Source organism: Massilia arenae (assembly GCF_008014745.1).
Lineage (GTDB): Bacteria > Pseudomonadota > Gammaproteobacteria > Burkholderiales > Burkholderiaceae_D > Telluria > Telluria arenae.
The window spans coordinates 230,010-285,876 of record NZ_VPFD01000004.1; the positions used below are offsets into that span (position 1 = coordinate 230,010).

General features: G+C 63.8%; 56 protein-coding genes, 1 tRNA gene and 1 pseudogene (2 of these 58 only partly in view). 25 read left to right on the forward strand and 33 right to left on the reverse strand.

Annotated elements, in window-relative coordinates; translation table 11 throughout:
* The 5 genes from FVD38_RS05145 to FVD38_RS05165 form a co-directional block, all read right to left on the reverse strand.
* Positions 1–742: the 5' portion of a hypothetical protein gene (locus tag FVD38_RS05145; protein WP_147933833.1), read on the reverse strand. Its footprint begins 203 nt before the window's first position; the window shows 742 of its 945 coding nt (coding positions 1–742); its start codon is at positions 740–742; its stop codon lies beyond the left edge, outside the window.
* Between the two features lie 3 nt (positions 743–745).
* Complete coding sequence (locus FVD38_RS05150) at positions 746–1,495, reverse strand: DUF6345 domain-containing protein (RefSeq protein ID WP_147933834.1); 750 nt, start codon at positions 1,493–1,495, stop codon at positions 746–748.
* Between the two features lie 235 nt (positions 1,496–1,730).
* Positions 1,731–2,429 carry a dienelactone hydrolase family protein gene (locus tag FVD38_RS05155; protein WP_147933835.1) on the reverse strand — a complete coding sequence of 233 codons (699 nt, stop codon included), beginning with the start codon at positions 2,427–2,429 and terminating at the stop codon, positions 1,731–1,733.
* A gap of 247 nt (positions 2,430–2,676) precedes the next feature.
* The gene (locus tag FVD38_RS05160) at positions 2,677–3,510 is read right to left on the reverse strand and encodes an OmpA family protein (protein ID WP_147933836.1); all 834 of its coding nucleotides are present in this window, start codon (positions 3,508–3,510) and stop codon (positions 2,677–2,679) included.
* 12 nt (positions 3,511–3,522) lie between these two features.
* Positions 3,523–3,903, reverse strand: coding sequence for a DUF4398 domain-containing protein (locus FVD38_RS05165; protein WP_147933837.1), 381 nt, complete (start codon positions 3,901–3,903; stop codon positions 3,523–3,525).
* Between the two features lie 285 nt (positions 3,904–4,188).
* On the opposite strand from FVD38_RS05165, the gene FVD38_RS05170 reads away from it, so the two are divergent.
* Together FVD38_RS05170 and FVD38_RS05175 are read left to right on the forward strand one after the other, a co-directional pair.
* Positions 4,189–6,219, forward strand: coding sequence for a TonB-dependent siderophore receptor (locus tag FVD38_RS05170; protein WP_187271478.1), 2,031 nt, complete (start codon positions 4,189–4,191; stop codon positions 6,217–6,219).
* Between the two features lie 115 nt (positions 6,220–6,334).
* Positions 6,335–6,973, forward strand: a complete 639-nt coding sequence (locus tag FVD38_RS05175) for an NAD(P)H-dependent oxidoreductase (RefSeq protein ID WP_147933839.1) — start codon at positions 6,335–6,337, stop codon at positions 6,971–6,973.
* A gap of 10 nt (positions 6,974–6,983) precedes the next feature.
* On the opposite strand, the gene FVD38_RS05180 is transcribed toward FVD38_RS05175, so the two are convergent.
* From FVD38_RS05180 to ispB, 3 genes are all read right to left on the reverse strand, one after another.
* The gene (locus tag FVD38_RS05180; protein ID WP_187271488.1) at positions 6,984–8,120 is read right to left on the reverse strand and encodes a GGDEF domain-containing protein; all 1,137 of its coding nucleotides are present in this window, start codon (positions 8,118–8,120) and stop codon (positions 6,984–6,986) included.
* Positions 8,121–8,361: 241 nt separating this feature from the next.
* Positions 8,362–8,438: transfer RNA gene (locus FVD38_RS05185), tRNA-Pro, on the reverse strand.
* A 52-nt stretch (positions 8,439–8,490) separates the two neighbouring features.
* The gene (ispB, locus tag FVD38_RS05190) at positions 8,491–9,480 is read right to left on the reverse strand and encodes an octaprenyl diphosphate synthase (RefSeq protein ID WP_147933841.1); all 990 of its coding nucleotides are present in this window, start codon (positions 9,478–9,480) and stop codon (positions 8,491–8,493) included.
* A gap of 284 nt (positions 9,481–9,764) precedes the next feature.
* Between ispB and rplU the strand changes: the two genes are divergently transcribed.
* The 6 genes from rplU (at position 9,765) to FVD38_RS05220 (ending at position 13,778) form a co-directional block, all read left to right on the forward strand.
* Positions 9,765–10,076, forward strand: coding sequence for a 50S ribosomal protein L21 (rplU, locus tag FVD38_RS05195; RefSeq protein WP_123069546.1), 312 nt, complete (start codon positions 9,765–9,767; stop codon positions 10,074–10,076).
* Between the two features lie 42 nt (positions 10,077–10,118).
* Positions 10,119–10,391 (forward strand): 50S ribosomal protein L27, encoded by a 273-nt coding sequence (gene rpmA / locus FVD38_RS05200; RefSeq protein ID WP_027865916.1) that lies wholly within the window; start codon positions 10,119–10,121, stop codon positions 10,389–10,391.
* Positions 10,392–10,501: 110 nt separating this feature from the next.
* Positions 10,502–11,614, forward strand: a complete 1,113-nt coding sequence (gene cgtA / locus FVD38_RS05205; RefSeq protein WP_123069528.1) for an Obg family GTPase CgtA — start codon at positions 10,502–10,504, stop codon at positions 11,612–11,614.
* Positions 11,615–11,616: 2 nt separating this feature from the next.
* Entirely contained in the window at positions 11,617–12,036 is a 420-nt protein-coding gene (locus tag FVD38_RS05210; protein ID WP_147933842.1) for a hypothetical protein, read from the forward strand.
* Between the two features lie 186 nt (positions 12,037–12,222).
* A complete protein-coding gene (gene proB, locus FVD38_RS05215) occupies positions 12,223–13,341 on the forward strand; it encodes a glutamate 5-kinase (protein ID WP_147933843.1) in 1,119 nt (372 codons plus the stop codon).
* An 80-nt stretch (positions 13,342–13,421) separates the two neighbouring features.
* Complete coding sequence (locus FVD38_RS05220; RefSeq protein ID WP_147933844.1) at positions 13,422–13,778, forward strand: nuclear transport factor 2 family protein; 357 nt, start codon at positions 13,422–13,424, stop codon at positions 13,776–13,778.
* 9 nt (positions 13,779–13,787) lie between these two features.
* Here FVD38_RS05220 and nth read toward each other — a convergent pair whose 3' ends face one another.
* Positions 13,788–14,471 carry an endonuclease III gene (gene nth, locus FVD38_RS05225; protein WP_123068494.1) on the reverse strand — a complete coding sequence of 228 codons (684 nt, stop codon included), beginning with the start codon at positions 14,469–14,471 and terminating at the stop codon, positions 13,788–13,790.
* Between the two features lie 5 nt (positions 14,472–14,476).
* The gene (gene rsxB / locus FVD38_RS05230) at positions 14,477–15,154 is read right to left on the reverse strand and encodes an electron transport complex subunit RsxB (protein WP_147933845.1); all 678 of its coding nucleotides are present in this window, start codon (positions 15,152–15,154) and stop codon (positions 14,477–14,479) included.
* Positions 15,155–15,340: 186 nt separating this feature from the next.
* Between rsxB and FVD38_RS05235 the strand changes: the two genes are divergently transcribed.
* The 3 genes and pseudogenes from FVD38_RS05235 to FVD38_RS27165 all read left to right on the forward strand — a co-directional run.
* Positions 15,341–15,670 (forward strand): RcnB family protein, encoded by a 330-nt coding sequence (locus tag FVD38_RS05235; protein ID WP_147933846.1) that lies wholly within the window; start codon positions 15,341–15,343, stop codon positions 15,668–15,670.
* An 81-nt stretch (positions 15,671–15,751) separates the two neighbouring features.
* A protein-coding gene (locus FVD38_RS05240) for an IS3 family transposase (RefSeq protein WP_370660628.1) occupies positions 15,752–17,103 on the forward strand; the annotation gives its coding sequence in 2 pieces (ribosomal slippage) (positions 15,752–16,240 and positions 16,243–17,103; 1,350 coding nt in all).
* 53 nt (positions 17,104–17,156) lie between these two features.
* A pseudogene (locus tag FVD38_RS27165) lies at positions 17,157–17,264 on the forward strand (IS3 family transposase); the annotation flags it as partial.
* A gap of 145 nt (positions 17,265–17,409) precedes the next feature.
* Here the strand turns inward: FVD38_RS27165 and adk are convergent.
* From adk to FVD38_RS05275, 6 genes are all read right to left on the reverse strand, one after another.
* A complete protein-coding gene (gene adk / locus FVD38_RS05250) occupies positions 17,410–18,066 on the reverse strand; it encodes an adenylate kinase (protein ID WP_147933848.1) in 657 nt (218 codons plus the stop codon).
* A 183-nt stretch (positions 18,067–18,249) separates the two neighbouring features.
* Positions 18,250–19,002, reverse strand: coding sequence for a 3-deoxy-manno-octulosonate cytidylyltransferase (gene kdsB / locus FVD38_RS05255; protein WP_147933849.1), 753 nt, complete (start codon positions 19,000–19,002; stop codon positions 18,250–18,252).
* A 15-nt stretch (positions 19,003–19,017) separates the two neighbouring features.
* Positions 19,018–19,188, reverse strand: a complete 171-nt coding sequence (locus FVD38_RS05260; RefSeq protein ID WP_005669111.1) for a Trm112 family protein — start codon at positions 19,186–19,188, stop codon at positions 19,018–19,020.
* The gene (gene lpxK / locus FVD38_RS05265) at positions 19,169–20,194 is read right to left on the reverse strand and encodes a tetraacyldisaccharide 4'-kinase (RefSeq protein WP_147933850.1); all 1,026 of its coding nucleotides are present in this window, start codon (positions 20,192–20,194) and stop codon (positions 19,169–19,171) included. The genes FVD38_RS05260 and lpxK overlap by 20 nt, the downstream gene beginning before the upstream one ends.
* Positions 20,195–20,234: 40 nt before the next feature.
* Complete coding sequence (locus tag FVD38_RS05270) at positions 20,235–20,672, reverse strand: ExbD/TolR family protein (protein ID WP_183407500.1); 438 nt, start codon at positions 20,670–20,672, stop codon at positions 20,235–20,237.
* Entirely contained in the window at positions 20,672–21,280 is a 609-nt protein-coding gene (locus FVD38_RS05275; RefSeq protein WP_147933851.1) for a MotA/TolQ/ExbB proton channel family protein, read from the reverse strand. Before FVD38_RS05275 ends, FVD38_RS05270 begins: the two co-directional genes overlap by 1 nt.
* A 1,053-nt stretch (positions 21,281–22,333) precedes the next feature.
* Here FVD38_RS05275 and xseA point away from each other — a divergent pair.
* Both xseA and FVD38_RS05285 read left to right on the forward strand, forming a co-directional pair.
* Positions 22,334–23,695, forward strand: a complete 1,362-nt coding sequence (xseA, locus tag FVD38_RS05280) for an exodeoxyribonuclease VII large subunit (RefSeq protein ID WP_147933852.1) — start codon at positions 22,334–22,336, stop codon at positions 23,693–23,695.
* Between the two features lie 116 nt (positions 23,696–23,811).
* Entirely contained in the window at positions 23,812–24,390 is a 579-nt protein-coding gene (locus FVD38_RS05285; RefSeq protein WP_123070843.1) for a superoxide dismutase, read from the forward strand.
* Between the two features lie 87 nt (positions 24,391–24,477).
* Here FVD38_RS05285 and FVD38_RS05290 read toward each other — a convergent pair whose 3' ends face one another.
* Both FVD38_RS05290 and FVD38_RS05295 read right to left on the reverse strand, forming a co-directional pair.
* On the reverse strand, positions 24,478–25,218 hold the full coding sequence (locus FVD38_RS05290; protein ID WP_147933853.1) for a UCP032817 domain-containing protein: 741 nt from the start codon (positions 25,216–25,218) through the stop codon (positions 24,478–24,480).
* 56 nt (positions 25,219–25,274) lie between these two features.
* Positions 25,275–26,339, reverse strand: coding sequence for a substrate-binding domain-containing protein (locus tag FVD38_RS05295; RefSeq protein ID WP_147933854.1), 1,065 nt, complete (start codon positions 26,337–26,339; stop codon positions 25,275–25,277).
* A 116-nt stretch (positions 26,340–26,455) separates the two neighbouring features.
* Here FVD38_RS05295 and FVD38_RS05300 point away from each other — a divergent pair, with 116 nt between their 5' ends.
* The 5 genes from FVD38_RS05300 to FVD38_RS05320 are packed head-to-tail and all read left to right on the forward strand — an operon-like array spanning position 26,456 to position 32,491.
* On the forward strand, positions 26,456–26,959 hold the full coding sequence (locus FVD38_RS05300; protein WP_147933855.1) for a formate dehydrogenase subunit gamma: 504 nt from the start codon (positions 26,456–26,458) through the stop codon (positions 26,957–26,959).
* The gene (locus FVD38_RS05305) at positions 26,956–28,515 is read left to right on the forward strand and encodes a formate dehydrogenase beta subunit (RefSeq protein WP_147933856.1); all 1,560 of its coding nucleotides are present in this window, start codon (positions 26,956–26,958) and stop codon (positions 28,513–28,515) included. Before FVD38_RS05300 ends, FVD38_RS05305 begins: the two co-directional genes overlap by 4 nt.
* Positions 28,516–28,536: 21 nt before the next feature.
* Positions 28,537–31,386 carry a formate dehydrogenase subunit alpha gene (gene fdhF, locus FVD38_RS05310; RefSeq protein ID WP_147933857.1) on the forward strand — a complete coding sequence of 950 codons (2,850 nt, stop codon included), beginning with the start codon at positions 28,537–28,539 and terminating at the stop codon, positions 31,384–31,386.
* Entirely contained in the window at positions 31,383–32,240 is an 858-nt protein-coding gene (fdhD, locus tag FVD38_RS05315) for a formate dehydrogenase accessory sulfurtransferase FdhD (RefSeq protein ID WP_147933858.1), read from the forward strand. The genes fdhF and fdhD overlap by 4 nt, the downstream gene beginning before the upstream one ends.
* Positions 32,237–32,491: a formate dehydrogenase subunit delta gene (locus FVD38_RS05320; protein WP_147933859.1), complete on the forward strand. Its 255-nt coding sequence runs from the start codon at positions 32,237–32,239 to the stop codon at positions 32,489–32,491. The genes fdhD and FVD38_RS05320 overlap by 4 nt, the downstream gene beginning before the upstream one ends.
* Before the next feature lie 177 nt (positions 32,492–32,668).
* Here the strand turns inward: FVD38_RS05320 and FVD38_RS05325 are convergent, their stop codons facing one another.
* The 3 genes from FVD38_RS05325 to oxc form a co-directional block, all read right to left on the reverse strand.
* Positions 32,669–33,097, reverse strand: coding sequence for a PAS domain-containing protein (locus tag FVD38_RS05325; protein ID WP_147933860.1), 429 nt, complete (start codon positions 33,095–33,097; stop codon positions 32,669–32,671).
* Between the two features lie 86 nt (positions 33,098–33,183).
* Positions 33,184–34,434, reverse strand: a complete 1,251-nt coding sequence (gene frc / locus FVD38_RS05330; protein WP_147933861.1) for a formyl-CoA transferase — start codon at positions 34,432–34,434, stop codon at positions 33,184–33,186.
* A gap of 94 nt (positions 34,435–34,528) precedes the next feature.
* The gene (oxc, locus tag FVD38_RS05335) at positions 34,529–36,235 is read right to left on the reverse strand and encodes an oxalyl-CoA decarboxylase (RefSeq protein ID WP_123071883.1); all 1,707 of its coding nucleotides are present in this window, start codon (positions 36,233–36,235) and stop codon (positions 34,529–34,531) included.
* A 143-nt stretch (positions 36,236–36,378) separates the two neighbouring features.
* Here oxc and FVD38_RS05340 point away from each other — a divergent pair, with 143 nt between their 5' ends.
* Positions 36,379–36,987, forward strand: a complete 609-nt coding sequence (locus FVD38_RS05340; protein WP_123071882.1) for a Crp/Fnr family transcriptional regulator — start codon at positions 36,379–36,381, stop codon at positions 36,985–36,987.
* A 113-nt stretch (positions 36,988–37,100) separates the two neighbouring features.
* Here FVD38_RS05340 and FVD38_RS05345 read toward each other — a convergent pair whose 3' ends face one another.
* The 3 genes from FVD38_RS05345 to FVD38_RS05355 all read right to left on the reverse strand — a co-directional run bounded on the left by FVD38_RS05345 (position 37,101) and on the right by FVD38_RS05355 (position 39,345).
* Complete coding sequence (locus FVD38_RS05345) at positions 37,101–38,129, reverse strand: 2-dehydropantoate 2-reductase (protein WP_147933862.1); 1,029 nt, start codon at positions 38,127–38,129, stop codon at positions 37,101–37,103.
* Positions 38,130–38,149: 20 nt separating this feature from the next.
* Positions 38,150–38,917, reverse strand: coding sequence for a fumarylacetoacetate hydrolase family protein (locus FVD38_RS05350; RefSeq protein ID WP_147933863.1), 768 nt, complete (start codon positions 38,915–38,917; stop codon positions 38,150–38,152).
* A gap of 110 nt (positions 38,918–39,027) precedes the next feature.
* Entirely contained in the window at positions 39,028–39,345 is a 318-nt protein-coding gene (locus FVD38_RS05355) for an HAD family hydrolase (protein WP_229493425.1), read from the reverse strand.
* A 128-nt stretch (positions 39,346–39,473) separates the two neighbouring features.
* Here FVD38_RS05355 and FVD38_RS05360 point away from each other — a divergent pair, with 128 nt between their 5' ends.
* A complete protein-coding gene (locus tag FVD38_RS05360) occupies positions 39,474–40,406 on the forward strand; it encodes a LysR family transcriptional regulator (RefSeq protein ID WP_147933865.1) in 933 nt (310 codons plus the stop codon).
* Positions 40,407–40,590: 184 nt separating this feature from the next.
* The gene (locus tag FVD38_RS26405) at positions 40,591–40,746 is read left to right on the forward strand and encodes a hypothetical protein (RefSeq protein WP_187271479.1); all 156 of its coding nucleotides are present in this window, start codon (positions 40,591–40,593) and stop codon (positions 40,744–40,746) included.
* A 98-nt stretch (positions 40,747–40,844) separates the two neighbouring features.
* On the opposite strand, the gene FVD38_RS05365 is transcribed toward FVD38_RS26405, so the two are convergent.
* The 4 genes from FVD38_RS05365 to gcl are packed head-to-tail and all read right to left on the reverse strand — an operon-like array spanning position 40,845 to position 45,247.
* Positions 40,845–41,777 carry a histone deacetylase family protein gene (locus tag FVD38_RS05365; RefSeq protein WP_123071412.1) on the reverse strand — a complete coding sequence of 311 codons (933 nt, stop codon included), beginning with the start codon at positions 41,775–41,777 and terminating at the stop codon, positions 40,845–40,847.
* A 1-nt stretch (position 41,778) separates the two neighbouring features.
* Entirely contained in the window at positions 41,779–42,666 is an 888-nt protein-coding gene (locus FVD38_RS05370) for a 2-hydroxy-3-oxopropionate reductase (RefSeq protein WP_123071413.1), read from the reverse strand.
* 32 nt (positions 42,667–42,698) lie between these two features.
* Positions 42,699–43,484 carry a hydroxypyruvate isomerase gene (gene hyi / locus FVD38_RS05375; RefSeq protein ID WP_147933866.1) on the reverse strand — a complete coding sequence of 262 codons (786 nt, stop codon included), beginning with the start codon at positions 43,482–43,484 and terminating at the stop codon, positions 42,699–42,701.
* A 20-nt stretch (positions 43,485–43,504) separates the two neighbouring features.
* Entirely contained in the window at positions 43,505–45,247 is a 1,743-nt protein-coding gene (gene gcl / locus FVD38_RS05380; protein WP_147933867.1) for a glyoxylate carboligase, read from the reverse strand.
* A 121-nt stretch (positions 45,248–45,368) separates the two neighbouring features.
* Between gcl and FVD38_RS05385 the strand changes: the two genes are divergently transcribed.
* Positions 45,369–46,307, forward strand: coding sequence for a LysR family transcriptional regulator (locus tag FVD38_RS05385; RefSeq protein ID WP_147933868.1), 939 nt, complete (start codon positions 45,369–45,371; stop codon positions 46,305–46,307).
* Between the two features lie 161 nt (positions 46,308–46,468).
* Here the strand turns inward: FVD38_RS05385 and frc (FVD38_RS05390) are convergent, their stop codons facing one another.
* The 3 genes from frc (FVD38_RS05390) to FVD38_RS05400 all read right to left on the reverse strand — a co-directional run bounded on the left by frc (FVD38_RS05390) (position 46,469) and on the right by FVD38_RS05400 (position 51,417).
* Complete coding sequence (gene frc, locus FVD38_RS05390) at positions 46,469–47,716, reverse strand: formyl-CoA transferase (protein WP_123071417.1); 1,248 nt, start codon at positions 47,714–47,716, stop codon at positions 46,469–46,471.
* A gap of 252 nt (positions 47,717–47,968) precedes the next feature.
* Positions 47,969–49,291: an oxalate/formate MFS antiporter gene (oxlT, locus tag FVD38_RS05395; RefSeq protein WP_147933869.1), complete on the reverse strand. Its 1,323-nt coding sequence runs from the start codon at positions 49,289–49,291 to the stop codon at positions 47,969–47,971.
* Between the two features lie 917 nt (positions 49,292–50,208).
* The gene (locus FVD38_RS05400) at positions 50,209–51,417 is read right to left on the reverse strand and encodes a phosphatidylserine decarboxylase family protein (RefSeq protein WP_147933870.1); all 1,209 of its coding nucleotides are present in this window, start codon (positions 51,415–51,417) and stop codon (positions 50,209–50,211) included.
* Positions 51,418–51,707: 290 nt separating this feature from the next.
* Here FVD38_RS05400 and FVD38_RS05405 point away from each other — a divergent pair, with 290 nt between their 5' ends.
* Positions 51,708–52,394, forward strand: a complete 687-nt coding sequence (locus FVD38_RS05405; RefSeq protein WP_147933871.1) for a response regulator — start codon at positions 51,708–51,710, stop codon at positions 52,392–52,394.
* 61 nt (positions 52,395–52,455) lie between these two features.
* Here FVD38_RS05405 and FVD38_RS05410 read toward each other — a convergent pair whose 3' ends face one another.
* Both FVD38_RS05410 and FVD38_RS05415 read right to left on the reverse strand, forming a co-directional pair.
* Entirely contained in the window at positions 52,456–53,151 is a 696-nt protein-coding gene (locus FVD38_RS05410) for a hypothetical protein (protein WP_147933872.1), read from the reverse strand.
* On the reverse strand, positions 53,151–53,984 hold the full coding sequence (locus tag FVD38_RS05415) for a MipA/OmpV family protein (protein WP_147933873.1): 834 nt from the start codon (positions 53,982–53,984) through the stop codon (positions 53,151–53,153). The genes FVD38_RS05410 and FVD38_RS05415 overlap by 1 nt, the downstream gene beginning before the upstream one ends.
* Before the next feature lie 517 nt (positions 53,985–54,501).
* Between FVD38_RS05415 and FVD38_RS05420 the strand changes: the two genes are divergently transcribed.
* Together FVD38_RS05420 and FVD38_RS05425 are read left to right on the forward strand one after the other, a co-directional pair.
* Complete coding sequence (locus FVD38_RS05420; protein WP_147933874.1) at positions 54,502–55,803, forward strand: ATP-binding protein; 1,302 nt, start codon at positions 54,502–54,504, stop codon at positions 55,801–55,803.
* Positions 55,800–55,867, forward strand: the 5' portion of a protein-coding gene (locus tag FVD38_RS05425; protein WP_147933875.1) for an MFS transporter. 1,144 nt of this gene lie beyond the right edge of the window; 68 of the gene's 1,212 nt are visible here — the first part of the coding sequence; the start codon lies at positions 55,800–55,802; its stop codon lies beyond the right edge, outside the window. The genes FVD38_RS05420 and FVD38_RS05425 overlap by 4 nt, the downstream gene beginning before the upstream one ends.

Here is a 55,867-nt window from a genome sequence, read left to right on the forward strand (position 1 = left end):
GGTCGATATAGCCGAAGCGCATCGTGGCCGACTGCACGGCGTCGCCCGGCAGCCGATCCTTGGACTTGCCCAGCACGCTGGCCAGGCGCTCGGCCAACTGGCGCGCCGCCAGTTCGGCCTCGATGACGGGCGCGGTGTCGAGCACCTCGGCATCGGTGTGGCGGATGTTCAGCGCGAGCGCGTCGACCGTGCCGTCGCCGGCCAGGCGCAGCGCCACCGAGGCGGCGCCCAGCACCGGAATCTCGCCCACCGCATGGCGCCAGGCGCCGGTGGCGCGCACCAGCAGCGTGTCCGACAGCTTCTGGTCGCGGTCGCTGCCGCGGGCCTTGGTCTGCCACAGGCGCTCGAAGGCGAGGCTGCCGCGTTCACCGACCCAGGCGGCGATGTCGATGCGCTGCGCGGCTTGCTCCAGCTGGCGCACCAGCACCGGCGTTTCTTCCAGCCGCGGCCAGGGCGCCTGGAACGGCGCCAGGCCGGACACGTACCGCAGCGCACCCGAGGCGTGGTAGACCACGGCGCGCGCGCCATCGGGCAGGTGCACCACGCTGCGTTCGCCGCGGTCGGCCAGATTGGCGCGGTCGTGGCGACAGATGTCGGCTTCGTGCAGCGCGGTCAGGAAACGGTTCATATTGGCGCGCGCATCGTCGCGGGTGAGCGGGGTGAGCGCGATCACATCGGCGCGGCCCGGCACCGCATGCGCGCCGGTCTTCATCAGGGTATCGATCAGGGTTTGCTGGTTCATGGTTCAGCCCTCCGTCCACTTCCACAAGAGACATGCCTGCTGTGCCGGCGCCAGGTCGGGACTCACGCTGCCGTGGCCCCACAGGTGGTCGCGATTCAGGGCGGACAGATCCCAACGGATGGCGCCGCCATTCCAGGTGGCGGCGTCGCCCACGCAGACGGTGACCGGGTGGTTGTCGACCCACCAGTCGGAGACGCCATCGTGCCATGCGCTGGAGACGGTGTCGCCGTCGACCAGGTTGTCGGCCACGTCCTCGCCGCATTCGTCGGTGGTGATGCCGTCGTACATATCGCCCCAGGCGCCGCAATAGATGTGCAGGCGCGCGAAGATGTTCCACAGGCCGGTGACGGCGGCCAGGTTGACCGTGTGGCAGGAATAGGCCATTACCCATTCGCTGTTCCAGTCCTCGCCCAGCTGCCACTGGTCGGACCAGGTACGCCATTCGCTGTGCGCGGTGTCGTACAGCATGCGCGCCCGGCCATCGGCCTCGGAATTGCCGTGCGTTTCGATCCAGAACAGGTCGACATCGTCGACCCAATTGCGGTCGCTGCCGCCCTGGTCGACGTCGCGGATGTCGGTTTCCCAGACGTCGGTATTGGCCCAGTAGAAGGCGCGTGTGTGGCCGGCCGAGCGTAGCTTGCTGTCGAAACCATTGCTTCTGTTAAAGGTGTACGTCAGGTCTCCCGCCGTGCTCACGCCGGCGGCGCGTGCATGGTTGAAATACCGGATTGCTTCGACTCCGAACCTCGCCATGAGATTCTCCTTTCGTATCGGAAAGCCATGCGCCGCACCCTGGTGGGCACGGCGGAGTAGCTCGGGATACAGTAATCGGAGCAGGCGCGGCGGCTCTGCCGAAGATCAGGCTTCGCGAGTGTTGCGTATCCGGGTGGATAGAAGCGCCGTAGCGGCTTGCGTGGCGTCGTGTCGCGGGATGGGAGGGAGGGTGCGCCTGCCGGCATGGCGCCGGCAGGCGGTGGCGCTGAGGTTCTTAGCGCAGGGTGCGGGCGAAGAACTCGTCGGTGCGGCTGTTGGCCAGCGTCGCATCGTCGTGGTCGTAGTGGCTGCCGCCCGGACGTGCGAAGGCATGGTCGCGGCCCGGATAGACGTGGACCTCGGCATCGGCCTTGCCCTCCAGCGCGGCTTTGATCTGCTCTTGCGCTTCGGGGCCGATGTACTCGTCGGCGCCGGCCAGGTGGTAGAGCAGGGGAGCGCCGATGTGCTTGGCTTCGTGCAAATACTGTTCGGTGCCGCCCCCGTAATAGACGGCGAAGGCGTCGCCATCGGTGCGGGCCGCAGCCAGGTAGGTCATCAGGCCGCCCAGGCAATAGCCGGTGACGCCGACCTTGCCGGTGCTGCCTTCCATCGTGCGCGCGGCGCTGATGGTGGCGGCGATGTCCTGCACGCCGTGGTCGAAGTCATAGGCCTGGTACATTGAGAAGGCCTTGGCGACGTCGGCTTCGCTCGCCTCCGACAGCTGGATGCCTGGGTCGGTGCGCCAGAACAGGTCTGGGGCGACGGCGATATAGCCCTTGGCGGCATAGTTGTCCGCGATGCTGCGGATGCCGCCGTTCACGCCGAAGATTTCCTGAAGCACGACGATGACCGGGTAGGTGCCCACGACATTGGGGCGCGCGACGTAGCAGTCGAAGCTGCGGTCGGCGGTGGTGACGGTGAGGGTTTCAGCCATGATTTTCCTTTTGATTGGAGGTTGGGGCGTCAGCCGGTGACGGCAATGAGCGGCCTGCGACGCATATCATAAAACGGATGGCGGAATTGGAACAAACCGGTAGGTGCTGGCCGGGACATCGCGAGCCGACGCCCGGCGACATGCACGCAGAAAAAAAGCCAGACCGGCTCACCGTATCTGGCTTTTTCTGCCCTGTGGATGGGCGAGAATTCTCAACCCATACGCATGAAGTTCCGTGTTCTGGACATCATCGCTCGGGCTGCTTGGATTGTCCGTTCCCGTCGCTCGACTGCGTGGAGGAGATTTGCGACGAACCCCGCATTTGCGTGCCCACGTCGCCAGTGATGACCTCCGCACGCCGGTTTTCCAAACGCCCGACCCTGTTGGCGTTGCTGGACGCGGGATTCTCTTCGCCGAGAGACCGGATGGCGATGCGGCCGGAGGCAATTCCACGCTGAAGCAGGGCAGCACGTACCGCTTCCGCCCGTTTCAGGGCCAGGGCCTGGTTGTAACGGGGACCGCCGACATTGTCCGTATACCCTTCAATCACGACCTCGCGCTCGGGATTGCTTTTCAATGTGGCGGCCAACTCGTCAAGCGCGCGCTTGGCGCTGGCCGGGACTTTCGCGGTTCCGGGGGCGAAACCCACCAGGTCTTTTTGCGCCAGTTCCGCGATTGCGCTCGGTTTGCCACGTCGTTGGACAACCGCAACCGACATTGTCTGGTTCAGTTCCGCTGCCGCAACCTTCACTGTCTCTTCCGCAGCACGCTCGTTGGCAAATTCCTGCGCCGTGGCTGCGCGCTGCTGTGCCAGATAGGCGAGATGCGTGGTGGTCGTCAGGTCGTGCTTGTCATTCCACGCCGTTTTTGCTTCTTGCAGCGAAGCAGTTGCGCGTTCCAGTTCGCTGGGAGCGTATTTGACCACGTGGGGATCGGCTGACGCGTGGTCGACAGCCTGCCCGGCATTGTCGATTGCCGCCCGTGCGGCAGCCACCTCGGACGCCGGCGGGGATGTCGCGCATCCCGTTGCGAAGATACCGGCCACAAGCGCGCCGGTGGCTGATCGGAGGATGTTGTTCATCTCTCACCTCTACTAATTCTGGTTTGCGCGGTTGATTGCCTCGCGCAAGGTCTGGTTAGTCTTGGTCAGTTCGGCAGCCGCGATCCTGGCCTCGGTCGACTCGCTCTTGGCGCGCGCCAGATTGGCGTCGACCTGCGCTTGCTGGGCCAGACGCATCGCGTCGTGCTTGTGGTGGCCGTTGGCAGCAGCGTTGGCTCGCGTCAGCTTATCGGTCGCGACACCGAACTCCGCGGGAGCGTTTTCTTCCGCACCCGCCATCTGCGCTTGATCGACCGCCTCCCGGCTGGTGGCAAGCTGATGGTTCAGCTCTGAACTGGAACACGCGGACAGGGCAAGAAGAGAGCATCTCGCCAAGACGCGCGAGGGATGATGAAGAAATTTAGCGAGGATCATGGGGCGCCTCCCGAGAAATCTTGGTTTGAGAATTTCATCCTAAGGGAGAGATATTCATCGTTCAATCAGACCAAAGGACAATCGTCCAGAGTTCTCGGGCTTGAGCTTGCCGTGCTTAGCCAAGGGGCCACAGCGGCGGGGAATGCCATTTGAAGTGGAATACAAAATACAAAATTCATTTACTTGGCGAACAGTTATCGCCTACCTTATTGAATGAGAATCATTATCATTCAATTTATGCCACCAAAACTGCTTGTTCCTTTCTTCGCTCTTGCCGCCCCCGCCATGATCGCCATTGCGCAAACCGCCAGCCCGGCGGTGGTCGAAATCAAGGGTTCCCTGAATGTCATCAATGAATCGAGCCAGGCTTCCACGGCCACCCGCACCGACCAGTCGCTGATGGCCGTGGCGCAGTCGGTCCAGGTGATTGGTCCGACCCTGCTGGAAAACCTGCAGGTGCGCACGCTCGACGATGCCTTGTCGCTGGTCAGCGGGATTGCCCAGGCGCCTACCCGTGCAGGGACGCAGGATGCCTTCGTGCGCCGCGGGTTTACCGGTGAATCGGCGGGGAGCGTACTGCGCGACGGCGTGCGCTCGGTCCAGGCGCGCAATTTCAGCGCCACTACCGAGCGTGTGGAAGTCCTCAAGGGACCTGCCTCGACGCTCTACGGCATCCAGGAGCCGGGTGGCGTGATCAATGTAGTGAGCAAGGCGCCGCTGGCGCGTGCGCGCACCGATCTGCAGGTCGATACGGAGGAGGCCGGCGGCTACGGCGCCCAGTTCGATCACACCGGCCCGATCGGCGCCAGCGGCTGGTCGTACCGGCTCATCGCCTCGACCGAAGACCGCGACGACTGGCGCAATTTCGGCGCCACGCGGCGCGACCTGGTGGCGCCGTCGCTTGCCTGGCGCAGCGGCGGCACTGAATTCATCGTCAGCTACGAACACACGGATTACGACGTGCCGTTCGACGACGGCGCCATTTTTGGGGCCAATGGCAGGCCGATCGACATCCCGCGCGAACGTCGGCTCAGCGAGCCGTTTTCTCACGTGGAGGGCAAATCCGACTTCGTCAACACGCGGCTGCAGCATGCGATCAACGGCCAATGGACGGCGCGCGTCAACTACGCCTTCAACCAGCATCGCTACAGCGACTGGCGCGTGCGCGCCAACCGCTACGACGAAGCGACCGGCTTGCTGCGGCGCCGTGTCGACGGCCGCCAGGGCGTCGACGACAACAGCCACTACCTGGTCGCCGACCTCGTGGGCAGGTTCCGTACCGGCGCGGTCGGCCACGAAGTGCTGGTGGGCGTGGACCACGAGCGCACGCTGGGCCGCACCATGGGCGAGCTGTTGCGCGTGACGCACGATGGATTCGATACCGTCAACCCGGTCTATGGCCAGATACCGGTGCCGACCGAGATCGACGACGAGACCCGCAACGCACGCTCGCTGCTCGCCACCACCTCGGTGTTCGTCCAGGACAGCATGGCGCTCGGCGAGCGCTGGATTGTCGCGGCCTCGGCACGGTTCCAGCGCTACCGCCAGGAGGAGGGTGCCGGCCTGGAGTTTGTGGAGACGCAGAATATCTCCGGGTCGAAAGTGCTGCCGCGCCTTGGCGCGCTCTACAAGCTCGACCCGCAGCTGTCGCTGTACGCCAACTACGCCACGTCCTTCGTGCCGAACCTGGCCAGCAGCCCGACCGAGGGCGCGTTCGACCCGACCGAGGGGCGTTCGCTGGAACTCGGCAGCAAGTTCAAGATCGGCGAGCGGGTGTCGGGCACGGTGGCGCTGTTTGACATCGAGAAGAAGAATATCGTCGTCAATCTGGACGACGATACTGCGCAGGCCATTGGCAAGGCACGCTCGCGCGGTGCTGAACTGGACCTGGTTGGGCAGCTGGGTGATCGGCTCAGTGTCATCGGGACCTATGCCTATACCGCGACGGAAGTGCTGGACGATGCGAGTGGATTGAAGGGGAACCGGCTGCCGAATGCGCCGCGTCATGCGGCGTCGGTTGCCGCGCACTATGCACCGGGCTGGCGCACTGGTGGTCTTTCCTGGCATGTCAATGCGGCGGTGCGCTACGCGGGCGAGCGTCAGGGCGATTCGGCCAACTCGGTGACCTTGCCGTCTTATACCGTGGCTGACCTGGGTCTTGGGACCGCATTCAAATGGAATGGGACCTCGCTCAAGCTGGATCTGCTGTTGCGCAATGCCTTCGATCGCGCGTATTACACGTCCGCGGACGGCGCCATGCGCGTGCTGGTGGGAACCCCGCGTCAGCTCGGCGTTCGTTTGCGTAGTACGTTTTGAGTGGAAGAGGTAGGTGAAATGGAGACGTGCTGAGGGCAGATGGGGCTGCGCTCGGCAAGAAACTGCCGGGTCGGGCATCATGGCGCATTATTCACTCACATAGAAGGAATTCTGCATGTCCGATCTCCTGCAAACCTTGCAGTGGCGTTACGCTACAAAAAAAATGGATCCCACCAAGAAGGTCGCCAAAGAGAAGATCGACCGCATTCTCGAGGCGGTGCGCCTGACGGCCAGTTCCAGCGGACTGCAACAGTACGAGATGTTTGTGGTGACGAACGATGCTCTGCGTGAACAGATCAGGGCGCATGCCTGGAACCAGGCTCAGGTAACGGACGCCTCGCATCTGCTCGTGTTTGCCGCGTGGGATAACTATACGGCTGAGCGCATCAACGCGATGTTTGATCTGGTGAACGCCGAGCGCGGCATCAGGAACGAAGGTTGGGAAGCCTACCGCCAGCAACTGCTGTCGACGTATCCTCAACGCGACGCCCAGACCAATTTTGAACACGCCGCGCGCCAGGCTTACATCGGCCTCGGCAGTGCGCTGATTGCCGCAGCCGAGGAAAAGGTAGACGCCACGCCGATGGAAGGGTTCGATCCTGCCAAGGTCGATGAGATCCTGAAACTACGCGAGCGGGGATTGCGTTCGGTGATCCTCTTGCCTGTAGGCTATCGTGCGGATGAAGGCGATTGGCTCGTCGACCTGAAAAAAGTACGTCGCCCGTTATCGCAGTTCGTCACCGAAGTGGCGTAGGCAACCAGACTCACATCAAGGCCAGGTCTGACCTCGTGACCAGCGTGCAGCCGCGCCCCTGCGCCTTGGCCCGGTACAGGGCGACGTCGGCACGTTGCAGCAGGATGTCGATGCTGTCGCTGTCATGGATGGGCATGTCGACACCGGCACTGTACGACAGCGCGAATCCCAGCGCCGGCTGCGAGTGCTGCGCCAGCCACTCGCGCAGGCGTGCGTCGTACGCCATGATCGCAGCGCAGTTGGCGCCGTTGAGCAGTACGCAGAACTCTTCTCCGCCGTACCGGCAGCAGGTGTCGCCAGCACGGCTGACGGCGCGCAAGCCTGCCGCGAACAATTGCAGCGCGCGGTCGCCCAAGGCATGGCCGTGCAGATCGTTGATCTGCTTGAAATGGTCGAGGTCAAGAAGCAGCACGCCGATCGGCTGCCGGTAGCGTACGCTGTTGGCCAGGTCGGCGCTGGCCTGTTTCAGCCAGGCCCGGCGGTTCAGGACGCCGGTCAGGCCGTCGATCGTGGCCAGCCTTTCGAGGTCGCGGGCAGCCTCGTCGCGGTGCGCCAGCAGGATGGCGGCCATCGACAGCACCAGCATCGAGTTCGATGACAGGGCGAATATCTGGTTGACCAGGTAAGGCCCGAAGAAGTTCGGAAACTCGTCGGTGTAGAACGCACCCAGCACGGCGCGGCAGGCCAGTACCGCCATTTGGACCGACAGGCAGATGACCAGCAGCCAGCGCCAGCGTCCGACCGCCAACCGCGGCGGCCGGCACAGTGTGACCACGACCGTGGCGATCTGCAGGGCCAGCAGGCCGTTGGCCCAGCCCACGCGAAACGCGTAGTCGGAAAAGCCGATGCCATAGCCGGCAGTCATCACGACAGCGATGGCGGCGGGCAGGCGCACGCTGGCATCGCGCCCGCACCAGAGCTGGAAGGCCATTGCATTGAACACCATGCCGCTCGACACGCAGGCCATCGCCAGCGTCGACAGCAGGTGGTCGGCCCAACCTCCCTGTGGGAAAGCGCTCGAGGCGATCAGGCTCAACCAGCCGGCGGTCTGCAGGATGATCCCGGCCTGTGCGCAGCGCGCCGCACGGTTCACCCGGCCCATGAAGTAGGGCAGCGTCACCGATATGATCGCCAGATTGAGTGTCATGGCGATGAACAGGGAGGGGACGTCAATTTTCAGCAATGACTCTACTCTCGAAAAAAGCCGTGAAGCGCAGCACCGCCGCTCTCTGCCCCAACTGGTCCTCGTGTCGGGGCGGGGCGGGTAGGGCGCGGTGCGGGAACGGATGGGATGCCGGTGTGGCCGATCGTCACATGGCCAATGCCGCCAATGCGAGGTCTGGAAACAAAAACAGCGGAATTATATCCGCTGTTTTAAAGAAACTTTGTGGTCGGGGTGAGAGGATTCGAACCTCCGGCCTCTACGTCCCGAACGTAGCGCTCTACCGGGCTAAGCTACACCCCGACGGTTTGGGGTGTACATACAATGCCCCGGGAAGGCATTACTATAAAATCACTTAATGGTTCCTGTCAACAGCGAAACGGCTGAGCTGGAGCAGGCTATCTTTGAAGATATTGTTAGGCAAATCCGCGATCGCATTCGACGCGCGGCGGGCCGCTTCTTCCGCTTGTTTGCGGGTGTAATCCAGCGCACCGCTCGACGTCACCGCCGCCAGCACCGCATCGAATTGCTGTTCATCACCCTGCTCGATGCAATTGCGCACCAGCTCGCGCTGCTCCGGCGTGCCATGTTCCATCAGCCAGATCAGCGGCAAGGTAGGCTTGCCTTCGCGCAGGTCGTCGCCCAGGTTCTTGCCGATCTCGGCAGCGTCGCCCGCGTAGTCGAGCACGTCGTCGATCAACTGGAAGGCCGTGCCCAGCGAGCGGCCGTACTCGCCGGCTGCGGCGATCTGCTCGTCGTTGGCGCCGGCTACCAATGCACCCAGCTCGGCCGCCGCTTCGAACAGCTTGGCGGTCTTGGAGCGGATTACCAGCAGGTAGGCCGCTTCGGTCACGTCCGGGTCGTGCATGTTCAGCAGCTGCAGCACTTCGCCCTCGGCGATCACATTGGTGGCGTCGGACAGGATCTGCATCACGCGCATATTGTTCAGGCCGACCATCATCTGGAACGAGCGCGAGTACAGGAAGTCGCCCACCAGCACCGAGGCGGCATTGCCGAACAGGGCGTTGGCGGTCTGGCGGCCGCGGCGCATCGAGGATTCGTCGACCACGTCGTCGTGCAGCAGGGTCGCGGTGTGGATGAACTCGACCACGGCGGCCAGCTCATGGTGGGCCGTGCCGCGGTAGCCGTAGGCATTGGCCAGCAGCAGCACCAGCACTGGACGGATACGCTTGCCGCCCGCGCTGATGATGTACTCGGCGATCTGGTTCACCAGGGTGACGTCGGAATGCAGCCGCTGGCGGATCACCGTGTTGACGGCCTCCATGTCTGGGGCGATCGACTGGACGATGGAGTTCTGTTGGGCGTGTTGAGTGGCGGCTGACAAGGCTGACCTGCGAAGACGTGGGTTGACTATAAGAGTGCCGCGATTATACGGTATGCAAGGGGTATCCGTCCTGCCAGCAGGGTAGAGCCCGCCTTAGGGAAGTCCCCCGAACGCCTGCGCGGCGTTGGCGGCTTGCCACGTACTGAAGAGATCGTTAGTCGCTTTTGACGCATCACGGCAATTTATGTATAATCCCCTGTTCCCCGGCTTACGAACAGTCCAGCGCACTTGCGCGGGGCTCTGTTGCTGGCGGATTCTTTTAACATTTGATGAGGTTTCAAATCATGTACGCGGTCATAAAAACCGGTGGCAAGCAATACAAAGTTGTCGCTGGTGAAAAACTTAAAGTAGAACAGATACCGGCAGACATTGGTTCCGAACTCACGATCGATCAGGTCCTCGCCCTCGGCGAAGGCGAAAGCATCAAGTTTGGTGCTCCTCTGGTCGAAGGTGCAACGGTGCTGGTGAAAGTGGTTTCGCAGGGTCGCCACGACAAAGTGCGTATCTTCAAGATGCGTCGTCGTAAGCACTACCAGAAGCGTCAAGGCCATCGCCAGAACTTCACCGAAATCCAGATCGTTTCGATCAACGGCTAATCGCCGTTCCGGTTCCCAGCATAGTCATCAAGGAGTAATTAAATGGCACACAAAAAAGGCGGCGGTACTACCCGCAACGGCCGTGACTCAGAAAGCAAACGCCTTGGCGTGAAAGTCTACGGCGGCCAGGCGATCAACGCCGGCGGCATCATCATCCGTCAACGCGGCACCCCAGTGCGCGCTGGCACCAACGTCGGCACCGGCAAGGATCACACCCTGTTCGCGCTGGTCGACGGTACCGTCAAGTTCGTCAAGCAAGGCGTGGGCTCGAAGCAGTTCGTGACCGTCGTTGCTAACGAAGCAGTCGCAGCGTAATTTACTACGCACTCGCGCCGCATCAGCGGCGCTTCTTTGCAAGGCGCAAGCCTTCCATCGAAAGGCTCTGCCCACGGTAGGGCCTTTTTAGTTTTTAAGCGGTCACAATCATGAAGTTTATTGACGAAGCAAGAATTGAAGTCATCGCTGGCGACGGCGGCAACGGGTGCGCCTCGTTCCGTCGCGAGAAGTTCCGCCCATTCGGCGGTCCGGACGGCGGCGACGGCGGCAAGGGCAGCTCGATCTACGTGGTTGCCGACCGCAATGTGAACACCCTGGTCGACTTCCGTTACTCGAAAGTCCACACCGGCAAGCATGGCGAACCGGGCCGCGGCTCCGATTGCTATGGCAAGGGCGCCGAAGACATCACCATCCGTATGCCGGTCGGCACGCTGATCGTCGATGACCTCAACGGCGAGATCGTCGCCGACCTGACCGAGCACGGCCAGTCCGAATTGCTGGCCAAGGGCGGCGAGGGCGGTTGGGGCAATATCCATTTCAAGACCTCGACCAACCGCGCACCGCGCCAGAAGACCGAAGGCAAGGAAGGCGAACGTCGTACACTGCGCCTCGAACTGAAAGTGCTGGCCGACGTGGGCCTCTTGGGCATGCCGAATGCCGGCAAGTCCACCTTCATCACGGCCGTGTCGAACGCCAAGCCGAAGATCGCCGACTATCCGTTCACCACCCTGCACCCGAACCTGGGCGTGGTGCGCGTGTCGCACGAAAAGAGCTTCGTGATCGCCGATATTCCGGGCCTGATCGAAGGCGCGTCCGAAGGCGCCGGCCTGGGTCACCAGTTCCTGCGCCACCTGCAGCGTACCGGTTTGCTGCTGCACATCGTCGACCTGTCCTCGTTCGACGACAAGGTCGATGCGGTCAAGGAAGCCAAGGCCCTGATCAAGGAACTCGAAAAGTACGACGAAGAACTGCTCAACAAGCCGCGCTGGCTGGTGTTGAACAAGCTCGACGTGCTCGACGATGCCGAGCGCAAGAAGCGCGTCAAGGACATGATCAAGCGCCTGGCCTGGAAGGGCCCCGTGTTCGAGATCTCGGCCCTGAACCGCGAAGGCTGCCAGGACCTGATCAATGCGATCTACCTGCACCTCGAAGAAAAGCGCCATTCCGAGCAGCGCGCCGAAGAAACCTCGATGACCGAGGAAGCGCGTGGCATCTCGTCGATCGATCCGGACGATCCACGTTTCAAGATCATCGAAGACTGAACTTGAGCGCGAGCGCTACTCAGACCACCATCTGGTCGCGCGCCTGGCTGCGCGGCCAGCTGCTGCAATTGGTCGCCACCGCAAGTTCACTGGCCGCGCTCGCGGCCATGCTCGATCCCGACCGCATCGCGGCCGTGATGGGCCTGTTTCTCGTCGGCGTGAACGGCTACAGCCAGTTCTACGCCATCTACGTCGGCATCCGCCTCGCTACCGCGGGGTTGGCGCTGTTGGCGGCCAGGCAGGGCGACCAGCCCATCCTCGGCGACCTTACTGCCCTGTTCCTCCTGGCCCAGCCGGCCGGCCGCCTCGTCGCGGCTTTTGCGATCGGCTTGCCCACGGGGGTATTATTAGTCGTCTGCGCGGTTGAACTGCTGGCAGGACTTTCCCTGCTCGCGTTGCGACCGCGGGTAGCTAACAGTTAGCTGGAACTCGTTTAGATTCGTGTGGTCACACATTGCGGCGGTGAGTTCCACCGTGACTGCCTGTGGAGGGGAAGGCGCTGGCCTGCCAAGCAGGATGAAACCGGCCCCGACGAAGCAGGAATCTAACAGTGAAGCTAACGTAAGTTAGTTTTATGTAAGTTTAGAAGAACGGAAGATCCTGTCGCCATGAATAGCGTACTCCAGAACGCTTCGCGCATCATCGTCAAGGTCGGCTCCTCCCTCGTCACCGACGAGGGAAGGGGCCTCGACCATACCGCCATCGCCCGCTGGGCAGCCCAGATCGCCGCATTGCGCGCGCTCGGCAAGGACGTCGTCCTGGTCAGTTCGGGCGCCATCGCCGAGGGCATGCTGCGCCTCGGTTTCGGCAAGCGCCCGACCGACATCCATGAATTGCAGGCCTGCGCCGCCTGCGGCCAGATGGGCCTGGCTCAGATCTATGAGACCAGCTTCAGCGCCCACGGCGTCAAGACCGCGCAGGTACTGCTGACCCACGCCGACCTGGCCGACCGCGAACGCTACCTCAATGCGCGCTCGACGCTGACCACCTTGCTGCGCCTGAACGTGGTCCCGATCATCAACGAGAACGACACCGTCGTCACCGACGAGATCAAGTTCGGCGACAACGACACGCTCGGCGCCCTGGTCGCCAACCTGATCGAGGCCGATGCGCTGGTCATCCTCACCGACCAGCCCGGGCTGTACTCGAGCGACCCGCGCAAGGATCCGAACGCGCAGCTGATCGAGCAGGCCCAGGCCGGCGACGTGGCCCTGGAGGCGATGGCCGGCGGCGCCGGCAGCAGCATCGGCCGTGGCGGCATGCTGACCAAGGTGCTGGCCGCCAAGCGCGCGGCGCGCTCCGGCGCCCATACCGTGATCGCCTGGGGCCGTGAGCCGGACGTGCTCACGCGCCTGGCCGGCGGCGAATCGATCGGCACCCAATTGCTGGCCGCCACCGGCCGCCTGACGGCGCGCCGCCAGTGGATGGTCGACCACCTGCACACCACGGGAGAAGTCGTGATCGACGCCGGCGCTGCGCTCAAGCTGACCAAAGAGGGCAAGTCGCTGTTGCCGATCGGCGTGCTGGCCGTGAACGGCGAGTTCGGCCGCGGCCAGGTGATCACCTGCGTCGACGAAGCCGGCAAGCCGCTGGCGCGCGGGCTGACCAACTATGCCAGTAGCGAGGTGCGGCGCATCATGCGTCATTCCTCGACCGAGATCGAGCGTATCCTGGGCTTTGTCGAAGGTCCGGAGCTGGTGCATCGCGATAATATGGTGTTGCTGTAAGGGGTGAGCGCTCGCTTGCCGTGACAATGTGATCAGGCGCGCTTTCGTTGGAAAGTGCGCCGTTTTTTTTGAAAGACGCTATGCCGAACTCTCCCCTCGCCGTGGTCCAGGCTCAGCTCGACGCCTATAACGCCAAAGACCTCGATGCCCTGATGGCCACCTATGCGCCGGATGCGCAGCAATTCGCGCTGCACGGCGAGCTACTTGCCCAGGGGCACGACCAGATCCGCCCGCGCTACGAGATGCGCTTCGCCGAACCCGACCTGCACGCGCGCCTGCTGTCGCGCACGGTGCTCGGCAACTTCGTCACCGACCTGGAAATCGTCACCCGCAATTTCCCCGAAGGGAGGGGCACGGTCGAGATGCTGTGCGTGTACAAGGTGGTCGAGGGGCGCATCGTGCGCGCCTCGTTCGCCACCGGCGAAACCCGGGTTTAAGTTGCGGAACTAAGTCGCCGCGTTGGCCGCGGCCACGGCCGGATCGAGCACGCCGGCCGGCGCCGGCGTCTTGTCCCTGAACTCGCACAGGTCGGCGATCAGGCAGTTCCAGCACTTGGGCTTGCGCGCCACGCAGGTGTAGCGGCCGTGCAGGATCAGCCAGTGGTGGGCATCGTGCAGGAAGTCCTTGGGCACGAATTTCAACAGCTTCTGCTCGACGATGTCGACGTTCTTGCCCGGCGCGATCCTGGTCCGGTTCGACACGCGGAAGATGTGGGTGTCGACCGCCATGGTCGGCTCGCCGAAGGCGGTATTGAGCACCACGTTGGCGGTCTTGCGGCCGACGCCGGGCAATGCTTCCAGTGCTTCGCGCACGGGCGGCACTTCGCCGCCGTGCTGCTCGACCAGGATCTGGCAGGTCGCCATCACATTCTTCGCCTTGGTGTTGTACAGGCCGATGGTCGAGATATAGGTCTTGAGTTCGTCGATGCCGAGGTCGAGGATGGCCTGCGGCGTGTTCGCCACCGGGAACAGGCGGCGCATGGCCTTGTTGACGCCGACGTCGGTCGACTGGGCCGACAGCAGCACCGCGATCAGCAGTTCGAACGGCGTCGTGAACTCGAGTTCGGTGGTCGGTTTCGGATTGGCGGCGCGAAAGCGGGTGAAGATTTCCAGGCGTTTGGCGGGATTCATCTGGGTCAGTTCTGTTCCTGGTTGCCGGCCGCCTTCAGGCGGGCGCGTTCCATGGCGGCGGCGATGATGGCGCGCTTGCGCTCCTTCTCGGCCAGTTCTTCCGGGGTGTTCGTCACTTCGGCGGTCACCGCGCGCATTTTTTCCACGGCCTTGGCGGCCAGGCGGGCATCGTTTTCCTCACGCTCGCGGCGCAGGCGCGCGTTGCGGAAGTCGTGGCGGTCGCGCGCGGCGTCGGCGTCCTGCTGGGTCCAGGCGTCCCAGCCGGTGCACTCGCCGGTCACGGGGATCATTGCGATGCAGTCGACCGGGCAGGGCGCCACGCACAGGTCGCAGCCGGTGCACAGGCTCGGCAGGATGGTGTGCATCTGCTTGGCCGCGCCTAGGATCGCATCGACCGGGCAGGCCTGGATACACAGCGTACAGCCGATACACAGCGCCTCGTCGATGAAGGCGACCGGGCGCGGGCGCTCGAGGCCGTTGGCCGGATTGATCGGGATGACCTTGCGTCCGGTCGCGGCGGCCAGGCGGCGCACGCCTTCCATGCCGCCCGGCGGACACTGGTTGATTTCGGCCTCGCCGCTCGCCATTGCCTCGGCATACGGGCGACAGGCGGGATAGCCGCATTTGGTGCACTGGGTCTGCGGCAGCAGGTCTTCGAGCTGGTCGGCGAGGGATGTGGTCACGAAAGGGCGCTGCTCGAATCTGATCAAGCCGACATTATCCGCCAAAACGGGCGTGGAGGCGATCAGGGCGGCCTTCAGGCGGACCCGGCAGTGCTCATCCATTCTCGTCCCTACGTGGGGGAGCGAACAGACGGCCTGCGTACCGCCCTGTTGTACTATCGGCTGACGCTGACCCCGGGGACTGACATGAACGAGTTGATTGCGCCGTTGCTCTTTGCCGCCATCTTTTCGGCAGGAGACGGCTTGCAGCAGCCGGGCGCCGCCAAGCCCGATGCCCGACCGGGCGCCGCGCAAGTGCAGCCGGCGCGCTACCGCAGCGTGGACGCGAATGGAGAACTGCGGCGCGGCGAGCGCCTGCCAGCGCGCTACCAGGCGCACCAGCACGTGGTCGAGGACTGGCGCGCATTGCGCCTGTCCAAGCCGCCGCGCGGGCACCAGTGGGTCGACGCGGGCGGGCGCTATGCGCTGGTGGCGATCGCGACTGGGCGGGTGGCGCAGGTGGTAGCGGTGCGCTGAGCTGCTGAGCTAACCGTAAATTACGTCGTCCCCGCGAAGTGATGTGACCCCTTGAAGTGAGACTCCACTTCAAGGGGTCTTATGAAGTACGACGAGCAGTTTAAATTTTCAGCCGTTGAGGCCTACTTAGTCGGGCCAGCAGGCTTCACGAAGGTAGCGCAGCAGTTCGAAATTTCAGCAGCACTTCTTCGTTCGTGGGTAGCGCGCTACCGCCTCCACGGCATAGCTGGGCTAGCGATGAGGGTGTGGAAGGCGCACAGTGCCGAGTTCAAGCTGTCGGTGCTGAAACACATGTGGGACAATGCGCTGTCCTATCGACAGGCCGCAGCTGTGTTCAATCTTCCTAACGCATCCCATATCGGCGAATGGGAGCGGCGGCACAAGCGCGACGGCTTCGAAGGTTTGAAACGACGCCGTAACGAAAATCCCAGAATGAAGGCTCTGCCGACCCCTCCTACTCGCGTCCCAGTGGACGAGACGAACTGCTCACATAATGACCTCGTAGAGGAGGTCAAGCGGCTTCGTGCGGAGAATGCTTACCTAAAAAAGCTCAAAGCCTTAGTCGAGTCGAAGTCGCCTGCGCCAGCGAAAAAACGCAAGTAATACTCGAACTAAGGCTGGAGCATGGACTGACTTACTTGCTCGAAGCTGCCTCGCTGGCACGCAGTACGTTCTTCTATCAGAAGAAGGTACTGGAGGCGGGGGATAAGGACGCACAGGTAAAAGAAGAGATCCAGACCGAGTTCCATCGCCATCACGGGCGCTATGGTTATCGTCGGATCACGGCAGCCCTGCGGCAAGCTGGGCGCATCATCAACCATAAGGCAGTTCAGCGCTTGATGGGCGAGCTAGGCCTGAAGTCGCTGGTTCGACCGAAGAAGTACAAATCCTATAAGGCTGACGCCATGGAGGCATCGGAAGATGTCCTGCAGCGCGACTTCGAGGCAGATCGGCCAAACGAGAAGTGGGTAACGGACGTCACTGAGTTCAAGGTCGATGGCAGAAAGGTATATCTCTCCCCGATCATGGACCTATACAACCGCGAGATCGTCGCCTATGAGATCCGAGAGCGACCGAGCCTGGAATTGGTGAGCGACATGCTCGAACAGGCGCTGAGCAAGCTTGAGGAACACGAGCGACCGATTCTTCACTCAGACCAGGGCTGGCAATACCGGATGCCGGCATTTCGGCATGCGCTCGATAAAGGTGAGCTGCAACAGAGCATGTCCCGCAAGGGAAACTGCCATGACAACGCGGCCATGGAGAGCTTCTTCGCTGTCTTGAAGTCCGAGTTCTACCATCTCAACAAATTTAGCAGTGTCGAGCAACTCGTGAGCGGCCTGAAGCAGTACATCAACTACTATAATCACGACCGCATCAAGATCAAACTGAACGGCCTGAGTCCTGTGCAGTACAGAACCCAGGCCGTCTAAGCGAGCATCCAACCGTCTCAGTTTAAGGGGTCACATCANTTAGCAGTGTCGAGCAACTCGTGAGCGGCCTGAAGCAGTACATCAACTACTATAATCATGACCGCATCAAGATCAAACTGAACGGCCTGAGTCCAGTGCAGTACAGAACCCAGGCCGTCTAAGCGAGCATCCAACCGTCTCAGTTTAAGGGGTCACATCAGAGGCGGGAACCCAAGTTTGCGAGCGTATCGATAACGCTGAAGAACTTAGGTTCCCGCCTGCGCGGGAACGACGGGTTACTGCTAACTTACTTTGTGCTTGCTGCGCTTATTCGGACAGCGCGGCGAAGGCGTTGTCACGCACCTGCTCGACCGGGCCGACGCCCGAGATCTTGCGGTATTTTGGCGCGCCCGGCAGGCCCGATTCGGCCCACTTGCCGTAGTAGCCCAGCAGCACTTCGGTCTGGTTGTGGTAGACCTCCAGGCGCTTCGACACGGTTTCGGCCTTGTCGTCGTCGCGCTGGATCAGCGGTTCGCCGCTGACGTCGTCGACGCCTTCGACCTTTGGCGGGTTGAACTTGACGTGGTACACGCGGCCCGAGGCCGGGTGCGAGCGGCGGCCGGTCATGCGGTCGAGGATCATTTCGTCAGGCACGTCGATTTCGAGCACGTAGTCGATGGTGACGCCGCTGTCCTTCATCGCCTCGGCCTGGGCGATGGTGCGCGGGAAGCCGTCGAACAGATAGCCGTTGGCGCAGTCCGCATCCTTCAGGCGCTCCTTGACCAGGCCGATGATGATGTCGTCCGACACCAGTTGGCCGGCATCCATCACCTTTTTCGCAGCCAGGCCGAGTTCAGTGCCCGCCTTGATCGCGGCGCGCAACATGTCGCCGGTCGAGATTTGCGGGATGTTGAACTTTTCCTTGATGAAATTTGCCTGGGTGCCCTTACCGGCACCGGGTGCTCCTAACAGAATGAGACGCATGAGTTTCCTGAGATTCTAGAAAATAATGAAAATTGCTGTGGATTGTATAAATTATGTTTGATGTTGCCAAGCCTTCTTGACACGGAAGTTACCACAAAAGTTGGCTTTCAAGCCAGTTTTGGGGCCCAGCGGCCAGGATTATTGATCCCGCGCAGACGGCCCCATCACTCTTCCGCGCTTACATCAAGATGGGTAATGCAGGCGTACCCTCGCCAGGTCGTCCGGCGTATCCACGCCGCCGGGTGGCGCATCTTGCGTGACATGCACGGCGATCGGATAGCCATGCCACAGCACGCGCAACTGTTCGAGCGCCTCGATCGACTCGAGCGGCGATACGTCCAGCTTCGGATAGGCTTGCAGGAAGGCGTTGCTATAGGCGTAGAGGCCGACGTGACGCAGCGGCGCGTAGCCCAGCGGCAGCGAGTCCTGGGTGGCCGCGAAGGCGTCACGGTGCCACGGAATGGTGGCGCGCGAGAAGTACAGCGCGCGGCCGAGCTTGTCGAGCACCACCTTGACGATGTTGGGGTTGAAGACCTCGGCAGCGTCCAGGATCGGATGCGCGCAGGTGGCCATCGGCGTATTGGCGTCGATGCGGGCGGCGCAGGCCGCGAGCAGCGCCGGATCGATCAGCGGCTCGTCGCCCTGCAGGTTGACCACGACTTCGTGCGCGCCCAGGCCCAGCACCTGCGCCACTTCGGCGATGCGGTCGGTGCCGGACGGGTGGTCGGCGCGGGTGAGCACGGCGGAGACGCCGTGGGCGGCGCAGGCGGTGGCGATGTCTTCATGGTCGGTGGCGACGATGATGCGGGCCGCGCCGGATTCGCGCGCGCGTTCGGCCACGCGCACTACCATGGGTTTACCGCCCAGGTCGGCCAGCGGCTTGTTCGGCAGGCGGGTCGACGCCAGCCGCGCCGGGATGATGACGGTAAAGCTCATTTCAGCCCGTCCTGCTCAGGCGGGTTCGATCTTGCGCGCCTGGTCGGCCCACATAATCGGGATGCCGTCGCGGATCGGGTACGCAAGGCGGTCGGCGCGGCAGGTCAGTTCCTGCGCCTTTTTGTCGAGTTCAAGCGGACCCTTGCACAACGGGCAGACCAGGATATCAAGCAAGCGAGCGTCCACGACATTTCTCCACGATTTGTTCGGCCAGGCGCAAGTCGAGCTGCGCCGTGACCGGCACGACCCACAGGCGTGGATCGTTCTTCAGATGATCAATTTGCCGACATTTTACTGCATCCTTCTCGGTGATCAGGATGACATCGGCATCGACCCCGGCAAACGGGTCGTCGAGAAAGTCGTGATGGTCGGGCAAAGGCAGTTCGCCGAGCGTCAGGCCGGCCGCGCGCAGCATGGCGAAGAAGCGGCCCGGATTGCCGATGCCGGCGGCGGCCACGATGCGTTTATCGCTTAATTGCGCCAGCGGCACCCGCTCGCCGCCCCGCAGCGGCTCGGCAAAGTCACCGGCCAGGTGCATGCGCCACGGTTGCCCACCGACCGCCTGGGCCAGGCCGGGGGTGATCTCGGGAGCGTTGACGACCGTGAAGTCGCGCCGGCGCGACGGCGGTTCGCGCAAGGGACCGGCCGGCAGCAGCCAGCCATTGCCGACGCCGCGCCCATCGAACAGGACGATCTCGACGTCGCGCGCCAGCGCATAGTGCTGCAGGCCGTCGTCGGCGATCAGCACATCGACCCCGGGATGCGCCTGCAGCAGTGCTCGTCCCGCTTGCACGCGGCGGCGGCCGACCACGACCGGGCACCCGGCGCGGGCCGCGATCAAGAGCGGCTCGTCGCCCACGGCGCGCGGATCGGACTGTGGGGTGACTTCGAGCGCGTCGCCTTCCTGGCCGCCGTGACCACGCGAGATCACACCGGGATTGAAGCCGGCCGCGCGCAGGCTCTCGGCCAGCCAGATCGTCAGCGGCGTCTTGCCGGTGCCGCCGATGAAGATATTGCCAACCACGATCACCGGCACCGGCAGGCGCTCGGCGCGCTTGACGCCGGTGCGGAACAGCAGCCGGCGCAGGCCGGCGAGCAGGCGAAACAGCAGCGCCAGCGGCAGCAACGCCCAGGCAAGCAGCCCGCGCCGGAGCCAGGCGCGGGTCAGGGTCGATTCGAGTTGGGAAGCCATGCGGGAAGAAAAGCGGCGCGCAGCGTGCGCGCCGTATGGATTATTTGGCGGCGCCGGTCTGGGCCGCGAAGGTCAGCTTGTCGTAGCCGGCCACGCGCGCAGCTTCCAGCACATTGATCACCATCTGGTGCATCGCGAACTGGTCGGCGTTGACGATGATCACCGGGCTGGCCACGACCTGGCCCTCTGGCGTGCGCGCGGCGTTCTTCATGTCCTGGGCCAGGCCGGCCACACTGGTGAAGGCCACCGGCGTGTTATTGACCGTGTAGTTGCCCTTGGCGTCGACCGTCACATTGATCTCGAACGGCTTTTCCGCCTGCTTCTCTGCCTCGGCAGTCGGCAAGGTGATCTGCAGCTCGGTGAACTTGCTGTAGGTGGTCGAGACCATCAGGAAGATCAGGACCACCAGCAGCACGTCGATGAACGGGATCAGGTTGATCTCCGGCTCTTCGCGCTTGCGGCCGCGGCGAAAGTCCATCATTTGCGGGCACCGTGGACGACGTCGACCAGTTTCACCGCCTGCAGTTCCATCTCGACGATATAGGTGTCGACCAGGTTGCGGAAGTGGCGGTAGAACACCAGGGCCGGCATCGCGATCGCCAGGCCGAAGCCGGTGTTGTACAGCGCCACCGAGATGCCGTGCGCCAGCTGGGCCGGGTTATTGCCGCCGGTCGGGCTCGAGGCGCCGAAGATCTCGATCATGCCGACCACCGTGCCGAACAGGCCCATCAGCGGCGCCAGCGAGGCGATGGTGCCGAGCGTGGTGAGGAAGCGCTCCAGGTTCTGGGCCACGCCGCGGCCGGCCTCCTCGATCGACTCCTTCATCACGTCGCGCGGGGCGTCGACGTTGCGCAGCGCCGCGGCCAGCACGGCGCCGAGGGGCGAGTTCTGTTCCAGCTTGTCCACCACGTCGGGCGTCACCTTGCCGCTGCGGTAGACGCGGATGACTTCATCGAGCAGGTTGCGGGGCAGGATCTTCTCGCGGCGCAGGGTGATCAGGCGTTCGACGATGAGGGCGACGGCAACGATCGACGCAACCAGCAGGAACCAGATAGGCCAGCCTGCGGCTTGAAAAATGGCGAGCAAGAGATACTCCTGAGAGGAAAAAGATCAATTCGGCAATGTAGCAAGTTGGCAGCGAAGCGGCAAGTAGAGTTCTTCACAACTTCTGTGGATAAAATTGTGCGCAATGACCGCGAGGTGGGACAAGTACCTTGATTTGTAAGGGCTTTCTGCGCCTGCGCAAGAAAATGGCAGTCTCATGACTTGGCTCAACCGGGCTCCGGCTTGATAAGTTGTTCACTAGCACGATGTAGTTGCGAACAAATTCTGTGGACAAAATTGTGCGCAAGGGTAGCCGGACTGAGCTAAGTAACTGATTCCAGACGATTTAATTGTTAAGCCTAAATTGCGAGCAGCAAAACCCGGCTGTACTTCGCCTGTGAGTGCCTCAGGTTCCGCACACTTTTTGTGGACAAAAGTGTGAGCAATGAGCACTTTATGACAGTAAGCCTTTGATTTACCTCAATAAAACATCACTGCCCAAAATATTAGCATACCGCATTTTTTGCCAACAAAAAGTGCCTGGACGGCGGTTTCTGCCTCGATTGTTTGGTCTGCGAAGCAGCGGTGCATACATTATTCGCCATGTGCACAATTTTTGTGGATAAGAATGTGAGGAAGCTTGAACTTTACTACCTAAGTAATTGATTTTACTGAGAATAGCTTGACCTGCCTCAAAAGCGGGCAGCGTCGGATGCGCCATGTTCGGTCCCCCAAAGCATCGATCGGCCGCTTTGCGGCCCCGTCCTGCACCCAAAAGGTTTGCACAGATTCTGTGGACAACTTTGTGATCAAGCTACCGGCTAGAGACTTAAGTCATTGATTCGTAACAATTCTACTTATCCTGCCCAAACGGTACGCACTCCCCCTCAGATGGGATGAGTTCCCCACAGTTTTTGTGGATAAACCGCTCTCAAACGACATTACCTCACGCATAAGCTATTGATTAAAAAAGGTTTTCAATAGATTGCATTGAAAAGCAGCAACATTGCCCGCTCCCGGGCCCTGGGCTGTAAAACCACTTGCCGCTTGCCGATGGGGGATAATGTTCGCTTTCGCCATTCTCACCAGCCCGCCATGCAAGCACCGAACGACGCCGATCCAGCCTTCACCGCCCCTGCCGTCCTGAGCGTCACCGCCCTGAACCAGCAGGTGGCGCGCCTGCTGGAGCGTTCATTCCCGCTGGTGTGGATAGGCGGCGAGATCTCCAATTTCACGCGCGCCGCTTCCGGTCACTGGTATTTCACGCTGAAGGACGATGCGGCCCAGGTGCGCGCAGTGATGTTCCGCAGCCGCGCGCAGTCGGCCGGTTTTACCCCGCGCGAAGGCGATAAGGTCGAGGTGCGTGCGCTGGTGACCCTGTACGGCGCGCGCGGCGACTATCAGATTAATGTCGAGGCGATCCGCCGCGCCGGCGTGGGCCAGCTCTACGAAGCCTTCCTGCGCCTGAAGGAAAAGCTGGCCGCGCAAGGCCTGTTCGACGCCGACCGCAAGCGCGCGCTGCCGCTGTTCGCGCGCAGCATCGGCATCGTGACCAGCCCGCAGGCCGCCGCCCTGCGCGACGTGCTGACCGCCCTGCGCCGGCGCGCCCCACACGTGCGCATCGTGCTCTACCCTGCCCCGGTCCAGGGCCAGTTCGCGGCCGACAAGATCGCCGAAGCCATCATGACGGCCTCGCGCCGCGCCGAGGTGGACGTGCTGCTGGTCTGCCGCGGCGGCGGCTCGATCGAGGATTTGTGGAGCTTCAACGAGGAGTGCGTGGCGCGCGCCATTGACGCCTGCGCGATCCCCGTGATCTCGGGCGTCGGCCATGAAACCGACGTCACCATCGCCGACTTCGCCGCCGATGTGCGCGCCGCGACGCCGACGGCAGCCGCCGAACTGGCCGCCACGCCACGCGCCGACTGGCTCGCCTCGCTCGAAGGCGACGCCCTCGACCTGCAGCGCGCCATGGAGCGCCGCCTGCACGACGCCGGCCAGGGCCTCGACAACCTGAGCCGCCGCTTGTTGAGCCCCTCGACCCAGATCGGCCACCAGCGCCTCAAACTGCTGTCGCTGGCCACAGCCATGACGCACGCGGTCAAGCTGCCGGTCAACCGCCACGGCCTGGCGCTGGCCCAGCTGCAGCAACGCTGGTCGCGCCACCGTCCCGACATGCGCGCCCTGCGCGCCCGGCTGGCGTCGGACAGCCGCCACCTGAACGCTAGCCTGTGCAGCCAGCTCAGGGCGCGGCGCGAAGCGCTCAATGCCCTGGCCGCCCAGCTCGAGCTGCTCAACCCGCAGCGCACGCTGGAGCGCGGCTATGCCATCGTGCGCGACGGCAAGAGCCAGATCGTGCGCGATCCAGCCCAGATCCACGAGCGCGACACGCTGACGGTGCGACTGGCCAATGGCAGCGCCGAGGTCGGCGTGGCCCAGGTGCAGAGCGTGCTGGAGTGAATCCGGATCCGTTGCCGGGGCTGCAAAAAATGCAAGCCTGCAACGTTGCTCTATATTGCGTAGAATAACGGCGCTATAAGAACAGCAACCTTTCCCAACCACTAAGGAACGCACACATGGAACACACCCTGCCGCCACTGCCGTATGCCAAGGACGCCCTGCAACCGCACATCTCGGCCGAGACCCTGGAATACCACCACGGCAAGCATCACCAGACCTATGTGACCAACCTGAACAACATCATCAAGGGCACCGAGTTCGAAAACCTGTCCCTGGAAGAGATCATCAAGAAGTCGACCGGCGGCGTGTTCAACAACTCGGCCCAGATCTGGAACCATACCTTCTTCTGGAACTGCCTGAGCCCGAACGGCGGCGGCGCACCGACCGGCAAGGCGCTGGACGCGATCAACGCCAAATGGGGTTCGTTCGACAAGTTCAAGGAAGAGTTCAACAAATCGGCACTGGGCAACTTCGGCTCGGGCTGGACCTGGCTGGTGCAAAAGGCCGACGGCAGCGTCGACATCGTCAACACCACCGGCGCCGGCACCCCGCTGACCACCACCGACGTGCCGCTGCTGACCGCTGACGTCTGGGAACACGCCTACTACATCGACTACCGCAATGCGCGCGCCAAGTTCCTGGAAGCGTTCTGGAATGTCGCCAACTGGGAATTCGTGAACAAGAATTTCGTCTGAATGCACTGACCGTCATGCCGGCGACGGCATGATGCGTCGACGACCAGGGCCCGCTCGCGCGGGCCTTTTTTTCGCCGGCGCCGGAATCTAGTCGCCGCCACCGCCGCCGCAGCCGCTCCCGCCTCCACCATCGCCGCAACCGTCGCTGTCGCCGCCGGAATCGACGATGGCAACGCCGCCGTCGCCGGTTTGCGCCTCCGCTCCGGGCTTCTTTAGCAGCGCCAGGTAAGTCATTTCGCTGACCAGCCCCGCACCGAACAGCGCCGGCAGCGCGAGATCGGGATGCACGTGCGCCGGCCCCGGCTTGCCTCCTGCCGCATCGAGGCGCCGATAAACGATGTCGCCACGCTCGATCCAGTAACCGTGGCCGTTCGGCATGTACAGACGGGCGTCGAGAGCGAACAGCGACGGTAGGCCGGGGCCGTGGGAAGGCCGCCCTTCCAGTGCGCGGCAGCCGACCAGTGTCTGCGCCAGGGCTGTGCGCTCGAGGGCGGACTGCGGCAGGTGAGCGATCGTGGTGCTGAAGTGGCGCCGGCAAAAGCGCGCGAGATCGTCGGCGTCCCAGCGCATCCACGCATGCCAGACCGAGTCCGCGGCCAGCGACGGCAGCGCGCACGGCTTGCCGCGCCGTGTGGATGCGTCGAAAAATGCCATCAGTCCGGTAGCGGCCCGATGAAAGAACAGGCGGTCGACGGGCATGCCCGGAAATTCTTCGGGTCCGACACGCTGCCAGTAGGCGTACAAGGCCGGCGCGAGTTGCACCAGCTGTTCACGATAGCGTGAGCGCCGCAGCTCGCCGCGCACGCGCCAGTCATCGATCCAGTTCATATGCCGCCATGCTCTTGATTGACATGGCCACATCATACCGCGCCCCGCTTCTACTACTAGAACAGGAAATGCAGATCGAGACGGTCGCCGCTCAGCGCGCCATCATAGCCGGGCAATGCCGACAGCACCTCCCGGAAAGCGCCGCTCGCCATCGCCGCCTGCGCCAACGTCAACAGCGGCGTGTCCAGCGCGCCGACATCGCAGGCCAGGAAGTACCGTTCGCGAATCACCGGGATGAAATCGAGATCGAAGCGGCGCGCCGCCGTCTCGACGCCGAAGCCCACGTCGGCCATTCCGCTGGCGACATAGGCCGCCACCGCCGCGTGCGTGAATTCGGCGGTGCCGGAACGGTTGATCACGGCGGCGTCGACGCCACGGTCGGCCAGCAGCAGTTCGAGCAGCACCCGCGTGCCGGACCCCTTCTGGCGGTTGACGAAGCGCAGATCGTGGCGCGCCAGGTCGGCCAGGCCGGTCACGCCCTTTGGATTACCCTTGGCGACGAAGATCCCCTGCATGCGATACGCCAGGTGCAGCAGCGCGTGGCGCTCGGGATCGAGCCAGGACCGGTACTTGGCGGCCGCCGCCCCTTCCAGTTCGCCGACCGGCAAATGAAATCCCGCCAGGTCGCACTCGCCGCGCGCCAGCGCCGCCACCGCATCGCTGCTGCCCCGATAATTGATGTCGACCGTGACGCCATGCTCGTTCAGCTGCGTCACCAGGGCCGCCACCGCGAAACCGTGCGAGGCGGTCAGGCGCAGCACCTGGGCGTCGCCGATTAATACCCGCGCCAGTTCCTGCTGCAGTTCCGAGGCCAGGCTATCGAGCGTGGGAGTCAGGCGGGCGTGGATGCGGCGGTCGGCCCACATCAGTTTTTCGGCGAGCGGCGACAGCACCGTGCCCTTGCCGCGCACCTTGTGGACCAGCTCGACGCCGAATTGTGCCGAGAACTGCTGCAGCATTCCCCAGGCATGGCGGTAGGACATGCCGCGCGCCGTGGCGGCCTTGCTGATCGAACCCAGCTCGCTCACCGCCAGCAGCAGCCCGAGCAGCGCCGGCAGCGCGGTCGGCTCCCCGGAGGCATCGCGCACGATCCAGTCCGGCCGTATCTCCACTCTGATCATATGCAAAATCCTTCATATTGAACACCGGTGAATCGGGTGCTACTCTGGCCTGAGCAGTCAATAAAAGCCGTTATATATGTTCCGATAAACATATGCAAGGCAGAGATGGAGACACCATGAAACAAGACAGCACCGAAACGCGCCGCGTCATCGGCGACATCCTCGCACTTCATGCGCACAATGGCCTGCTCGGCCAGGACTTGCTGCTGCCAGTGCTGCATGCGATCCAGGACCGGCTCGGCTTCATCCCGCCCGATGCGGTCGAGGGACTCGCGCAAAGCTTCAATTTGTCGCGCGCCGAGGTCCATGGCGTGATCACCTTCTACCACTACTACAAGACCACGCCGCCGGCGCGCTGCACGGTGCAGGTCTGCCGCGCCGAGGCCTGCCAGAGCATGGGCGGGGACGCCCTGCTGTCCCACGTCCAGCAGGCGCTCGGTTGCGACCTGCACGCGCATACCGCCGACGGCGGCTTCGCCCTGGAACCCGTGTACTGCCTCGGCCAGTGCGCCACCGCCCCGGCCATCATGATCAACGATGCCGTCCACGCCCGCGTGACGCCGCAGCGTTTCGACAGGCTGGTCGCGAAGCTGTCCACCAAAGCCGAGGAGGTCGCATGAGCGTGCGCATCTACGTTCCCGCCGATTCGGCCGCGCTGGCCCTGGGCGCCGACGACGTCGCCAGCGCGATCCGTAGCGAGGCCGCACGGCGCGGCATCGCCATCGACCTGGTGCGCAACGGCACCCGTGGCCTGCTATACCTCGAAACGCTGGTCGAAGTCGATACCCCGGACGGGCGCATCGGCTTCGGCAACGTCGACGAAAGCGACGTGGCCGCCCTGTTCGATGCCGGCTTCCACGACGGCCAATCCACGCACCGCCTGGCGCTCGGCCTGGTCGAACAGATTCCGTATCTGGCCCGGCAGACCCGCCTGACCTTCGCCCGCTGCGGCATCACCGACCCGCTGTCGCTCAGCGACTACGAGGCCCACGGCGGCTACCGCGGCCTGCGCCAGGCCGTGACAATGACGGGCGCCGACATTGTCGCCGCCGTCACCGCCTCGGGCCTGCGCGGACGCGGCGGCGCCGCCTTCCCCACCGGAATCAAGTGGAACACGGTGCTGCGGGCGCCTGCCTACCAAAAATACATCGTCTGCAATGCCGACGAAGGCGACTCCGGCACCTTCGCCGACCGCATCGTCATGGAAAGCGACCCCTTCGTCCTGATCGAGGGCATGACGATCGCCGGCCTCGCGGTCGGCGCCACCCGCGGTTTCATCTACGTACGCAGCGAGTATCCGCATGCGATCGCCGCGCTCAATCACGCGATCCAGACGGCCACGCGCGCGGGCCTGCTCGGAGCCAACGTCGCCGGCAGCGGCCGCGCCTTCGAGCTGGAGGTGCGCAAGGGCGCCGGCGCCTATATCTGCGGCGAAGAGACCGCCCTGCTGGAGAGCATCGAGGGCAAGCGCGGCGTGGTGCGCGCCAAGCCACCCCTGCCCGCGCTGGCCGGCCTGTTCGGCCAGCCGACCGTCATCAACAATGTGCTGTCGCTGGCCTCGGTGCCGGTCATCCTCGACAAGGGCGCCCAGTTCTACCAGGACTTCGGCATGGGGCGCTCGCGCGGCACGCTGCCGGTGCAACTGGCCGGCAATATCAAGAACGGCGGCCTGATCGAACTGGCGTTCGGCGTCACGCTTCGCGAGATCATGTATGACTACGGCGGCGGCAGCGCCAGCGGCCGTCCGATCAAGGCGGTGCAGGTGGGCGGCCCGCTGGGCGCCTACCTGCCGGCCTCGCAGTGGGACACCCCGCTCGACTACGAAGCCTTTGCCGCCTTGTGGGCGGTGCTGGGCCATGGCGGCATCGTGGTCCACGACGACAGCGCCGACATGGCGAAGCTGGCGCGCTACGCGATGGAGTTCTGCGCCGTCGAATCGTGCGGCAAATGCACACCCTGCCGCATCGGTTCCACCCGCGGCGTCGAGGTGATCGACAAGATCCGCGCCGGCACCGAGCGCCCGCAGCAAGTCATCCTGCTGCGCAGCCTGTGCGACACGATGCTCAATGGTTCGCTGTGCGCGATGGGCGGCATGACGCCCTACCCGGTGCTGTCGGCGCTGAACCACTTCCCGCAAGACTTCGGCCAGATGGCCGGCGACGAACTGGCCGCCTGAGCGGCAGCCCAGGAGAACACGATGATCGAAACCATCCTCACCCGCGATTTCGGCACGCCGGCGAAAGAAATCAACCTCGCCACCGAGATGATCACCCTGACCATCGACGGCGTCCAGGTCACCGTCCCGGCCGGCACCTCGCTGATGCGCGCGGCGGCCGAGAACAGCATCAATATCCCCAAGCTGTGCGCCACCGACAGCCTGGAGCCGTTCGGCTCCTGCCGCCTGTGCCTGGTCGAGATCGAAGGCCGCCGCGGTTATCCGGCGTCGTGCACCACGCCGGCCGAAGCGGGCATGGTCGTACGCACCCAGACGCCCAAGCTGCAGGAGGTGCGCAAGGGCGTGATGGAGCTGTACATCTCCGACCACCCGCTCGACTGCCTCACCTGCCCCGCCAACGGCAACTGCGAGCTGCAGGACATGGCCGGCGTGACCGGCCTGCGCGAAGTGCGCTACGGCTACGAAGGCGCCAACCACCTGAAGCTTAAGAAGGACGAGAGCAATCCCTATTTCACCTTCGATTCGTCGAAGTGCATCGTGTGCAACCGCTGCGTGCGCGCCTGCGAAGAGACGCAAGGCACCTTCGCGCTGACCATCTCCGGACGCGGGTTCGATTCCCGCGTCGCCGCCGGCCAGAGCGAAGCGTTCATGGAATCCGAATGCGTGTCGTGCGGCGCCTGCGTCGAAGCCTGCCCCACCGCCACCCTCACCGAGAAATCGGTCATCTGGCTCGGCCAGGCCGAACACAGCATCACCACCACCTGCGCCTATTGCGGCGTCGGTTGCTCGCTCAAGGCGGAGATGAAAGGCAACGAGGTGGTGCGCATGGTGCCGGCCAGGGACGGCAAGGCCAACGAGGGCCATGCCTGTGTCAAGGGACGTTTCGCCTGGGGCTATGCCACCCACAAGGACCGCATCCTCAAACCCATGATCCGCGCCAGGATCACCGATCCGTGGAAAGAAGTCTCGTGGGACGAAGCCCTCGACTATGCGGCGTCCGAATTCAAGCGCATCCAGGCCAAGCACGGCCAGGATTCGATCGGCGGCATCGTCTCGTCGCGTTGCACCAATGAAGAAGGTTATCTGGTGCAAAAGCTGGTGCGCGCGGCGTTTGGCAACAACAACGTCGATACTTGCGCCCGCGTGTGCCACTCCCCGACCGGCTACGGTCTCAAGACGACGCTTGGCGAATCGGCCGGCACCCAGACCTTCAAGTCGGTCGAGAAGGCCGACGTGATCCTGGTCATCGGCGCCAATCCAACCGACGGCCACCCGGTGTTCGCCTCGCGCATGAAGAAGCGCCTGCGCCAGGGCGCGCGCCTGATCGTCATCGATCCGCGCCGCATCGACCTGGTCAAGTCGCCGCACATCCGCGCCGACTACCACCTGCAACTGCGGCCCGGGACCAACGTCGCGATGGTCAGCGCACTGGCGCATGTCATCGTCACCGAAGGCCTGATGGCCAACGATTTCATCACCGAGCGTTGCGATATGCGCGCCTTCGCGCAGTGGCGTACCTTCGTCGCCCAGCCCGAAAACTCGCCGGAAGCGACGGAAGCGATCACCGGCGTGCCGGCGCAGCAGGTGCGCGATGCCGCGCGCATGTATGCGCTGGGCGGCAATGGCGCGATCTTCTACGGCCTGGGCGTGACCGAGCACGCGCAGGGCTCGACCACCGTCATGGGCATCGCCAACCTGGCCATGGTCACCGGTAACGTCGGCCGCGCCGGGGTGGGCGTCAACCCGCTGCGGGGACAGAACAATGTGCAGGGCTCCTGCGACATCGGCTCCTTCCCGCACGAGCTGCCGGGCTACCGCCACGTCTCGGACACCACCGTGCGCACCCTGTTCGAACAGGCCTGGGGCGTGCCGCTGCAGGCCGAACCGGGGCTGCGCATCCCGAACATGTTCGAGGCGGCCCTCGACGGCAGTTTCATGGGCCTGTATTGCCAGGGCGAGGACATCGTCCAGTCCGACCCGAACACCCAGCACGTCACCGCGGCGCTCGAATCCATGGAGTGCATCGTAGTGCAGGATATCTTCCTGAACGAGACGGCCAAGTATGCCCACGTGCTGCTGCCGGGTTCCTCGTTCCTGGAAAAGGACGGCACGTTCACCAATGCCGAACGCCGCATCTCGCGCGTGCGCAAGGTGATGCCGCCACGGGCCGGCTATGCCGACTGGGAAGTCACGGTGGCGCTGTCGAACCGGCTGGGCTATCCGATGAACTACCGCCATCCGTCCGAGATCATGGACGAGATCGCGCGCCTGACGCCGACCTTCAGCGGCGTGAGCTACCGCCGCCTCGATGAACTGGGCAGCATCCAGTGGCCGTGCAACGACGAGGCGCCGGAAGGCACGCCGACCATGCACGTCGACGGCTTCGTGCGCGGCAAGGGCCGCTTCATCATCACCCAGTACGTTGCCACCGACGAGAAGGTGACGCGCAAGTATCCGCTGATCCTGACCACCGGCCGCATCCTGTCGCAGTACAACGTCGGCGCGCAGACGCGCCGCACCGAGAACGTGCGCTGGCATGCCGAAGACCGGCTCGAGATCCACCCGCACGATGCCCAGGAGCGCGGCATCGAGGAGGGCCAGTGGGTCGGCATCCACAGCCGCGCCGGCGAGACCGTGCTGCGGGCGATGGTCACCGAACGCATGCAGCCGGGCGTGGTCTACACCACCTTCCACTTCCCCGAATCGGGCGCCAACGTCATCACGACCGAGAATTCCGACTGGGCCACCAACTGCCCCGAATACAAGGTCACGGCGGTGCAGGTGATGCCGGTCCAGCAGCAGTCGGACTGGCAGCTCGAATATGCCCGCTTCAACCAGATGCAGCTGGGTCTGGCGGAGCCGGTCGCATGATGGCCGCGCTCGACATGGATGCGCACGCCAAGGTGCAAGGGCCCGTCCAGCACTTTCCGAGCGCCTGCATGACCGTGGCGCGCATGCACGGTGGCCAGTCGCGCAGCACGCAGGACGAGCTGGCCGAGGAAGTACCGGTTGCGCTCGAGTACAACGGCGTCTCGCACGCGGTGATGCTGGCGACGCCCGCCGACCTGGAGGAGTTTGCGCTCGGCTTTTCGCTGAGCGAAGGCATCGTCGCCTCGCCCGCCGAATTCTATGGCGTGGAGATCGAACACGCGGCAAGCGGCATCACCGCCCACATCGACCTCGCCGCCGGCGCCTTCATGCGTCTCAAGGAGCGGCGGCGCAGCCTGGCGGGCCGTACCGGCTGCGGCCTGTGCGGCGTCGATAGCCTGGCCCAGGTGGTGCGGCCCCTGCCCTGGCTGGCGCCGACGCGGGCGCTGTCCGGCCCGGCGATCCGGCGCGCCCTGGCCGAGGCCCGGGCCCAGCAGCCGCTCAATCGCATTACCGGCGCCACCCATGCGGCCATATGGTGCGGCCGTGACGGCAGGCCGCGCGCTGCCTTCGAGGACGTCGGCCGCCACAACGCGCTCGACAAGCTGATCGGCGGCCTGCACCTGGCCGGGGCCGACCCGGCCGACGGGTTTTGCCTGATCACCAGCCGCGCCAGCGTCGAGATGGTGCAGAAAGCCGCCACCGTCGGCATCGCCGCCATGGTCGCCATCTCGGCGCCTACTGCCCTCGCCGTTCGTACCGCACTCGGTTGCGGCCTGACCCTGGTCGCCTTCGCCCGCGGCGACGACTTCGTCGCCTATGCCCACGGCGCCAACATCGCAATGGAGTCCGCATGAACATCGACAACCTGGTCACGATGGCCAACCAGATCGGCACCTTTTTCGAGTCCTACCCGGATCCCCAGGAAGGCCGCACCGAGATCGCCAACCACCTGCAGCGCTTCTGGGCGCCGCGCATGCGCAGCCGGCTGTTTTCGCATCTCGACGAAACCGAGGGCGAAGGACTCAAGCCGATGGTGATCGAGGCATTGCTGGAGCACCGGCGCGACCATATGCCGCCTCCGCCGCCGGGTGGCGATGCGGGTTGATCTCTCACGCCAGTCCTGCTGCCCAAATACGTCATTCCCGCGCAGGCGGGAATCCAAGTCTTATGCGTTGCCACTACGCTTTAACGGAGTGGCTGCGTGACGTACTTGGATTCCCGCCTCCGCGGGAATGACGTTTTTCGGCTACCGGACTAGCGTGATGCGGCTGGATGAACAGGATCAAGCCTGCGCCGTCTCGAGCTGCGCCAGGCGCGCGCGCAGCTTGCGTTCCTCACTCCAACGCTCGGTCTCGTCGCGCACCAGGGCGACGATCGCCGACACTTCCCCACCAGGCCCGTGCAGCAGCGCCACCGTGAAGGCGATCGACAAGGGCTTGCCTTCCTTGTGCAGTGCCGGCACGCGCAGGATGTCGCTGCCGTAGCGCGTCTCACCGGTGGCCATGGTCTTGTCATAGCCGTCCCAGTGCCGCTGGCGTTGACGCTCCGGGATGATCAGGTCCAGCGACTGTCCAATGGCCTCACTCTCGGTAAAGCCGAAGATGCGCGTCGCGGCGGCGTTCCAGAACGTGATGTCGCCTTTCGCGTCGCAAACGACGACGCCGTCGCCCAGCGCCTGCAGCAGTTGTTGAAAATCGATGTCGGCTTGCATATTCAGACCTCCCCATAAAAAAACAGATGCGCGTCGCAAACCGCCGACGCGCACCGTACCTACGTTTTATCCAGCCAGGCCCGTGGTCACACCACCTGCTTCTCGTGCAGCGCCGCGATGTCCTTCTGGCTGTAGCCGAGGCCTTCCAGCACCTCGTCGGTGTGTTCACCCAGCAGCGGCGAGCCCTTGATATCAACCTTCATGTCCGAGAACTTGATGGGGCTGCCCACGGTGAGATACGTGCCCCGCTCCTTGTGCTCGACCTCGGCGATCGTGCCGCTGGCGCGCAGCGATGGATCGGCGGCGATCTCCTTCATCGACAGCACTGGCGAGCAGGGAATGTCGAACTTGCGCAGGATATCGACCGCCTCGAACTTGGTCTTGTCCTTCAGCCAGTCCTCGATCGTCCCGAAGATGGCGAAGATCTTGTCCTGGCGCGCGCCGGCGGTCATGTAGGCCGGGTCGTCGATCCACTCTTCCTTGCCGAGCGCCTTGCAGATCGGCGCCCAGGCATGGCCCTGGATGGTGAAGTAGATGTAGGCGTTGGGGTCGGTTTCCCAGCCCTTGCACTTGAGCACCCAGCCCGGCTGGCCGCCGCCGCCGGCATTGCCGCCGCGCGGGACCACGTCGGAGAACGTGCCATGCGGGTACTGCGGATACTCTTCCAGGTAGCCGACCCGGTCCAGGCGCTGCTGGTCGCGCAGCTTCACGCGGCACAGGTTGAGCACGCTGTCCTGCATCGATACCGCCACTTTCTGGCCCTTGCCCGTGGTATCCCGCGCACGCAGGGCGGTCAGGATGCCGATCGCCAGGTGCATGCCGGTATTGCTGTCGCCCAGGGCGGCGGCGCTGACGGTCGGTGGGCCGTCGTCGAAGCCGGTGGTCGAGGCGGCGCCGCCGGCGCACTGCGCCACGTTTTCATAGACTTTCAGGTCTTCGTAGTGGTGGCCGTCGCTGAAGCCCTTGACCGATGCCACGATCATGCCCGGGTTCAGTTCCTTGATGTGCTCCCAGGTAAAGCCCATGCGGTCGAGCGCGCCCGGGCCGAAGTTCTCGACCAGCACGTCCGACTCCTTGATCAGCTTGGTCAGGATTTCCTTCCCTTCAGGCTTCTTGGTGTCGAGCGTCAGCGAACGCTTGTTGCTGTTGAGCATGGTGAAATACAGGGCGTCGACGCCGGGGATGTCGCGCAGCTGCGAGCGCGTGACGTCGCCCGCGCCGGGACGCTCGACCTTGATCACGTCGGCGCCGAACCAGGCCAGCAGCTGGGTGCAGGCGGGGCCGGCCTGGACGTGGGTGAAGTCGATGATCTTGATGCCTTCGAGTGGTTTGCTCATGATGTCAGTCTCCTTTATTCAGTCGATAGTGCGGGCGCCACCGGCAGCCTTGTGGGCGCCGGCGGTCGTGCGTGTCGCTTCGCTGTACTACAGGTCACTTTTTCGCGTTGCTTTGCGGATTCAGATTGGTCAGGCGGCCGCTCTCGGTGCCGGCGGTCTCGTCGATCACGGCATTGATCAGGGCGGGCTTGCCGGCGGCGATTGCCTCGCTCAGCGCGCGGGTCAGTTCTTCCGGGCTGGTCACGTGGTAGCCGATGCCGCCGAAGGCCTCGATCATCTTGTCGTAGCGGGCGTTCTTGACGAACACGGTCGGGGCGACGTCCTTGCCGCCGGTCGGGTTGACGTCGGTGCCGCGGTACACGCCGTTGTTGTTGAAGATGATGGTCGTCACCGGCAGCTCGTAGCGGCAGATGGTCTCGAGCTCCATGCCGCTGAAACCGAATGCGCTGTCGCCTTCGATCGCGACCACCGGCTTGCCGCTGACGACGGCCGCGCCGATGGCATAGCCCATGCCGATGCCCATGATGCCCCAGGTGCCGGAGTCGAAACGCTTGCGCGGCTGGTACTGGTCGACGATGCTGCGCGCGTAATCGAGCGTGTTGGCGCCTTCATTGACCAGGTTGATGTCCGGATGCTGCTTGAGCACGTCGCGGATGGCGCGCAGGGCGGTGTGGAAGTTCATCGGCGCCACGTCGCGGTTGAGCAGCGCCGCCATCTTGGCCGTGTTCTGTTCCTTGCGCTCGGCGATCGGGCCCAGCCATTCCGCGTCCGGCTTGGCGATGCCGGCGCCGTCCAGGCCGTCGAGCAGGGCCGCCACGCAGGAGCCGATGTCGCCGATCAGCGGCGCGGCGATCGCCACATTGCTGTCGATCTCGGTCGGTGAGATGTCGATCTGGACGAACTGCTTGGGCTTGCCCCAGGTCTTGCCCTTGCCATGGGCCAGCAGCCAGTTGAGGCGCGCGCCAATCAGCACCACCACGTCGGCCTCGGCCAGCACGTAGGAGCGGGCTGCCGACGCCGACTGGGCATGCGTATCCGGCAGCAGGCCCTTGGCCATCGACATCGGCAGGTAGGGAATGCCGGTGCGCTCGACCAGCGCGCGGATGTCGTCGTCGGCCTGCGCGTAGGCGGCGCCCTTGCCGAGCAGGATCAGCGGTTTCTTCGCGCCCTTGAGCAGCGCCAGTGCGCGCTGCACCGAGTCCGGGGCCGGCAGCTGGCGCGGCACCGGGTCGACCACCTTGATCAGGGAACGCTTGGCGTGGCCGGCCTCGATCGTCTGCGCCAGCAGCTGGGCCGGCAGGTCGAGATAGACGCCGCCCGGGCGGCCCGAGACCGCGGCGCGAATCGCCCGCGCCACGCCGACGCCGATGTCCTCGGCCTTGTTGATACGGTAGGATGCCTTGGCGTAGGGCTTGGCCGCGTTCAGCTGGTCCATTTCTTCGTAGTCGCCCTGCTGCAGGTCGACGATCTCGCGCTCGCTCGAGCCCGAGATCAGGATCATCGGGAAGCAGTTGGTGGTTGCGTTGGCCAGCGCCGTCAGGCCGTTGAGGAAGCCCGGCGCCGAGACCGTCAGGCAGATACCCGGTTTTTGGGTCATGTACCCGGCGATTGCCGCGGCATTGCCGGCGTTCTGTTCATGACGGAAGCCGATGAAACGCATCCCTTCGGCCTGCGCCAGGCGCGCCAGGTCGGTAATCGGAATGCCGACCAGGCCGAAGATCGTATCGATGTCGTTGTGTTTCAAGGCATCGATTACCAGGTGGAAGCCGTCGGTCACGTCTACCGATACGTGGTTAGTCATTGCTGTCTCCAGTTATTGTCGATCCGGGCAGAACGCGGTGTGTATCGCCCGCAAACCATCATAGCCAGCACGCCTGATTTGTCTCATTGACCATGGTCAATTTTGGCCGCATGATGCGAGAATCTCGCTAAACGGCCGCGTTCATGACGACTATTGCAAATCATTCGGAACGGAACATCATTCGTCTGCAGTTAAAGCAGAATGTGGTACTCAAGGAATTGCGCGACAGTGAAATGGCGGCGCTCGAACCGTATCTGACGATCGAGAACCACCAAAAGGGCGACCTGCTCATGAACCAGGGCGTGCAGGAGATGTCGCAGTACTTCATCCTGGACGGTATCCTCAAGCGCCAGGTCTCGAATCAGGAAGCCAAGGAGATGATCCTGCGCTTCTCGGCGGAACGGGATATCGAAACCAGCTACGCCGCCTGGTGCCTCAAGATGCCGACGCCATTTTCCATCGCTTGCGTTACCAAGGTGCGGGTGGCGCGCATGCCGCTGCCGCAATGGGTCGACTACATGCGCAGTCACAGCACCGTGAAGCAGGCCTTTGAATATGAGGTCATGAACCTGATGAGCGCGATCATGGCGCACACCATCACGCTGCATCTGCTCGATGCACCGGGCCGGGTTCACCGCTTCATGCGCAAGCATCCCGACCTGTTCGAACGGCTGCCCAAGAAGGAACTGGCGGCGTATTTGAACCTGTCGCCGGAGACCCTGAGCCGGTTGAAGAATCGGGGGAAGATCTGAAAGTGTTGGCGCAAAAACGTCGCCCCCGCGAAGGCGGGGGCCTAAGTTCAGCGTTACCGAAACGCTTGCAAACTTAGACCCCCGCCTGCGCGGGGGCGACGTGCTGATTGCAACTAAGCTGTCGTTACTGGCGTACCCGCCCTCTGCAACTTGACCCCACCACCCTCCTCGGTCATGGTCTGCTCCAGCAGCTTCACCAGCGCATACGCCGAATCGATATGCGGCGTCGGCGTGCCGGTCATGCGCGCCAGTTCGATCACCGATCCGACCAGGGCATCGATTTCCGGCCCCCGGCCCGCCTCCACATCTTGCAGCATCGAGGTCTTGTGCTTGCCGATCTGGGCGGCACCTTCGATGCGCCGGTCCAGGGTCACGCGGAAGGTGATCCCTAATTTGGTGGCCACCGCTTCCGCCTCGCGCATCATCTCCGCCGCCAGCTCGCGTGTGAGCGGGTATTGGCAGATGTCGACCAGGGTCGAATGCGCCAGCGCGCTGATCGGATTGAAGCTGACGTTGCCCCATAGCTTGAGCCAGATCTCGGCGCGGATATTGTCCAGCACCGGCGACTTGAAGCCGGCGTTCTGGAAGCAGGCCGATACCGCCTCCACCCGCTCGCTCGTGGTGCCGTCCAGTTCCCCCAGCGGAAAGCGTACGCCTTCGATGTGCCGGATGACGCCCGGCGCCATCAGTTCGGCGGCCGGATAGACCACGCAACCCAGCACCCGCTCCGGTGGAATCCGGCGCGCCAGTTCGCCGCCGGCGTCGACGCTGTGCACGGTACGCCCGTCGAACTCGCCGCCATGGCGGTGGAAATACCAGAACGGTATGCCGTTCTGCATCGTCACCACCACGGTGCGCGGGCCGAACAGCTTGCCGACCTGGGCCGATACGCCATCGACCTGGTGCGCCTTGATGGCCAGGATCACCAGGTCCTGCTCGCCGGCTGCGTCATAATCATCTGTCGCGCGCACTTGCGAGGCGATCCTCTCCTCCCCGTCCATCTCGATGAGCTTGATGCCGTTCATGCGAATCGCCGCCAGATTGGCGCCCCGCACGATGAATGTCACCTCCTCGCCCGCCAGCGCCAACCTGGCGCCAACGAGGCCGCCAATTGCCCCCGCTCCAATTACTGCGATCTTCATGACCCACCCCTTGTCGTCGTTTACTCGAACCGATTGATGAGCTTTCCGATGCCGTCGATCTCTACCTCGATCGTGCTGCCCGGCCGCATCGAGCCGACGCCGACCGACGTCCCGCACAGCAGGAGGTCGCCCGGCTCCAGTGTCATGTCCTGGGAGATTCGGCTGACCAGCTCGGCCACCGAAAACACCATGTCGTTGATCGGGTAGTCCTGGCGCACCTCGCCGTTCAGGGTCGTGCGCACGACCAGCATTGCCGGGTTGAGCCCGGTGGCAATCACCGGGCCGAATGGGCAAAAGGTGTCGAAGCCCTTGGCGCGCACCCACTGGGGAAAGGTCGGATCGCGCCCGATGATCTCGCCCACGGTGACGTCGTTGGCACAGGTGTAGCCGAACACGTAGTCTTGCGCCTCCTCGACCGGGACGGCAGTACAGCGGCGGCCGATCACGATCGCCAGCTCGCCCTCGAACGCTACCTTGCCCTCGCATAGCGGCTTGCGGATCGTGCCGCCCGGCGCCAGGTAGGAGGTCGAAGGCTTCATCAGGTAGAGCGGCTCGGCTGGCGGCGCCAGGCCCAGCTTCTGGCCGAGCGCGTGAAAGTTGTTCCACATCGCCAGCACCTTGCCGGGCACGCTCGGTGTGAGCACCTCGACCTCGTTCAGGTTCACCGCCATGTCGGTCCGTCGCGGGCTATCGAACATATCGCCCTTGAAGATCCGGATCTTGTCGCCCTCGAGCGTGCCAAAACGTACGGTATCGAGGTGTTGAAAGCGTATCCAGTGTCGGATCATGTGAGGTCTCTCGAACGTCGGGTCGGTGGATGCTCTGATTGTGGAAGAACGAATTCCGTATATCCTTGACCACGGTTAAGATTCGAAAATCTCAACAGGGCCGCTCAGGTCTAGGCGCCGATCTGGCGCTGCTGGAGCGAGGACCAGTCGATATAGGCCGCCGGATTGCAGCCGGCCGCGCTCAGCTGCGCCTGGCAGCGTTCCTTGGTGGCCAGGATCGCCTCGACCAGGAAATCGGCGTCGTGCGCGCTCAACAGGTGGGACTGGTGCCGCGCCAGGTAGTTGCGCAAGCCGGTACGGTCGTCGGAGCCGGCGACCGCGTTCGCATAAAGCCCGGTATCCCAGACCCAGCTCAATCCCAATTCATGGAACGCCGCGTTATAGGCGTTGCACTCGGCATCAACGTTGTTGCAGCAAGTCGTCGTCATGGCACTCTCCAGGTGGTGGTTGCGGTCGAGCTGTCTCAAAACCATCGTAGTCCAACAAAATGATGAGCAATAGTGAAAGTTTTTAGGGATAATCATTAACGACTGCGTATACATGGGTGGGAGAACCGATGAAGAACGCGACATTGCGTCAACTGAAAGTCTTCGAGACGGTCGCGCGCCGCCTCAGCTTTTCGCGCGCCGCCGAGGAACTGCACCTGACCCAGCCGGCCGTATCGACCCAGGTCCGCACGCTCGAAGGCCATGTGGGCATGCCCTTGTTCGAACAGCTGGGAAAAAAGATTTATCTCACCCAGGCGGGCGACGAGCTGCTGCACTTCTGCCGCGCCATCATCCAGCAGTTCGATGAAGCGGAAGATGCGATGGCGCAACTGAAGGGAATCGCCGGCGGCAAGCTGAACGTGGCGGTGATCAGTGCCGGCGACTATTTCTTTCCGCAGCTGATGGTCGCCTTCGCGCGCCAGCATCCGGGCGTGCAGCTGAACCTGACGGTGCATAACCGCGAGGAGTTGCTGGACAAGCTGGCGGCCAATCGCACCGACCTGGCCGTGATGGTGCGGCCACCTGCCGAACTCGACACGCAGAACGATGCTTTCGCCCCGCATCCCTATGTGATCGTGGCTGCGCCAGAACATCCGCTGGTTGCGGCCAGGCATGGGCGCATCCCGATGAGCGAACTGATTGGTCACCCGTTCGTGATCCGCGAACCGGGCTCCGATACCTGGTTCTCGATGCAGGACGCGTTCGGCTCCCACCTGGCCGAACTGACCGTCGCGATGGAGATCAAAAGCACCGAGACGATCAAGCAGGCGGTGATCGCCGGCATGGGACTGGGCTTCCTGTCGTTTCACACGATCGGCCGCGAAGTCGCCGTGGGCAGCCTGGTGGTGCTGGAGGTCGAAGGATTTCCCTTGATGCTCAATTGGTATGTCGTGCATCGGAGAGAGAAACGCCTGCCTCCTGTGGCGCGGGCGTTCCGCCAGTTCCTGCTGGACGAAGGCAAGGCGCGGATCGCGGCGCTGATTCCCTCACCGGGCCCCTGATCCTGTGGCGACCTAGCCACACCCGGAAAACACGCGGGCCACGGTTGAGATCTTGCATAAGTGCCGGTTTTTATAGGGCAACATTCACATACAGAATAACTGGTATCAGCACTCGAAATTGGAAGCGCGGGTCAGTAGTCCCTATATTTACTGCATTGCACAAACCAACTTTCAGGAGCCAGTCATGATCAACGCACCAGCCGAAACCACTTTCGCAGCCACGTCGCACTCCCTGCTGTCGCTCGTCGTCGCCTTCCTCACGCTGAATCTGCGCGAGAAGCTCGAACCAGGCTACACCGGCAAGGATTCGGACCCAGCCTACTACGGTTGCGGCCTGTAATTTCCGGTCCTGTCGTCATCGGAATATCGGATACGACGTCATACCGAGGCGCCCGCACCGGATGCGATATCCCGTGCGCGGCACCGCGCTGCACATAACTATCCCTGCATCAGCGCACGCACGTGCGCCGCGCATCCCCCGGCAAGCCCCTGCGCGCTGTAGCCGCCTTCCAGGATCGACACGATCCGCCCCTGGCACACATCCCTCGCAATTTCCATGACTTCGCGCGTAATCCACGCGAAATCCTCGTTTTCCAGATTCATATTGGCCAAAGGATCGAGCCGATGGGCGTCGAAGCCGGCCGAGATGACGATTAATTGCGGCGCAAACTCGCGCAGCGCCGGCAGCAGGACGCCGGCCGTCCGCGCACAGAACAGATCCGGACTGCATCCCGACGGCAACGGCACATTGACGATATTGCCGCTCACGCCAGTCTCGCTTGCCGCCCCGGTCCCCGGATACAGCGGCGACTGGTGGCTCGACCCATAAAACAGTTCGCGCCGGTCGAAGAACGCGGCCTGCGTGCCATTTCCATGGTGGACGTCGAAGTCGATCACCGCAACGCGCTGCAGGCCGTGCGCCTCGAGGGCATGGACGGCGGCGATGGCGGCCTGGTTGAACAGGCAAAAGCCCATCGCCCGGCCAGGCTCGGCATGGTGTCCGCAAGGCCGGGTCGCGCAGAACACGTTGGCGGCCTCGCCCGTCATCACGGCATCCACGCCGGCGCAGGCGGCGCCGACGCAGCGCATCACCGCTTCCAGCGAGCCGGGCGACATCAGGGTGTCGCCGCCGTCGAGCGCCACCAGGCCGCCCAACGGGGCTGCGTCGACGATCGCGTCGATGTAGTCGGCGTCGTGCACCAGCAATAGCTGTTCGCGCGTGCCGGGCGGCGCCTCGCGCCAGGCCAGCTGCGCGAATTCGGGCTGGCGCAGCGCCGTCAGCACCGCATGCAGGCGCCATGGCGATTCCGGATGGCCGGGCCCCGGCTCGTGCCCGAAGCAGGCCTGGTGATGGAATACCAGGGTATGCATGTCAGGCGTCGGCGATGGCGTGGTTCGACATCCGCTCGATCGCCTGGCACAGCGCCGAATGGTCGAGTTGGGCCATGCCGTGGGCGGCGCAGGAATTCATCAGCTCCTGGGCGCTGGCGGTATTCGGCAGCGCGAGACCGAGGCTCTTGGCCCCCTGCAGCGCCAGGTTGAGGTCCTTCTGGTGCAGCTCGATACGGAAGCCCGGCGCGAAGGTGCGCTTGACCATGCGCTCGCCGTGCACTTCCAGGATGCGCGAGGCGGCAAAGCCGCCCATCAGCGCCTGCCTTACCCTGGCCGGGTCGGCGCCCGCCTTCGAGGCGAACAGCAGCGCCTCGGCCACGGCCTGGATGTTCAGCGCGACGATGATCTGGTTCGCCACCTTGGTGGTCTGGCCATCGCCGTTGCCCCCTACCAGCGTGATGTTCTTTCCCATCAGCTCGAACAGCGGCCTGGCCCGGTCGAACGCCTCCTGCCCACCACCGACCATGATGGTGAGCGTCGCGGCGCGTGCCCCCACTTCGCCGCCCGACACCGGCGCGTCGAGGTAGTCGCACTGGCGCTTGTTGATCTTTTTCGCAAACTCCTTGGTCGCCATCGGCGAGATCGAGCTCATGTCGATCACGATCTTACCCGGTGTGAGCCCCAGGGCCACGCCCTCGGCGCCGAACAGCACTTCCTCGACGTGCGGGGTGTCCGGCACCATCACGATGATGATGTCGGCGCGCTTGGCCACCTCGGTGGCGTTGGTGCAGACGGTGGCGCCGCCCTCGATCAGGGCCAGCGGCGGGTTTTTGAGGTCATGCAGGAACAGCTTGCAGCCGCCCTCCTGCAGCTTGGTGGCCATGGGGCCGCCCATGATGCCAAGGCCGATGAATCCTACTTTCGTCATGATGGTCTCCGGGTGTGATGGTGTGCGAATCTCTAGGCGTGCAGGCCGTGGTCACCGATCCAGTGCAGGCCCTGCGCGGTGCCGGCCTTGGGCTTGTATTCGCAGCCCACCCAGCCGTCATACCCGATCTCGTCGAGCATGCCGAGCAGGAAGCGGTAATTGATCTCGCCCGTGCCCGGCTCGAAGCGGCCTGGATTGTCGGCCAGCTGGATGTGGCGGATCAACGGCAGGTTGGCCTTGATCGTCGCCGCGATTTCGCCCTCCATGCGCTGCATGTGATAGATGTCGTACTGCAGGAACAGATTGTCGGAGCCGGTCGCGCGGATCAGGTCCAGCGCCTGGCGCGTACCGTGCAGGATGAATCCCGGGATGTCGAAGGTGTTGATCGGTTCGATCAGCAGGCGTATCCCCTCGCTTTTGAGCTTGCCGGCGGCGAACTCGAGGTTCGCTGCCAGCGTGAGGTAGGCGTCTTCCAGCGGCACGCCGGGCGGCACGATGCCCGCCAGGCAGTTAAGCTGCTTGACGCCCAGCCCCCTGGCATACTCGATCGCCGCGCCGACGCCGTCCTCGAACTCCGCCTTGCGCCCCGGATGGCAGGCGATGCCGCGCTCGCCGCCGGCCCAGTCCCCCGCCGGCAGGTTGTGCAGCACCAGTTCGAGGCGGCTTGCGTCGAGCCGGGCGGCGATGTCATCAAGCCGGTAGGCATAGGGGAACAGGAATTCGACGCCGCGAAAGCCCGCCTTGGCGGCGTGCTCGAAGCGGTCGAGGAAGTCGACTTCGTTGAACAGCATGGTCAGGTTGGCGGCAAGTCTGGTCATCTCGGTCTCCTGTGCTGGCGTTATTCAATATCGAGGACTTCATTGAACTCGTTGAGCGCGTCGATCTCCGTGCCCATCGCGATATTGGTGACGCGCTCGAGGATGATCTCGACCACCACCGGCACGCTGTACTGCTGCATCAGCGCACGCGCACGCTCGAAGGCGGGAATGATGTCATCCGGCCGGAACACCCTGAGCGCCTTGCAGCCCAGGCCCTCGACCACGGCCACGTGATCGACGCCATACCCTTCCAGCTCGGGTGCGTTGACGTTCTCGAACGCCAGTTGGACGCAGTAGTCCATCTCGAAGCCGCGCTGGGCCTGGCGGATCAGGCCGAGGTAGGCGTTGTTGACCAGTACGTGGATGTACGGCAGCTTGAACTGCGCCGCCACCGCCAGTTCCTCGATCAGGAACTGGAAATCGTAGTCGCCCGAGATGGCGACGATGTCGGCGTCGGGGTCGGCCACGCGCACGCCGAGCGCTGCCGGGATGGTCCAGCCCAGCGGGCCGGCCTGGCCGCAGTTGATCCAGTGGCGCGGGTGGTTCACGTGCAGGAACTGGGCGGCGGCGATCTGCGACAGGCCGATGCTGGCCACGTAGCGCACGTCGCGTCCGAAATAGGCGTTCATCTCGTGATAGACGCGCAGCGGATTGACCGGCACGGTGTCGAAGTCGCTCTTGCGCAGCATGGTGCGCTTGCGCTCCTGGCATTCTTCGAGCCATTCGCTGCGGTCTTGCAGGCGGCCGCTCGCGCGCCACTCGCGCGCCACTTCCACCAGCAGTTCGAGCGCGGCCTTCGCATCGGACACGATGCCGAGATCCGGGCCGAACACGCGCCCGATCTGGGTCGGCTCGATATCGATGTGCACGAAGGTGCGGTCCTTGGTGAAGACCTCGATGCCGCCGGTGTGGCGGTTGGCCCAGCGGTTGCCGATGCCGATCACGAAGTCGGAGGCCAGCATGGTCGCATTGCCGTAGCGGTGGCTGGTCTGCAGGCCGGCCATACCCGCCATCTGCGGATGGTCGTCGGGAATCGCGCCCCATCCCATCAGGGTAGGGATGACGGGCACGCCCGTGATCTCCGCGAACTCCACCAACAGCGCCGAGGCGTCGGCGTTGATGATGCCTCCGCCGGCAGTGATCAGGGGACGCTTTGCCGCGTTGAGCATGTCGAGCGCCTTCTCGATCTGGGCGCGGTTCGCGCGCGGCTTGTGCAGCGCCAGCGGCGCATAGGTGTCGCCGTCGAACTCGATCTGCGCCATCTGCACGTCGATCGGCAGGTCGATCAGCACCGGGCCGGGCCGGCCGGAACGCATCAGGTGGAAGGCCTGCTGGAATACGCGCGGCACCAGGGCCGGCTCGCGTACCGTGACGGCCCACTTGGTCACCGGCTTGGCGATCGATTCGATATCGACCGCCTGGAAGTCTTCCTTGTACAGGCGGGCGCGCGGCGCCTGGCCGGTAATGCAAAGAATAGGTATCGAATCGGCTTGCGCCGAATACAGGCCCGTGATCATGTCGGTGCCGGCCGGGCCGGAAGTGCCGATGCACACGCCCAAGTTGCCGGCCTTGGCGCGGGTATAGCCCTCGGCCATGTGCGAGGCGCCTTCAACGTGGCGCGCCAGGTAGTGGCGGATGCTGTCGCGCTTGCGCAGCGCTGCGTAGAAGGGATTGATCGCGGCGCCGGGGACGCCGAAGGCGACCTCGATGCCTTCTTTTTCCATCACCAGCACCGCTGCCTCTGCTGCTGTCATCCTTGCCATTCCGACCTCCAGGCTCATGAACGCACGATTGCGATGAACGTATGCTAGAGCGTAGTAGCGCTGCTGATAAGAACACAAAAAGTAGGTGTATTCGATCTCTGGAGTATGGAATACTGGAGGCATGGACAAGGTCAAACAGATGTGGGCCTTCGTCGACGCGGTCGACAAGGGCAGCCTGGCGCGCGCCGCGCTGGGGCAGGACATCACGCCGGTCATGCTGGGGCGGCGCATCGACGCGCTCGAACGCCGCCTGGGCGTCAAGCTGCTGCACCGGACCACGCGCCACCTGACGCTCACCGAATCGGGGTCGGTCTTCCTCGAGCATTGTCGCAGGCTGCTGGCGGACATCGACCTGGCCGAGACCATCGTGTCCGAAGGCCGCGACCAGGCCAGCGGACACCTGATCGTGTCGGCGCCGGCGGCCTTCGGGCGGCTGCACGTGGCGCCGCATGCCCCGGCCTACCTGGCGGCCAATCCGAATGTGCAGATCTCGTTCAACCTCACCGACCACGTGGTCGACCTGGTGCGCGAAGGCTATGAGTTGGGGATCAGGATCGGCGGCGTGCTCGATCCGAGTTTCGTCGCGGTGCGGCTGGCAACCAACCGGCGCGTGGTGTGCGGCACCCCGGACTATCTTGCGCGCTGCGGCGTGCCGCGCACGCTGGAGGAGCTGGCGCAGCATAACTGCTTGGCCTTCAACCTGCAGGGCGGGCAGCAGCGCGGCTGGTACTTCCAGAAGGACGGCAAGCCGGTGACCATCAAGGTCAACGGCAACCTCGATTGCAACGACGGCGAATTGCTGCACCGCTGGGCCAGCGAAGGACTCGGCCTGGCCTGGCGCTCCACCTGGGAGATCCAGGCGCAGCTGGCCAGCGGCGAACTGGTCACGGTGCTCGACGAGTACGCCCTGCCCGACTACGACATCATGGCGGTCTACATGCAGCAGCGCCACCTGCCGGCGCGGGTGCGCAGCTTCATCGACACCCTCAAGGCGGTCTATGCCCAGCCGGGATACTGGACACGGCCAGTAACGGCCCGGCCAGGCATGAGCCGGCCCTAGGGAAGCACTGATTTATTCTGGCGGGCTGCGATCGGTCACGAAAAATGTGCCCGGCAAGGCGCAAACCGCAGCGATACCGCGTGGTATCGCGAGGATTTGCAACGCTGCAGGGCGCATTTTCTCGTGGCCGAGCGCGCCGCCATGAATGAATCAGTGCTTCCCTAGATTACGCGCTCGTCGCGCAGCAGCGCGATCTGTTCGCGCGAATAACCCAGGTCGGCCAGCACTTCATCGGTATGCTCGCCCAACAGCGGCGAACGCCGTACCTCGGTGGGGCTGTCGGACAGCTTGATCGGATTGCCCACGCTGAGGTAGGGCCCGCGCTCGGGATGATCGACCTCGACGATCGTGCCGGTGGCGCGCAGCGACGGTTCCTGGGCGATCTCCTTCATCGACAGGATCGGCCCGCAAGGGATATCGTATTTGTTCAGGATATCCATCGCCTCGAACTTGGTGAGCGTGGTGCTCCACTCCTCGACCGTGGCGAAGATCGACATCAGGCGCGGCAGGCGCGCCTTCGGCGTCGCGTATTCGGGGTCGGTGATCCACTCCTCGCGTCCAATCAGCTTGCAGACCGCGGGCCAGACCTGGGCCTGCGCAATGAAATAGATATAGGCGTTCGGATCGCTCTCCCAGCCCTTGCACTTGAGGATCCAGCCGGGTTGCCCGCCGCCCGAGGCATTGCCGGCGCGCGGGACCGACTCGCCGAACTGGCCGTCGGCGAACTGCGGATATTCTTCCATCACGCCGTTGCGCTCGAGGCGCTGCTGGTCGCGCAGCTTGACCCGGCACAGGTTGAGCACCGCGTCCTGCATCGAGGTAAGCACCTTCTGGCCGCGGCCCGTGCTGTTGCGCTGGTAGAGCGCGGTCACGATGCCCAGCGCCAGGTGCAGGCCGCTGCCGCTGTCGCCGATCTGGGCGCCGCTGACCATCGGCGGGCCATCGTCGAAACCCGTGGTGGCCGCCGCCCCGCCGGTGCACTGGGCCACGTTTTCATAGACCTTGCAGTGCTCGTAGGGGCCGGGACCGAAACCCTTGACCGAGGCCACGATCATGCGCGGATTGAGTTCCTGGATACGCTCCCAGGTAAAGCCCATCCGGTCCAGTGCGCCGGGCGCGAAGTTCTCGACCAGCACGTCGCAGTGCTTGATGAGCGTTTCCAGCACTTCCTTGCCGGCCGGCCGCTTGGCGTCGAGCGTCATGGAGCGCTTGTTGTGGTTGAGCATGGTGAAGTACAGGCTGTCCACGCCCGCGATGTCGCGCAACTGGTTGCGTGTCGCATCGCCCTCGCCGGCGCGCTCGACCTTGATGACGTCGGCCCCGAACCAGGCCAGCAGCTGCGTGCAGGTCGGTCCGGACTGGACATGGGTGAAATCGAGAATGCGAACGCCTTCCAGTGCCTTGCCCATACCAGTTTCCTCCGAAGATTTAACCTAGCTTATTTGAATTTTGCGCTTAGCAATGCTTCAGTGCAAGCCTTAGTGCAAACATTATTACCAGCGTGTCGGCCGATCTTAGTGGCGCGCACCGGCCGAGCTCAATGACCGCCGTCAAGATCCGTGAAATGAAAGTTTGACATCGAAATGCGGCCAGCCCGGGCAAGAAAAACGGGCTTCCGAAGAAGCCCGTTTTTGCATCAGGACGCACCCGTGACGAGGGCGTCAGGCAGGCAAGGGCCCCTTCCCGACCGCGTTTTCTTCCGCGTAGCGACTCCTGGAGTAGCTGACGTGGTTACGCAGCACCGGTCGCAGCACTGTGATCGCCAGCAGCGCTGCGATCAGGTCCATGGTGGCGACCGTGTACAGGACGGTCGACCAGGTGCCGGTCGCCTCCATCATCAGGTTACCGACCGGGACGAACAGCGCGCCGATACCCTTCGCGGTGTATAGCACCCCGTAGATCTTGCCGATGTGCTTGGTGCCGAAGGCATCGCCGGCCAGGGCCGAGAACAGCGAGTACACTTCGCCCCACGCCAGGAACACGATGCCGGAGAGGATCAGGAAGGCGTACGGATTGTGGCCGAAGTAGCCCAGAGCGATGATGCCGCAGCCTTCGAGCGTGAACGCGATCACCATGGTCTTCTCGCGGCCGATATGGTCCGAGATCCAGCCGAACAGCGGTCGCGAGATGCCGTTCATGATGCGGTCGAGCATCAGGGCCAGCGGCAAGGCCGCCATCACGAAGAAGTGCAGGTCGACCTGGAATTCCTTCACGCCCAGATCTTGCGCGATCACGCCGAGCTGCGCCACCGCCATCATGCCGCCGGTAACCACCAGCACGAACATCACCAGCATCAGCCAGAACAGCTTGGTGTTCAGCGCTTCCTTGAGCGTGTAGTCATGCGTCGACTGCACCAGCTTGCTCGACTTCTTGACCTCGGCCGCCGTCGGCGAGCGCAGGAACCAAGCGGCGATGAAGGCCAGGGTGCCTTGCAGGATGCCGAAGAACAGGAAGGTCTGCTGGAAGCCCGACGACTCGATCATGGCCGCGATCGGCAGGATCGTGGCGGCCGAACCGGCGCCGTAGCCACCCGCCGTGAGGCCGACGGCCAGGCCGCGGCGATCCGGGAACCACTTGATCGCGTTATTGATGCAGGTTGCGTAGATCGAACCCACACCGATACCGCCGACCGCCGCGCCGGCGTAGAACCCGGCCAGGGTAGTGGCTTGCGAATTGATGATCCAGGCCAGGCCGATGAAGATGGCGCCGAAGGCGACCATCATGCGGGGACCGAATTTGTCGATGAAGTAGCCTTCGAGCGGCGCGAGCCAGGTCTGGACGATGACGAACAGCGTGAAGGCGACCTGGATGCTGGCGCGCGACCAGCCATAGGTTTCCTGGATCTCGGGAACGAACAGCGTCCACGCATACTGGATGTTCGCGGTGGCGATCATGCAGACGACGCCAACGGCGAGCTGGAACCAGCGCGTGTTGTTGGAGACTGGTTGACCGGGCTGAAGCGCGGCTGCCGATGAATTATGCATTTGGCGCTCCTTGACCGGTGAGGGGTTCTTCTTTCAGACCTGCAGACGAATGTGCGGGCGCCGGGGGCACCTGCCTGGTTATGGTTTCCAGCATTTTCATGTCTCCACTTTTTTTGGTGTGATGTGCATGCTCCACGTCGAGTACGGGACTCGCGCGCCAACCCCTACGCCTTTTCTAATTAAATTAAGCTCATTGAATAGCTACAGCACCCTGCCATCAAAAAGGACGTCGGCATGCTCCTGGCGGCCGAACTGCCCACCAGGCGAGACAGCCGCTTGATACAGTTCTCCATCAGTGCTGACCAGACTTTGAATGTGCGCTATAGCCGCTCTCCTCTTTCTGCAAGATTGCTGCCCTGGACGACCGCAAAGGTATTGCGTTCCCTGCTTTCACTTCAGCGCCTGGGAGGCACCGTTGCATCGGGGTTAATCAAAACAGTGAAAGTGAGATGATGTTGCTGGAGCCGATTTCGAGAATCATTGACCGCGGTTATGTTTTGAGATTTTTGAGAACCGGCAGTCGAAGGCTTGGCATGCTGTGCACCCGCCGGACTGACGCAGGACAAGCCGCGCAGCATGGCGTCGCATGGGCCGTACAAGGTGCACGAGGTCGTCGACGGAGAAAAGATGGGGGACTGGCAGCCTGCCGCTGATCCGTTCCGGGTAGTTGGAAGGTGTCGGATGATCATTTGGCTGCCAAGCAGTGTGTTGTAGGCAGGAGCAAGAGATGCGCTACCGGCAGCTGCGCCGGTCCGGCATCCATTTCTCTGTTCGAAACCTTCGGTTATCGGCAGAAAGTGATTCGATTATTACAGATATTTTTTTGTATAGACAATTATTTTTTAGCAACATCCGATCGCGATGTATTGCAGGGGATTTTCATTGGTTGATGGCAATATTTGTGACGCTCCTAGTTCCTATTTCCTGACGTACCAGGCGCCGATCTGCGCACCGATCGAGAGCGAATGCTGCGAACACCGCACGCCGTCGGCATTCAGGAAGACCAGTTCCTTGCCGGGCACCTTTTCGAAAAAGAGCGCGAACGACGCGCCACCGCCGTTGAACATTCCCATTTCCTGGCCCTTGTGCACCCGCGCGCCACGCCGCATGGCCGGATCAAACACGATGCTGGACGCCGCATCTATGCCCAGCGGGATGCAGCACACATGGCCGTGGTCGGCGGTCCTGATCACGATCACCCCGCTGGCGAAGCGGCCGGGAATGGTGAACGGGTCGAACAGCACTTGGCCATGGACTGGCGCCCACCAGCGCTGGTAGTCATAGGGCCCCAGCGTCGTCTGGAAGACCCGGCCGCCCTCGAACAGGTCGACCAGCCGGTAATAGTCGACCAGCGCCTGCTGCTGCGGCAGGCTCGTTGCGAGGAGATCGGCCAGCGTGCAATGTCTGCTCCCTAACCGGAATACGTCGTCGCGTACCGGCGCGCCATCAATCGGGCAGACGATGGTGCGGTTCGAATCCGGATCGGCGACGGGACGTGCTTGCGCGGGATCTTCAAAGGGTCGGGTCAGGAAGGCATTCCAGCTTTTCCAGTAAGGCGGTGTGCCGGCATCCTTGCCCCACAAGGAGAAGCGGTATCGCTCCTTCGCCGCCGCCGACAGCCACTGTTCGCCATCGACACGGAAACCGGCGTTCGACGCCGGGCTGTCCAGGAAGGCATGCCAGTCGTTCAGGATGTTCGACATCAGCAGGTTGACGGTGGGCTGCCTGAACAGGGCGGCGCCGCTCGCGGTCCGGCCGATACCCGCCACGAAGGCGGAAAACGGCAGGCCGATCAATTCACCGTCAATGAAGCCCGGCGCATGGGTGAGGATTGTGTTGAAACCGTGCAGCAAGGCGTCAACGTCGCCGATGCGCGGCGCATGCGTATCGACGATGGCCAGGCATTCGGCGCAGGCATTGTTGGCCAGGCGGCGGACGACCTCGTTATCCTCGATATAGGTGGCCAGCGCCTGCACCGATGGCGCCAGCGCTGTTCTCTGGGCGCCCAGCACGCGCTCGACATAGGTGCGCATGCCGGCGCTGCCATCGCGGGGCAGCCAGCCGCCGTGCGGATCGCCGGAACCGGGATGGAGGTCGAATTGCGCATGATGCGGTGCGGTCGTCACGGCAAATCCTTCGGGTGATCAAAATGGAAAGATCACCTTTTTAACCGCCGTCCGATCGCGCCCGTTTGACATCGATCAGTCCGTTTCTAGGACATCCCGAATGGATAGATCCAGATATCTACCATGTCACGCCCTGCCGCAAGTTGGCACGTTGGCCATGCTCGTGATCGTCCCGACAAGCTGCAAGCGCTCCCATTTGTCGTCAAACTGTAATTAACTGTCTTCTATGTCTGGAGGATGTGTTAATTGGAGACTTGGTCTTATACAATGCGAGACCAAGGAGAAATTGTATGTACCGAGTGATGTTGGTGGAAGACGATGCGCGCCTGGCCGAGCTCGTCACCGAATACCTGTCCGGCTATGAGTTCGCGGTCGAACTGGTCACGCGCGGCGATGTTGCGCTCGAGCGTTTCAAGGAACTGGCGCCCGACGTCGTGATCCTCGACCTGATGCTGCCAGGCCTGGACGGTATGGTTGTCTGCCGCCAGATTCGCGACCAGTCCGACGTGCCCATCCTCATCCTCACCGCGCGCGAAGACTCCTATGACGAAGTATCCGGTCTCGAGCAAGGCGCCGACGACTTCGTCAACAAGCCGGTCCAACCGCGCGTCCTGCTGGCGCGCCTGCGCGCGCTGATGCGCCGCACCCAGGCCAAGTCGGGCGTCGATGCACGCGTGCTGCAGTTCGGCGCCCTGCGCATCGTCACCTCCGACCGCAGCGTGGTCTGGCGCGGCCAACCCTGCGTGCTGTCGAATACCGAGTACAAGCTGTTGCTGGTGCTGGCCGAGGCGGCCGGCCGCGTGCTGTCGCGCGACGCCCTGCTCAAGAAGATGCGCGGCATCGAGTTCGACGGCCTGGACCGCAGCATCGACAACTGCATCTCGAAGCTGCGCCGCAAGTTCGACGATGCGGAATCCGAAAAGATCAAGACGGTGTGGGGCGAAGGCTATCTGTTCTCGCCGTCGGCCTGGAATTGAAGACCTGCCCATGAAACCTGCGCTGCGCAGGTTTTTTTACGCCTGGAGCCTGTCCAGGCGCTTATTCGAACAGTGGCACGATCGCCAGCGGGACGTTGTAAGTGACGACCTGGCCCGCCGGCTGCGCGCCGAAACGGTAGGTCACGATCGGGAAGTCGTCGGCGGCATCGCCCGCGAAGGCGGCCCCGCGCGAAGGCGCCAGCGCCTGTTCGGCGCCGCCCGTGCGGACACGCACGCCCGCCGCCTCGCCGTCTTTCGGGAACACCAGGCGCACACCGACGCACTGGCGGCCGCGCGCCGAATTGTCGGCATAGCGGGCGAAGCCGAGCGCCTGCTCGCAGGCCGCGCGCAGGTCGGCCACCTCGTACGAGCCGTCGGCGCGCAGCGCCAGCGACACCCGCGGCTTGACCGTGAAGCCGCCCAGCGGCCGGTTTGGCGTCAACACCGCATTCTCGTCATAGGCCGCCTTGAGCAGCGGCAGCACGGCGCGGCCGAGCGGATCCAGCGCCAGGCTGGTCTGGACGGTCTTGCCCTTCATGAGCAATTGCGCGCCCGGCTCCAGCACGCCCTTGTCGCGCGGCAGCACCTGCAACTGGTTGTTCAGCAGATTCTTGGGGCCACCGTACTTGTCAAACAGCACCATCGCGCGGTAGGCATCACGATAGTTCACCCATTCCCCGGCACGCGGCTGCGCCACGGCCATTCCGGCCGTCAGCAGCAAGGTCACGCAGGCGGTGAGGTGTGCGCGTCGCATCATCAAAACCGGTAGGCGAAGGCGGCCGAAACCGTCACGTTGGTGGGCCGCTCGACGAGCGGGCTATTGCGGACGCTGCCGACCAGGCGCGTGGCCTGGACATTGGTGACCAGCATCCAGGACGGCGTCAGCGCCCAGTTCCAGCGCACGCCGGCGCGGACATCCTTGAGGCCGCCGCCCGGACGATAGGGCGGATTGCCGCTTTGCCAGGATTCCTGGCCGGTGACGCCGAAATAGGCGCGGCTGTAGTCGGCGTTGACGATCGTGGCGCCGGCATTGAACGAGATCGTATGCTGCGGCGCCAGCTGCACGGCCAGGCGCTGCACGCCCAGTTCCATGCGTGCACCGTCGCGGTCGTTTCCCGCGCCGTAGAGCACGCTGCTGGTCAGCCGCCATTCGGGGGCCAGGTAGTAGTTGAAGAAGAACCCGCCTTCGATCCGGGTGCTGACGTCCTGCATGCCGTCCAGGCGGTTCCCGGTCCGTGCGTAGTGCAGCGGCGAGGTCGATACGCCGACCCCGTCGACGATGCGGCCCGAGCCGGATTCGTCACGGTTGGGGTGGACCGAAACCAGCGGACCGTACTCGACCGTCGGACGGTTGGACAGATGCATCCCTGCACTCATGCCGGAAATAAAAAGGCCGTTGCTCCATTGGACCTGGAGCACCGGCAAGGCTGAAACCTTTCGGCTGTCCGCCCCTTCATAACGCGGCCGCGAGACGGCGCCCAGCCCTGCGTACATGTCGCGGCTGCCGTCGGGCATCGGGTTGGTGGCCGGCGTCTGCGCACTTGCTGCGGTGCTCGCAGCCGCCAGGGCCAGGGCGAAGAATGGTTTCATCGTGAAATTACTCGGAGAGTTCGTTTGTCGATATTTTACGTCGAGCAAGCTTCGCTCTCCCATCCCATTATGACAAGCGCCGCATACCCGGTGGGGCAGCGTCCGTGGTCAGCTCATGGAACCGTGCTGTGCGCCGTGCTGGCACTTCGGAACCGACCGGCGCGGCGCCGGGCTCGACGGTGTTGCTCGCGCGCACCATGCTCATAAGCACATCCTTATGGTCGAGGCGCGGCCCGCTCCGGGTCGCTTCCTACTTGAATAAAAAAACCCACCGATATTCCATTGCTGGCGCATCAGGTGGGCAAACGGAAAACCTGATGATGGGAAAGATGGTAATCGTTCGGCCTCCCGTCGTGCACCCTCCAGATGTCGGCCAATTGTCGTCAATTTGTAAGCCGCGCCGCCCGCTCTCTCCTTTGGATTACCTGCACCACCATTGCGCCTGTACAATTCGTGCCCGAGGAGAAACCATGCAGCCGGCACCACCGCCAGACCGACAGTTACCCAGGACGCGCCCGTGAACCGGATATTCTTCCGCTTCTTCGTGCTCGTCATGCTGTCGATCACCGCTGCCACCTTCGTCATCTATTTCGCGTTCGCGCGCCTGTTCGGCGACCCGCTGGACGACATTGCGCGGCGCCAGGCCGCGGCCCAGATCTTCCTGCTCGAAGGCTATGTCGACCAGGCGCCTGGCGACGAATGGCTGACCCGCCTGAACAATGTGCGCGAAGTGTCCGAGGTGCGCTACGACCTGATGCCGCTGGCCCAGGCGCTGGACGCCCTCGGCGCCGGCCAGCGCGAAGAGCTCGAACGGGGACACATCGTAATCGACGTGGCCGGTAAATCCTTGTACCGGCGCGTCGACCTGGACGGCGAGCGCTATATCGGCAGCCAGGACGAGGTCTTGCACGCCCGGGACTTGCCGATCGATATCGGGCAAGCGCTCAAGATGGAGTTGTTGCGCTATGTGATCGTCGCCATCGCCCTGCTGCTGCCGATCGCGCTGTGGTCGCGCTCGCACTGGCAGGGCTTGCAGTCGCTGTCGCAGATGGCGGACGAGTTCGGCGCCGGCAAGCTGTCGGTGCGCGCGCACTTGAAACCGTCGGACGCCGTCTATCCGCTGGCGGAACGGATCAACCACATGGCCGGCCGCATCGAAGACTTGATGGAGTCGCAGCGCAGCCTGCTGCACTCGGTGTCGCACGAATTGCGCACGCCGATCGCGCGCCTGGAATTCGCGCTCGAGCTGCTCGACGCCAAGGCCAGGGATCCCGAGCTGAGCCGCCGCATCGCCGCCATGGAGGGCGACCTGTCCGAGCTGAACAACCTGGTCAAGGAGCTGCTCGACATGAGCAAGCTCGACAGCGCGCGCACCCTGCAAGGCGCCCCGGTCGAGCTCGACGACCTGTTGCGCGACTGCTGCGCCACCCTGCCGCCGTCACCGCAAGAAGTGGCCTGCGAGCTGGCGGCCGGGCTCGGCACGATGGAAGTCGATGCCCGCCTGCTGGCGCGTGCGGTCGGCAATCTGCTGCGCAACGCCCAGAAATATGCTCAGGGACGCATCGTGCTGTCGGCGCGGCGCACGCCCGATGGCGTCGAGATCGCGGTCGACGACGACGGCCCCGGCATCCCCCTTGATGAGCGCGACCGGATCTTCGACCCGTTCTACCGCCTCGACCGCAGCCGCGACCGCGCCACCGGCGGCTTCGGACTCGGCCTGTCGATCGCGCAGAAGGCCGTGGTGTTGCATGGCGGGACGCTGCACGTGGAAGGCTCGCCATTGGGCGGCGCGCGCTTCGTGATTGGACTGCCGGCATGAACGAACGCCTGCTGATCGCGACGCTGTGCGGCCTGGGACTGCTGTCCACCGTCGGCGCCTCCCT

Coding starts and splice junctions, on each gene's coding strand:
- FVD38_RS05350 (WP_147933863.1), bottom strand. CDS start 38,917: ATGATCCGACACTGGATACGCTTTCAACACCTCGATACCGTACGTTTT.
- frc (WP_123071417.1), bottom strand. CDS start 47,716: ATGGGCAAGGCACTGGAAGGCGTTCGCATTCTCGATTTCACCCATGTC.
- FVD38_RS05220 (WP_147933844.1), top strand. CDS start 13,422: ATGCCGAACTCTCCCCTCGCCGTGGTCCAGGCTCAGCTCGACGCCTAT.
- rplU (WP_123069546.1), top strand. CDS start 9,765: ATGTACGCGGTCATAAAAACCGGTGGCAAGCAATACAAAGTTGTCGCT.
- FVD38_RS05150 (WP_147933834.1), bottom strand. CDS start 1,495: ATGGCGAGGTTCGGAGTCGAAGCAATCCGGTATTTCAACCATGCACGC.
- oxc (WP_123071883.1), bottom strand. CDS start 36,235: ATGACTAACCACGTATCGGTAGACGTGACCGACGGCTTCCACCTGGTA.
- FVD38_RS05365 (WP_123071412.1), bottom strand. CDS start 41,777: ATGCATACCCTGGTATTCCATCACCAGGCCTGCTTCGGGCACGAGCCG.
- FVD38_RS05415 (WP_147933873.1), bottom strand. CDS start 53,984: ATGAAACCATTCTTCGCCCTGGCCCTGGCGGCTGCGAGCACCGCAGCA.
- FVD38_RS05325 (WP_147933860.1), bottom strand. CDS start 33,097: ATGCAAGCCGACATCGATTTTCAACAACTGCTGCAGGCGCTGGGCGAC.
- rpmA (WP_027865916.1), top strand. CDS start 10,119: ATGGCACACAAAAAAGGCGGCGGTACTACCCGCAACGGCCGTGACTCA.
- FVD38_RS05165 (WP_147933837.1), bottom strand. CDS start 3,903: ATGATCCTCGCTAAATTTCTTCATCATCCCTCGCGCGTCTTGGCGAGA.
- FVD38_RS05270 (WP_183407500.1), bottom strand. CDS start 20,672: ATGGACTTTCGCCGCGGCCGCAAGCGCGAAGAGCCGGAGATCAACCTG.
- FVD38_RS05360 (WP_147933865.1), top strand. CDS start 39,474: ATGAAGAACGCGACATTGCGTCAACTGAAAGTCTTCGAGACGGTCGCG.
- FVD38_RS05370 (WP_123071413.1), bottom strand. CDS start 42,666: ATGACGAAAGTAGGATTCATCGGCCTTGGCATCATGGGCGGCCCCATG.
- FVD38_RS05340 (WP_123071882.1), top strand. CDS start 36,379: ATGACGACTATTGCAAATCATTCGGAACGGAACATCATTCGTCTGCAG.
- gcl (WP_147933867.1), bottom strand. CDS start 45,247: ATGGCAAGGATGACAGCAGCAGAGGCAGCGGTGCTGGTGATGGAAAAA.
- FVD38_RS05155 (WP_147933835.1), bottom strand. CDS start 2,429: ATGGCTGAAACCCTCACCGTCACCACCGCCGACCGCAGCTTCGACTGC.
- frc (WP_147933861.1), bottom strand. CDS start 34,434: ATGAGCAAACCACTCGAAGGCATCAAGATCATCGACTTCACCCACGTC.
- oxlT (WP_147933869.1), bottom strand. CDS start 49,291: ATGCATAATTCATCGGCAGCCGCGCTTCAGCCCGGTCAACCAGTCTCC.
- FVD38_RS05290 (WP_147933853.1), bottom strand. CDS start 25,218: ATGAACTGGATCGATGACTGGCGCGTGCGCGGCGAGCTGCGGCGCTCA.
- FVD38_RS05385 (WP_147933868.1), top strand. CDS start 45,369: ATGGACAAGGTCAAACAGATGTGGGCCTTCGTCGACGCGGTCGACAAG.
- FVD38_RS05355 (WP_229493425.1), bottom strand. CDS start 39,345: ATGACGACGACTTGCTGCAACAACGTTGATGCCGAGTGCAACGCCTAT.
- FVD38_RS05300 (WP_147933855.1), top strand. CDS start 26,456: ATGAAACAAGACAGCACCGAAACGCGCCGCGTCATCGGCGACATCCTC.
- adk (WP_147933848.1), bottom strand. CDS start 18,066: ATGCGTCTCATTCTGTTAGGAGCACCCGGTGCCGGTAAGGGCACCCAG.
- fdhD (WP_147933858.1), top strand. CDS start 31,383: ATGATGGCCGCGCTCGACATGGATGCGCACGCCAAGGTGCAAGGGCCC.
- FVD38_RS26405 (WP_187271479.1), top strand. CDS start 40,591: ATGATCAACGCACCAGCCGAAACCACTTTCGCAGCCACGTCGCACTCC.
- FVD38_RS05175 (WP_147933839.1), top strand. CDS start 6,335: ATGTCCGATCTCCTGCAAACCTTGCAGTGGCGTTACGCTACAAAAAAA.
- FVD38_RS05235 (WP_147933846.1), top strand. CDS start 15,341: ATGAACGAGTTGATTGCGCCGTTGCTCTTTGCCGCCATCTTTTCGGCA.
- FVD38_RS05410 (WP_147933872.1), bottom strand. CDS start 53,151: ATGATGCGACGCGCACACCTCACCGCCTGCGTGACCTTGCTGCTGACG.
- FVD38_RS05405 (WP_147933871.1), top strand. CDS start 51,708: ATGTACCGAGTGATGTTGGTGGAAGACGATGCGCGCCTGGCCGAGCTC.
- FVD38_RS05170 (WP_187271478.1), top strand. CDS start 4,189: ATGATCGCCATTGCGCAAACCGCCAGCCCGGCGGTGGTCGAAATCAAG.
- fdhF (WP_147933857.1), top strand. CDS start 28,537: ATGATCGAAACCATCCTCACCCGCGATTTCGGCACGCCGGCGAAAGAA.
- FVD38_RS05180 (WP_187271488.1), bottom strand. CDS start 8,120: ATGACACTCAATCTGGCGATCATATCGGTGACGCTGCCCTACTTCATG.
- FVD38_RS05345 (WP_147933862.1), bottom strand. CDS start 38,129: ATGAAGATCGCAGTAATTGGAGCGGGGGCAATTGGCGGCCTCGTTGGC.
- FVD38_RS05160 (WP_147933836.1), bottom strand. CDS start 3,510: ATGAACAACATCCTCCGATCAGCCACCGGCGCGCTTGTGGCCGGTATC.
- nth (WP_123068494.1), bottom strand. CDS start 14,471: ATGAATCCCGCCAAACGCCTGGAAATCTTCACCCGCTTTCGCGCCGCC.
- kdsB (WP_147933849.1), bottom strand. CDS start 19,002: ATGAGCTTTACCGTCATCATCCCGGCGCGGCTGGCGTCGACCCGCCTG.
- FVD38_RS05285 (WP_123070843.1), top strand. CDS start 23,812: ATGGAACACACCCTGCCGCCACTGCCGTATGCCAAGGACGCCCTGCAA.
- cgtA (WP_123069528.1), top strand. CDS start 10,502: ATGAAGTTTATTGACGAAGCAAGAATTGAAGTCATCGCTGGCGACGGC.
- FVD38_RS05305 (WP_147933856.1), top strand. CDS start 26,956: ATGAGCGTGCGCATCTACGTTCCCGCCGATTCGGCCGCGCTGGCCCTG.
- hyi (WP_147933866.1), bottom strand. CDS start 43,484: ATGACCAGACTTGCCGCCAACCTGACCATGCTGTTCAACGAAGTCGAC.
- lpxK (WP_147933850.1), bottom strand. CDS start 20,194: ATGGCTTCCCAACTCGAATCGACCCTGACCCGCGCCTGGCTCCGGCGC.
- FVD38_RS05295 (WP_147933854.1), bottom strand. CDS start 26,339: ATGATCAGAGTGGAGATACGGCCGGACTGGATCGTGCGCGATGCCTCC.
- proB (WP_147933843.1), top strand. CDS start 12,223: ATGAATAGCGTACTCCAGAACGCTTCGCGCATCATCGTCAAGGTCGGC.
- xseA (WP_147933852.1), top strand. CDS start 22,334: ATGCAAGCACCGAACGACGCCGATCCAGCCTTCACCGCCCCTGCCGTC.
- FVD38_RS05320 (WP_147933859.1), top strand. CDS start 32,237: ATGAACATCGACAACCTGGTCACGATGGCCAACCAGATCGGCACCTTT.